Raw genomic sequence first — 57,671 nt, 5'->3', positions numbered from 1 at the left:
AGCAGCCCTGGGGCGAGAACCGCTTCGTGCGCGACCACCACCAGGAGCTGCGCGCCAGCTTCCGCGAAACCATCGCCCCGCATCGCACGTTCGATGTCGTGTTCCGGGTGTTCGACGACGGTGTCGGCTTCCGCTACGCCTTCCCGGAGCAGGCGGCCATGGCCGAGGCCGTCATCGATGACGAACTCACCGAGTTCGTGCTCGCCGAGCCCGCCACCGCGTGGTGGATCCCGGCGGGCGAGTGGAACCGCTACGAGTACCTCTACGACGCCACCCCCGTCGAGCAGGTCACCGCCGCGCACACGCCGATGACCCTGCGCACCGGCGACGGCCTGCACATCGCCATCCACGAGGCGGCGCTGGTCGACTACTCGGGCATGTGGCTGCGCCGCGCCCAGGGGCGCCGCTTCCGCACGCAGCTCTCGCCTGCCTCGGAGGGCTGGAAGGTCAGGCGCACGCTGCCCTTCCAGACGCCGTGGCGCACCATCCAGATTGCCGACACCGCGCCGGCGCTGTACGCCTCGTCCGACCTGATCCTCAACCTCAACGAACCCAACCGGCTGGGCGACGTCAGCTGGTTCCAGCCGGCCAAGTACATCGGCATCTGGTGGTCGCTGCACCTGGAGGCCGAGAGCTGGGCCACCGGTCCGAAGCACGGCGCGACCACGCGCAACACGAAGCGCTACATCGACTTCGCCGCCGAGCACGGCTTCCGCGGCGTGCTGGTGGAGGGCTGGAACCCGGGCTGGGACGGGCAGTGGTTCGGCAACGGCTACGACTTCGACTTCACCCGGGCGACGCCCGACTTCGACATCGAGGCGCTGGGCGCCTACGCGAAGGCGCGCGGGGTGCACCTGATCGGCCACCACGAGACCGGCTGCGCGGCCAGCCACTACGAGGACGGGATGGACGCGGCGTTCGCGATGAACGGCCGGCTTGGCACGGACGTGGTGAAAACCGGCTACGTCTGCGATGCCGGCCAGGTCGAACGCCGGCTGCCAGACGGCAGCGTCGCGCGCGAGTGGCACGACGGCCAGTGGAACGTGAACCACCACCAGCGGGTGCTGGAGGCGGCGGCCAGGCACCGCGTGGCGATCAACGCGCACGAACCGGTGAAGGACACCGGCCTGCGCCGCACCTACCCCAACGCGGCCAGCCGCGAGGGCGCGCGCGGGATGGAATACGGCGCCTGGGGCAACCCGACCAACCCTCCCGAGCACGAGGCCGAACTGCTGTTCACCCGCATGCTGTCGGGGCCGATGGACTTCACCCCCGGCATCCTCAGCCTGCAGGGCCGTGGCCAGGCCATCCAGACCACGCTGGCCAAGCAGCTGGCGCTGTTCGTGGTGATCTACAGCCCCGTGCAGATGGCGGCCGACCTGCCGGAACACTACGAACGGCACATGGACGCGTTCCAGTTCATCAAGGACGTACCGGCCGACTGGGCGAAGACGCGCGTGTTGATGGGCGAGATCGGCGACTACGCCGTGGTCGCCCGCCAGGACCGCGACAGCGACGACTGGTACCTGGGCGCAGTGACTGACCAGCACGGCCGCGCGCTTCAGCTGCCGCTGTCGTTCCTGGCGCCGGGTCGACGCTACACCGCGCAGGTTTACCGCGATGGCCGCGGCGCGCACTGGAAGACGGACGCGTTCGCGTTCGAACGCGAGACCATCGAGGTCACCAGTGCCGACCAATTGCCCCTGCGACTGGCGGCCGGGGGCGGGCAGGCGATCCGGTTCATTGCGCATTGACCGGGCCCCGCGATGGAAACGCCGGCCCCGCGTGCGGCGCGCGCACCGGGCCGGTCAGGCGCGGTCGGGCAGGCCCAGCAACACCTGGTGCAGCGCCTCGACGCTGGTCGGCTTGACCAGGTGGTGGTCGAAGCCGGCGTCGAACGCGCGGCGCCGGTCGTCCTCCTGTCCATATCCGGTCAGCGCCACCAGCACAGGGCCGCTGCCCAGGCGTTGGCGGATGCGGCCGGCGACCTCGTAGCCGTCCATGCCCGGCATCGCGATGTCGATGAACGCCACCGCCGGGCGGAATGTCGCGATCGCTTCCAGCGCCGAGGCCCCGTCGTACACCGCGCGCGCCTCCTGGCCCAGGCCCTTGAGCATCAGCGCCAGCGTGTCCGCGGAGGCCTCGACGTCGTCGACCACCAGTACCCGGTGCCGCTTAGCGTCGGGCAGCGAGCCGGGCAACGATGCCGCAGGGCCGGCGGGCGCATCGTCGGCGGGCGCGAGTGGCAGGCGGACGATGAACTCGCTGCCGCGACCCGGGCCTTCGCTGCGCGCCTCCACGGTCCCTTCGTGCAGCTCCACCAGGCTCTTGACCAGGGTCAGTCCGATGCCCAGCCCGCCGTGCGAGCGGCCGAGCGACTGGTCGACCTGGGTGAACATCTCGAACACCGGGGCCAGCATGTCGGCCGGGATGCCGGCGCCGTCGTCGCGCACGGTCACCACCGCCTCCATCCCGTCACCCCGCGCCTCCAGCCGGACGTGTCCGCCCGGGCTGGTGTACTTGGCGGCGTTGTTGAGCAGGTTGCCGAACACCTGCACCAGCCGGCCCAGGTCCGCGTCCACGTGCAGCGGATGGTCGGGCAGCACCACGACGAGTTGGTGCCGATGCGCATCGATGAACGGCTGCAATGCTTCAACCGCCGCGGCCACCGCGACCCCAAGGTCGAGGCGCTCCCTGCGCAGTTCGATCTTGCCGCGGTTGATCCGCGAGACGTCCAGCAGGTCATCGATCAGGCGGACCATCTGCCGCACCTGGCGCTCCATGACCTCGCGGATCCGGCGCGCCTCCTCGGGCTGCTGCTCCACCAGCGGCCACACCTGCAGGGCGTTGGAGATCGGCGCCAGCGGGTTGCGCAGCTCGTGGGCCAGGGTGGCGAGGAACTGGTCCTTGCGCCGGTTGGCCTCTTCCAGCCCCTCCTCGGCACGCTTGCGGTCGTCGATGTCGAACACCGCACCGACCATGCCCGCGTACTCGCCGGTCTCGGAGAACCACGGACGGCCCAGGTCGATCGCCCACCGGTAGTCGCCGCCGGCGGTGCGCAGCCGGTACTCGGTGCGGAAGAACGCACGCGCGGCATTGGCCTGCAGGAACGTATCGGCCACCTGCTCGCGGTCGTCGGGATGGGTGGCGTCGGTCCAGCCCAGGCCCAGCGCGTCCTGGTTGGTCTGGCCGGTCAACTCGTACCACTGGCGCGACAGGAAGACGCAGCGGCCGTCGGGGTCGGTCAGCCAGAGCGTGGCCGGCGATGCATCGGCCATCAGGCGGAAGCGGGCTTCGTTCTCGCGCAGCAGTTCCTCGGCCAGCCGGCGCTCGGTGACGTCGGCCACGGTTCCGACGAAACGGGTCACCCTGCGCGACTCGCCGTGGCCTTCGAACGATGCGATGCCGCGCGCCTCCAGCCAGCGCACGGCGCCGTCGGGGCGGTTGATCCGGTACTCGACCTGGTAAGGCTGGGGGTCGTCAGGCTGGACCGCGGCGTCGATCGCCGCCCACAGCCGGGGGGCATCCTCCGGGTGCAGCAGCCGGCCGATCTCCTCGACCGGGCGCGGGGAGGCGTTGTCGATCCCGTAGATCTCCGCGTACCGCGCGTCGTGGCTCACCAGGCCGGTCGCCGGGTCGGACTGCCACCAGCCCAGCCGGGCCGCGTCGAGCGCGAGCTGGCGCTGGGCGGCCAGTGCCCCCTGGTTCTCCTCGGCGGTCCTCAGGTAGGTGATGTCGGCCACCACCGCGGTGATGTAGCGCACGCGTCCGTCGGGCCCACGGATGGCCGAGACCGCGTTCTGCACCCACACCGCCGAGCCGTCGGGGCGCAGGTAGCGCTTCTCGATCGTGAAGTCCGGAATCAGCCCCTGGGCCACCTGGGCGAACAGGTTGACGTTCTGGGGGACGTCGTCGGGGTGGGTGAGGTCCTGCATGCGCATGGCCAGCAGCTGCTCGCGCGGGCGCCCGACGATGTCGCAGTAGCGGTCGTTGACCAGCACGAACCGGCCCTGCAGGTCGACCTGGGCAATGCCGCCGGTCGACTGCTCGAATACCGAACGGAACCGCTGCTCGCTGTCGCGCAGCGCTTCTTCGGCGGTCCGGGCCTTGGTGATGTCGCGCGCCAGGCCGAACCATTCGACGACGTCGCCGTGCGCGTCCAGCACCGGCACCGCGCGTGAGTGCGTCCAGGTCTCGCTGCCCCCTTCACCCAGGACGCGGTGCTCCAGTTCGAACACCGTTTTGCCCGCGACGGCCCGGGCGATCGCCGCGCGCACCCGGGGGTGCTCGTCCGAGGGGATGTTGCGTTGCATCCAGTCGCGGATCGGCGCGTCGTTGCTGACCACCAGGCCGCGGCCGTCCAGCGGCTGCATTTCGCTCCAGTCCGCGCTCATCCGGTAGACGACATCGGAAGTCGCGGTGATCAGCGCATTGAGCCGGTCCTCGGCGCGGGTGCGCGCGGCCGGGTCGCGACGCTCTGCCTCGCCCGCCGCCTCGTCGAACGGGACCTCACCGGTCACGACGCCTGTCCCCGCAGTGCAAACGGGGCGGACGGACGGCAGGGGCGCGCGAGGGATTCCACAGCCTGCGAATCTAGCCCTGCGCACCGTGCGGGGCAATCAGCGGTGGGGTGGTGTTTCGTGGCCGCGGACCTACGGCGGTACGCCGGCGCCGTGCCCGGGGGACAGCCCTTGTCGCGACACCTCCAGGTGCGTGAGGTACAGACGCAGGTCGAATTCCAGCTGGTGGTAGTCCGGCTCCATGTGCGTGCACAGCTGGTAGAAGGACTTGTCGTGGTCGGGCTCCTTCAGGTGCGCCAGCTCGTGCACCACGATCATCCGCAGGAAGTCGGCGGGCGCGTCGCGGAACACGCTGGCGATGCGGATCTCGCGGCTGGCCTTCAGCCTGCCACCGTGCATCCGCGAGATGGCGGTGTGGGTGCCCAGCGCGTGCTTCACCACCTGCAACTTGGTGTCGTACACCACCTTGCCCAGCGGCACCGCCTTGCGCAGGTGGCGGTCCTTCAGCGCCTGCACGTAGCCGTAGAGCTGGCCGTCGTTGCGGATCGCGTGGGCCTGACCGTACTTGTCGGCCAGCACCGTACCGAGCCGGTCCTGCTCGATCAGCGCGCGCACCCTGTCCTGCAGGTGCGCGGGGTAGCCGGCAAGGTATTTCAGGGGCTGCATCCGCTCGAAAACTCGCAGTATTCGGGAAGGGGCCGGGCGCCGGCCTGCGTTCGCCATCGGCCGACGGGGCCCACGCGACGTCGCACGCGGCGCCGCCGCTATCATGACCGCCCGCACCTCCACCACGCGAACCCACGCCATGGCCAAGCCCACCCCGCTCCAGGCGCAGCTGCTCAAGGCCGGCCTGGTCAAGAAGTCACAGGTTGCCGACGCGGCGCGCGAGCAGAACCGGGCGCTCCACGCCAAGGGACCGGCCAAGCCGGACGAGATCGCGCAGCAGGTGGAGCGCGCCCGCGCGGAGAAGGCCGAGCGCGACCGCGCCCTTGCCGCCGAACGCAAGGCGCAGGCCCGCGTCGCCGAGTTGCGGGCGCAGGCACGGCAGATCATCACCGACAAGAAGGTGCCGCGTACCGGCGAGAGCGAGTACCGCTTCACCGCCGACGGCGCCATCCGCGTGCTGCTGGTCGACGACGCCCAGCGCAGACTGCTGGCCACCGGCGCGCTGGTCATCGCCCGGCTGGGCGAGCGCTACGAACTGCTGCCGCGCGCCGCCGGCGAGAAGGTCCGCGAGCGCGACCCCGGGATGATCGTGCTCGACCACGGCCAGGCAACCGACGCACCCCCCGACGCACCCAGTTCGGAGGACGATGCCTATTACGCGCAGTTCCAGGTGCCCGATGACCTGGTCTGGTAGCACGCGCGCAGCACCGGGTAGGGGCCGCTACGCGGCCGCGGTCCGTTTCAGCGCGACAGGCACGCGGTAGGTCAACCGTCGCCAGGCCCACTCCGCCGGGCCGTACCGGTAGTGGCGCAACCACCACCGGCTCAGCAGCAGCTGGACGGCGAAGATGAGCAGCGCGATACCCGCTGCCGTGGCGGTGCCGACCTGCCCGTACAGCCCGAGCCCGAAGCCGTAGAAAACGAACATGCACGCCAGCGACTGCAGCAGGTAGTTGGTCAGCGCCAGCCGCCCGACCGGTGCCAGCGCCATGGGCACGCGCGACGTCGCCGGTGACCGCACCAGCAGCGCAATGCCGGCCGCGTAACCCAGCGCCAGCAGCGGCACGCCGATCGCCGCGATCAGCACTTCCGCCATCCCTGCCGGGGAACCGGGCAGGTACGGCGTCGCATCGGCCGCAAGCCACGCCGCGGCGACGTTCAGCGGCAGGCCCAGCCCGAGCCCCCACGACGCCACGCGCCGAATCAGCGGGGCATGGGCGTCGAGGTCGCGTGCCACGCCGTGCCGGCCGATCCACAGCCCCAGCAGGAACATCCCCAGCACCTTCGCCGGGCGCAGGGTGACCAGCAGGTCCACCCATCGCCCGGCCAACTGCACCAGGTTTGCCTGCAGCACGTCGAGGTAGCCGCCACGGAAGCCGGCGATCATGAAGGCGATCGGGTCGAACCCGCCCCCGGCAGCGGGAGCGGCGTCGGCCGGATCGACCGCCGGTGGCCCAAGCGGGTCGGCCATGCCGGCGCCCCACATCAGCGCATAAGCCAGTACCGGCAATGCCAGCAGGCCCGCCGCCCACGCCAGCACCGTGCGCGACCGCAGGCGGTGGAACGGGACCAGGGCGAAGCCCACCAGCGCATACAGCATGAGGATGTCGCCGGACCACATCAGGGTCGCGTGCAATACCCCGATGCCCAGCAGCAGCCAGAGCCGGCGGCGGAACAGGGGCAAGGTCGCGCGCCCGTTTGCTTCGGCCCGTTGCAGGAACAGGCAGAAGCCGATGCCGAACAGCAGCGAGAACAGCGAGTAGAACTTGCCGTGGACCAGTGCCTCGATGACGAAACCCACGGCCGTGTCCAGCGGCGATGGATCCACGTCCCCCACCATCGCCAGGAAGAACAGTCCCGAAAACGTGAGCACGTTGGCCTGCAGGATGCCGAACAGGGCGAACCCGCGCAGTGCATCGAGGACATGCAGGCGCCCCGCGGCGTCGACCGGCTCGCCGCGCCCATCGGGGCCCTCCGCGGACGGGGGGGGAGTCGCGGCGGACGGGCGGCCCGAAGGCGGGCTACCGGCAGGCGCGGTCATGCCATCGCCATCGGTGCAGCGGCAACGGCATCACGGATGCTTCGCGGATCAACGTGCATGCCCACTCCTGGCTCGGGTCTGATGATCAAACGCGAACGCCGGCCCCATGTGGCCAGCGGATTCGGATCACCGGCCCTTGCGCCGGCGGGTGTCGCCGCCGGGACATGGTCGGCCACCCGCCGCAACGAAACTTCGACCGCCAGGCCGGGTGCCCCGAGGTGACTTTCGGCACCCTGGAGCGCTGACTACCCGCACCTGTGGGCCGGGTCACGCCGGCCTATTGTGCAGGCTGACGCAGGAGATTCAGCATGCTTTGGATGTCGCAGTGGCGAGCGGTGGTGGGACGGGTGGTACTGGAGCTGTTGCGCAGCCGGCGCAACCTCATCTTCTGGACCGTGTTCCCGGCGCTGATGCTGCTGTTGTTCGGCATGATCTATGCCGGCGGCCGCAGCACCGCGACCTCGTTCGACAGCACGGCGCCGGGCATCCTGGTGGGCGCCGCGCTGTTCTTCAGCATGCTGAGCGGACCGCTCACGCTGCTGGTCGGGGAGCGCGAACACGGCACGCTGCGCCGGCTGCTGTTGTCGCCGCTGGCGCCGAGCGCCTACTTCGCCGGCGTCGCCACGGCGTTCCTGCTGGTTGCCGGCTGGCAGGCGCTGGTGGTCTACGGCATCGCCGGCGTCTTCGGCGGCCGCTTCCACGGAAGCTTCGCCCTGGGCACCGCGCTGGTGCTGATGAGCGCATTGGCCTACATCGGCATCGGGTTCTACTTTGGCGCCGTGCTTGCCAAGCGGTCCGAGGAAGTCACCAGCCCGGTTGCTGCGATCGGAGTGCCGTTGCTGGTGCTGGGCGGCACCTTCTTCTCGGTCGATGTGCTGCCGCCGTCGCTGCTGGCGATGACCCACATGAATCCCGTTTACCACATGAACCACGCGCTTCGCGAAGTGTCCGCGCACGGCGCCAGCCTCGCCGACGTCGGCTCCAGTTTCGCGTTCCTGCTGGTCACCTGCCTCGGGGCGTTGTTGCTCGGCGCGCGCGCGTACGCCGGCCTGCTGCAGCGCGAGCGCGCGGGGGGCGTGCTGTGATCGCGTTGCGCCAGGTGCGCAAGTCATTCGGCGGGCGCCCTGTGCTTGACGGGCTCGACCTCAGGGTCGGGCGCGGCGAGATCTACGGGTTGCTCGGGCCCAACGGGTGCGGCAAGTCGACCAGCATCAACCTCATCTGCGGCCGCCTGCAGGCCGAGGCCGGCAGCATCGAGGTCGACGGGTCGCCGGCGACCGTGGCCGGTGCCGCGTGGCTGGGCGTGGTGACCCAGGATGTCGCGCTGTATCCGGACCTGAGCTGCCGGCAGAACCTGGAGTTCTTCGCCTGCCTGTATGGGCTGGACCGGACCACGCGCCGTGCACGCGTCGAACAGGTGCTGCAGGAGCTGGAACTGGTGCCTTATGCCGATCAGCCGGCCGTCGAGCTGTCGGGCGGCTGGCGACGTCGCCTGCACGTGGCAATCGGCGTGGTGCACCGGCCGCGGCTGCTGATCCTCGACGAACCCACGGCATCGGTCGACCTCGCCGCGCGCCATGCCCTGTGGCAGGTCATCCGCCGCCAGCGGGACCGCGGCACCACCGTGCTGCTGACCACCCACCACCTGGATGAAGCCGAGCAGCTTTGCGACCGGATCGGCATCCTGCACCGGGGCCGATTGCTGGTCGAAGACACGCCGGCGGGGATTCGCGCCACCGTCCCCGCCGAGCAGATCGCCGTGCTCGACGCCGCCGACCTGCAACCGCTGCGCGCGCGTGCCGACGCGCTGGGCCTGCGCAGCCGTGAGTACGGCGGACGCCTGGGGGTGCTGCTGCCGAGCGCCCAGTCGCTCGCAGCCACCGTGCACAGTTTCGAGGGACTGGAGCTGCGTTCGCTGGCCCTCAACCCGGTGAACCTCGAGCACGCTTACCTGCAGCTGCTGGATGCCGCCGCCTGAGCTACCGCCAGGCGTTGCCGCGGCACGCCGTGACCCGCATCCCTCCGCGCCCGCTTGATCGACCCGGTCCGTGCCGGCCCAGCGCAACAGGTTCATGGCCGGAGCCGGCGCAGTGTCTGGTCCCGGCTACTCCGCGGCGATCCAGTCGACGACAAGCCGGAACGGGCCCTCGCGTTTGTCGGCGATCAGCAGGCCGATCTCGCGCACGCGCGAGGGGTCCAGCGGCGGGCCTTGCAGGGCCCGGCCGCGCACTGTCGGGGCCAGCGTCGACAGCGGCAGGCGCACCCGGGTCCACTCGCCGGCGGAGGTATCGAAGCCGGCGCCATAGGACACCGGCATGCCGCGATGGCGCGCATCGGTGGCCAGGCGCAGCCGGTAGCGGCGGCCGTCGCCGCGCACCCGCAACAGCACGTGGGAGGCGTCGCCGAGGTCGAACCCGCGACCGACGCTTCGCACCGAAGAGAAACCGCCGTTGTTGGCCAGCGACAGCGTGCCGCTGAACTCCAGGACGCCGTCACCCAACGCCGGGCCGCCGCTCGACTGCCCACCCATCACCCCGTCGTTGACCGCCACCCACCGGGGCTCGTCTGGATCGCCGTCGAAGTTCACCAGTGTTCGCACGTCGGGCTCCCGGGGCGCGGCCGCGGCCGGCATGGCCAGGCCGCACAGCAGCGCGATGGTGGGCAGAAAAGGCAGGCGCGTGGGACTCACCCCCTACAGCCCCAGCACCTCGCGCCCCTGCTTGAACACGATGTCCACCGGGATCTCCTGCCGGGCGATGCGGTCCAGGCTGGACTGCAGCTCCAGGCCGACCTTGCCGTACTGGTCCAGGAACGCGCGCGCGCCGGCGTGGTCGCCGTCGCCCTGCAGGGTGAGGATCTTCGCCGACAGCGCATCGACGGCCGGCTTCATGCGGGCGAAATCCACGCGGTAGTGGCCGGTTGCGGCGTCGCGGCTGAAGGCGCCCTGCTCCTGCAGGAAATTGAAGGCGGCCATGTTGGCCTGGCCGTGCGCGCTGCTGGCGCCGAAGCGGACCGAGCGGAAGATGCCGGCCAGGAAGGTCACGTAGTTGTCGTCCAGTTTGTCGGCGTCAAGCTCGCCCATCTCACCGAGCTGGCCGATCATGTACAGGCCCAGGATGTCGGCCTTGCCTTCCTCGAAGGCGCTGGCCAGGTCGGTCAGCGCATCGCGCACGGTGCCCTTGCCGTCCAGCGTGTTCTTGATGCCCAGGCCGTGCGCCACCTCGTGGAACATCACGTTCTCGAAGAACGCATCGAAGGTGACGTGCTCGCGCTGCTCGGGCACGATCAGCTCGTTGGCCAGCGGCACCAGGATGGCGTCGAACTTGGCGCGCATCGCGTTCTTCAACTGCAGGCGGCGCGAGCCCTTGGCCAGCTGCACCTCCTCGTCGTTGGGCAGGTTGATGGCGATGGTCTTGGCGCCGGCGTTGGCGTCGCCGCCGTAGTAGATGGCGTCGTAGGCATTGAGGTCGGCGTCCGAACCCGGCGTCTCGGCCTTGTACTTCGCCTCCACCGGCAGCTCGCGCTGCAGCGCGGGCAGGTGCTGGGCGAACTTGGCCAGGCGCTCGCTCCATTCCACGTCCTTGACCAGCACGAACGCCTCGAACGCGGCCTTCTTGCCGTACAGCGCGTCCTGGTAGCTCTCGATCGGGCCGATCACCACGTCGATCGGGCTGGTCTTCATGTCCATCCACGCCATGTCGCTGGGCTGGTACTCGCCGCTGACCAGCGCGTCGGCGCGCAGCCCAAGGTACTGGCGGAAGCCCGCGTCGGTGGCGACCTTGGCGGCCTGGCGCAGCAGGTCGGCGGCGCGGCCGAGCTCCTCGGCGTACTCCTCGTGGTACGGCACCACCACCAGCTCGCCGGCGTCATTGCGCTTCACCAGTGTGTAGAGACTGTCCTTGCCGGGCAGGTCGGCGGCGTCGAACTCCTCCTTGGTGATGTCGGCCGGGTAGAAGCCGGCACCTGGCGGGCGCGGGCCCACGCCGTCGACGAACTGCGCGTCGCCGTCCAGCCGGTCCCACGGCCCGTAGTTGATCTCCACGAAGCGGCGCGTCGCCGGGTCTTCAATCGATGCGAGCAGTGCGTCCCGGTCGCCGTAGACCTGCTTCCAGAACAGCCCGTCCATGATCTCGCCCGCCTGGAGCAGGTAGCCGATCGCCTCGCGGTCGCCCTCGGCCAGGTGCGAGAGGTCGGCCTTCAGCTCGACCTCCTTGTACGCCGCCACCTTGTCGGCGATCTCGCTGGACGCTTCGGCCGGCGCCGGGGTGGTCGCGGGGGCGGCGGTTTCGGTCGTGGTCTGCGGTTGGCAGGCCACCAGCCCGACGGACAGGGCAAGCGCGACGGCGAGGGTCAGGGGGCGCAGCGGCATGGGAGGCTCCGGTGGGGAAACAGGGAGAGCATCCTAGGGCAGCGGGGCTTGGCATGGTGTCAACCGCTGATGCGGGGGGGGTTGACCCGTGGAAATCGGGCCCTGGGTTTTCCTTCAACCGGGCACGCCGCGGGCCGGGACGCGCCCCTTCCCGTTCGCGGCGCGACGGGAAGGGACCCGGTCAATGGGCCACGTACGGACGACATCGACAGCGGCCGTACTTCACGCGCCGCGTCCGCTGCAATACGCGGGCTGTGCATGGCCTCACCTTCCGGAAACGCGGTCCGATGCCGCCGACACCGGGCGCGACCCTGTATAAAAGGACGACACTCACAACGCCCACCGGTGGCAATGGACGAGACCAGCATCATCCTGTGCGTGGACGACGACTCCACCGTGCTCAGCGCGCTGCGCAGCATGCTGTCGACGCATTTCGGATCCGAGCTGCAGGTGGAGTTCGCCGAAAGCGGCGACGAGGCGCTCGAGATCGAGGCCGAGCTTCGCGCACAGGGCAGCGAACTGAGCCTGGTGATCACCGACTTCATGATGCCGGGGCTGCGCGGCGACGAACTGCTGGTGCAACTGCACGAACGATCGCCGAGCACGGTCAAGATCCTGCTCACCGGCCAGAGCGACATGTCCGGGGTGAAGCGCGCCATCAACGACGCCAACCTGTACCGGTTCCTCGAGAAACCCTTCGCCAACGACGACATCGTGCTCACCGTGCGCGCCGCGATCCGCGCCTTCTGCCAGGAGCGCGACCTGATCCGCCAGAACGAAGCGCTGCGACGCATGAACGCGGAGCTGGAGGAGATCGTCGCCGCACGCACCGAAGAGCTGGTGGAGAAGAACCGGCTGCTTGAAGTGCTCGCGGTCACCGACAAGCTGACCGGCCTGTACAACCGGCGCAAGCTGGACGAGCTGCTCGACGAGGAGCTGGTCCGCGCCCGGCGATACGAGGTCGCGGTGTCGATCATCCTTCTCGATATCGACCACTTCAAGCGCGTGAACGACTCCTATGGCCACGCGGTCGGCGACGAGGTGCTGGTGGGCATTGCGAAACTGCTGCGCGATCACTCCCGCGATGCGGATGCGCTGGGTCGCCTGGGCGGGGAAGAGTTCGTGGTCGTTTGCCGGCACTCCGACGCGGCTGCGTCGATGGTCGCCGCCACCAAACTCCGCGAGGTGATTGCGGCGCATGGGTTTCCCGGGGTCGGCCAGGTCACGGCAAGCTTCGGCATCGCCACCTGCCGTGCCGACGACACCGCAGCGAGCCTGCTCGCCCGCGCCGACGCCGCGCTGTACCGGGCCAAGGGCGCCGGCCGCAACCGGGTGGAGCCCGAGCATGACTGAAGACACCGCGCATCTGCTCCAGCGCATCGGTGCGCTTGAAACGGAGCTCGCCGAACGCCGCCGCTCCGAGGAACTGCAGCGTGCGCTGTACGAAATCGCCTCGCTGTCCGCGGCAGACACCCCGCAGCACGCCCACTACGCGGAACTGCATGCGATCGTCGGCCGGCTGATGTACGCGAAGAACTTCATCATCGCCACCTATGACGCCGACGACGGCATGATCCGGCAGCAGTACCTGGTCGACGAGGATCCCGATGAGGTCCTCGCGTCCTTTCCCTTCGGCGAAGGCATCTCGTCCCTGGTGATCCGAAGCCGCCTGCCGTGGCTGATGGACCACGCGCTGTTCGAGTCGCTGGTCGCCGCCGGCGAGATCCGCGCGCCGCGCGGGATCGCGGACTTCAGCAGCTGGATGGGCGCGCCGCTCATCGCCCAGGACAAGGTCTACGGGCTGATCATCGTGCAGAGCTACAGCGCGGATGTGACCTACACGCGCGAAGACCTCGCCCTGCTGAACTACGTCGCCAGCCACGTGGCCGCCATCGTTGCGCGCTGGCAGGCGAACATCGCGCTGAAGCGGGCCCACGATGAACTGGCCGCGTCGGCGGAAACACTGCGGCTGCTGGGTGACATCGGCAAGGACCTGACCGGCAGCCTCGACGTGCTGTCGATCTGCAGGACGATGGAGCGGCATATCGGCGCATTGCTGCCAATGGATGCCTTCGGTGTCGCGCTGCTCTCGCCCGCCGGCGATTCGCTCGACTACGTCCACTACGTCGAGGACGGCGTGGTCGACTCGAATACCAGCTACCCGCTCGATCACGCGACGTCGTTGGCGGTGCTCACCTTTCGCGAAGACCGTGAGCTCACCCTGTTCAACGAAACGCAGCTGATCGCCGCGCCGACTGCGACCAACATCACCGAGTCCGCGCCGATCCTGTCGGCCGTGTTCCGCCCGCTGATCGCCAATGGCCGGCGTATCGGTGTAGTCACTGTCCAGAGCCACCATGCCGACGCCTACCGTGAGCGCGATCTCGAAGTATTCCGGTCGGCCACGGCGTATGCGGCGATCGCGCTCGCCAATGCCGACGCCTACGCAACCGCCGAGGCCGCGCGTGCGCAGGCCGCGCAGTCGCTCAGCGACCAGCACGAAGCCGAAGCACACCTCGTGCATTCCGAGAAGATGGCTGCGCTGGGCCAGCTGATCGCCGGTGTGGCGCACGAGATCAACACGCCGATCGGTGCGATCAAGTCGAGCGGGAGCAACATTACCGAGGCCTTGAACAGCGCCCTGCTCGACCTGCCGGCCCTGCTGGTCGAACTGGACGCCAACGACCGCGTGCGTTTCAGCGACCTGCTCAAGCGCGCGAGCGCGCGCGCCGCGATGATGACCACCCGCGAGGAGCGGGCCGTCGTGCGCGAGGTCACCGCGCGGCTCGAGGCGATGGGGCTCGACCAGGCCCGGCATCGCGCCAGCCTGCTGGTGCAGCTGCAGTCGCACACCGACCTCGAAACCATGCTGCCGCTGCTGCGCCACCCCGCCGCTGACCGCATCCTCGATACCGCGCACGGCATCGCGACCATCACCACCAATGCCGCGAACATCAACACCGCCGTCGATCGCGTCGCCAAGATCATCTTCGCGCTGAAGTCGTTCTCGCGTTTCGGCGGCGTGCAGGTGTGGACGGCATCGGACCTGCGCGAAGGGCTGGAGACGGTGGTGACGATCTACCAGAACCAGATAAAACATGGCATCGAGCTGGTGCGGCAGTACCAGGACCTGCCGCCGGTGCGCTGCCTTCCCGACGAGATCAACCAGGTCTGGACCAATCTGGTGCACAACGCATTGCAGGCGATGGACCACAAGGGAACGCTGACCCTGGGCCTGCGCCGCGACGGCGAGAACGCGCTGGTGTCGGTGACCGACACCGGGTGCGGCATGACGCCTGAAGTACGCGCGCGGATCTTCGATGCGTTCTTCACGACCAAGCCGGCAGGCGAAGGCACCGGGCTGGGCCTCGACATCGTGCGCAAGATCATCGACAAACATGGCGGCCGTATTCTCGTCGACAGCGAGGTCGGCAAGGGCAGCACCTTCACCGTGAGTTTGCCAATCGCAGGAGCCGGATGATGGAGAAGGGCGTTCTGATCTGTGTCGACGACGAAATCATCGTGTTGACTGCGCTGAAGGACCAGTTGCGGCGCGCGTTCGGCAGCGACTTCCATATCGATGTTGCCGAAAGCGCGGAAGAGGCGCTGGAATTGCTCGACGAACTTGGGGACGAAGGACACAAGCTGCTGGTGATCGTCTCGGACTGGCAGATGCCCGGGATGAAGGGCGACGAGTTCCTGATCAAGGCGCACCAACGCTTCCCGTCCGTGGTCAAGATCATGCTGTCCGGCCAGGCCGAGTCGGAGGCGGTGGACCGCGCCCGGCGCGACGCGGCGCTGCACGACTTCATGGCCAAGCCGTGGAATGCCGAGGCGCTGGTGGAATCGATCAAGCAGGGCCTGAAGGAACGCGGGGTCTAGCCGCTTCCACCCCCGGCCCGGCCCGGTTCGGGCGTGCCGACGCCGCCGACGCCGCCGACCTGCTCGGCCTCGCGTAGCGACTGGAGCGATGTCGCCGTTACTGCTGACTGCCTCGCTGTGGAGGTCCATGCCTGCTTCCGGCCAGAAGGGGACATCGGTCTCAAACGACGTCCATTTCCGGGGAATTGAAGATGGCGGTTGCTATTGCGTTGGCGCTTCCGGCGTCGCCATTCCGTTGAATCCGCTACGGTGAAAATGTCCGCAACCGCCACGCCAGGTGGAACCCCCGCAATTTCAAACCCGCCGCTCGCTCGCCGCCGCCAGCCCCGGCATGGTGGCGACCAGGAGCACCAGGCTTGACCCGAGTGCGATGCCGATTGCAGCCCCCATCGTCGGGGTTTGCGCGGCGACCGCCAACGGCCCGGCGCCCTGCACGCCCACATAGGCCAGCGCCACCATCGCCAGTTCATACGGGCGCGGGCTGCGGAACAGCGCACCGCCGGCCAGTCCGAGCGCCGCGATGGCGGCGGCGACAAGGAGCACTGCACCCGTGATGCCTGCGGAAGTGGAAGCCGAGCGCAACAGCAGCGGCGCGACAGCCAGTAGCGAGAGCACCAGAGCGGACAACAGACGGGCGAGCGATACCCGGCGCGCAGCGTCCGGGGCGGTGAACACCAGTCCGGCGGTACGGGTTTCCGCTTCGCGGAGCAGGGCGCGTGCATGCACATCGACCCCGAGCATCCAGGCCACCACGGCCGCGGCGGCAGCGGTAGGCAGCGGCGCGGCCACCTGCACGATTCCGGCGATCAGCAATGCGCCCCACCACAGCAGGCCCCGGCGTCGCAGGGCGAGCCGAAGTTCGGCGGCGACGAGCGTGCCGAGCGCTCCGTGCTCGAGCGGCCGCAGCACGCGATCGAGCCAGCGCAGGTGGCGACCGGTGTGGTCGCCCGCCGGCGCCGCGTGGGTGCGCGCCGCAGCGCGGTCCAGGAACGGCGCGAGTGCGGCACTGCCGAGCAGGCCGAGGAGCAGCCAGAACAGGCGGCCGGGCAGCGCGGCGGCTTCGACGTTCCATGCCGTCCAGTCGAACAGGCGCGGCTGGCCCGAGGTGCTGCCGAGCTCGCCTATGGCCACGGTGACGCTGACCCGGGCGAAGTCCATTTTCGGCATCTCGTCCGCGAGGCCCAGCGCGATGGAGTGGCGGGCCAGGCTGAAGCCAGCGGGATCTTTAAGTGCCTGCAGGCGCGCCGTATCCGTAGCCGGATCGAAGCCGGCGGAGAGCCCGGCGAACAACATGATCCAGACGAAGAAGTACAGGACATTGCCGCCCGTGCGCCGAAGCATCGGCACCATGTCGAAGAGGATCGCGAAGAATGCGGTCAGCGACAACGCGGGCACGGTGAGGATCAGCACCGGTTTGACGAGTTCGACGAGATCGAAGGCCCCGTCCTCGGCGCGCACCCATTGCGCCACTACGCCGACGCCCAGGCCGACGGCCAGCACCAGTGAGAACACCGCCATGTGGCTGCCCCATTTCGCGACGAGGTAGCCACTGCGCGTCATCGGCGTGGCCACGAGCAGTTGCCAGACCCGCGTGTCGAAGTCACGCGCCACCGTGCCGCGCACCAGGTAAAAGCCGAGCCACGCGAGCATGATCGAATAGACCATGGCCAGCGTAAGACCCGTCCATGCGCTGGAGTAGCGGCCGCGCGCGCCATCGACCGAAACGGCCAGTTGCCCGGAATCGACCGCCGGGAAGCACAGCCAGGTTGCGAGTCCGACCAGGCCAAGCACGACCCAGAAGCGCCGGGTGCGCGTGCGTTCGCGCAGGTCGGCGATGAGGATGGCGAACACCCTTCGCAACGTTTCCATCAGCAGTTCTCCCCGCGGGCAACCAACCACAGATGCGCGTCCTCCAGCGTGGCGGCAACGGGCGCGGCGTCGGCTGAGGGCGCGCGTTCGGCCACCAGGCGCAGGCGCACGCCGTCGGCGCGGCGCTGCGAACCCGTGGTGACATGGCGTGCGCGGACGGCGGCGACTTCGTCAGCGGGCACCGTCCATTCCCACACGTGGCCGGCCGCACCCTCGATCAATGCCTCGGGCGTGCCGGCGAACAGCAGCCGGCCCTTGGCCATGATCGCGAGCGAACCCGCGCTGGCTTCGATGTCGGAGACGATGTGCGTGGACAGGATCACCAGCCGGTCGACGGCGAGATCGCTCAGCAAATGGCGGAAGCGCAGTCGCTCTTCCGGGTCCAGGCCAACAGTAGGCTCGTCGACGATGAGCAACTTCGGGTCGTTCAGCAGCGCTTGCGCAATGCCCACCCGCTGGCGCATGCCGCCCGAAAACTCGCCGAGGCGGCGGTCGGCGGCGTCGGACAGGCCGACCTGCGCAAGGCATTGCTCGACACGCGCGGCGGCAGCATTCGCCGAAATGCCTTTCACCGCACTGAGATAGCTCAGGAACTCGCGCGCACTCAGCATCGGATAGACGCCGAAATCCTGCGGCAGGTAGCCCAGGGTGCGGCGTAGTGGATTCGGGCGGCTCGCGGTGTCCTCGCCATTCCATTGCACGCGGCCCTGGGAGGGCTTCGCCAGAGTGGCGAGGATGCGCATCAAGGTGGACTTGCCGGCGCCGTTGGGGCCCAGCAGGCCGACGATGCCGCGTTCGAGTCGAAGCGAGACCCCGGAAAGTGCGTCGTGCCCGCCCTTGTAGCGAAATCCGACGTTGTCCAGTTCCAGCGTGCAGGTGCCCATGAGAGGTGTCCGGTCCGTCGGCCCGTGCCAACTGTAGCGGTATGGTAGCTACCTACCACACCGAACCACATGTGTCTTTTGGCACGGACGGCGAGGAGCCCGCCGGAACACCCGATAGGGTGAGGCCCCGGTCCGGCCGGGAACTGATCAATCAGCCGCCTGCACCCGAAGCAGCGGGCTGCTGAGCCCACCCCACAGCAGGTGGAGATTGGTGCGGACGCTTCCCGCCTGCTGCTCGGCGAACGCGAGCAGTTCGTCGAGGGCGGCGCGATCAAGGTATTTGCCGCTGAAAAACAGGCCGGCGATTCGGCGCGTATGCCGTACGTCATCGAGCGGATTGGCGTCGAGCAGCAGCAAGTCGGCGGCCTTGCCTGTTTCGATCGATCCGAAGTCATCGTCCAGGCGGGCGAACACCGCCGCATCGAGCGTTGCACTCCTGATGGCGTCCGCCGGCGTCAGACCCGCACGGACGAACTCCACCAGCTCGTCGTGGATGCCAAAACCCGGGAATACGTAGGTGTCCCCGGCATCGGTGCCGGCCAGGATCTTCACCCCTGCAGCGTGCGCTTGCCCGACGTGGCCCACGGCCATTCGGTACAGGGTGGTGTACTGCTCCCGACCGTCGGCATCCATCGGCTGCACCGCCATGCGGTCGGCATCCGGCGTCCACAGCAGCCTGGTGAACAGCACCGGGACGTACTTCAGGCGGGGATCGGTCCGGAACGCCTCGTCGCCGGCACGTGCGCCCATCCCGAGCACCTGCAAGGTGGGGGTCCACCAGGTCTGGCTGCGCGCCATCACCGCCATCAGGTCCGCGCATTGCCTGCTGTCGTGCTCGTTGACCATCCGCCAGCGAAGCGCGGTGTCGTACGCCGCCGCGGGATCGGGCAGTGCGCGGAATGCGGCGGCGCCGGGAAAGCATTCCTCGTAGAACATGCGGGGATGCTCGACGCTGCGATGCCCTGCGGCCAGCATGTCCTGCAGTGGAACGCGCAGCGGGCGGTGCCCGGCGAGACCCAGCCCCTGCCGCCGCGCCTCGACCGCGAGCGCCTGGTAGTTGGCCGGCGTGAGTTCGGAATACGTCTTCAGGAAATCCGCGCCCGCGTGCCGGTAGAAGGTCACCAGCTGGCGAACCTCCGCAGCATTTCGCGCCTTGAAGAACGCCGGGTAGCCTTCGGGCACCTCGGCGCCGCCGTTGATCTTGAAGCCGGTCTGCAGGACGTACCGGGGGGCGAGGCTTTCGCCACGCTCCAGCGCCCGGTTCCACGCCTGGCGATCCTCGATGCAGGCAAGGAAGCTGTCGGGCTCGGACATGCATCCGGACATGTCGCGGACTCCGGTGACGCCGTTCGCAATGAACAGTGGATGCGTGTACTGGGGCGATATCTTCAACGCGTGCGTGTGCATGTCCCACAGGCCGGGCATCAGGTACTTGCCACTGCCGTCGATCGTCGTCAGCGATCCGTCCGGTTGGGCAGTTCCCGTCGGCCGGACGGCCTCGATGCGTCCATCCCGCAGGACGACATCCTGCCCGTGGCGGACCGCGCCCCGACCGACATCGACTACGGCAACATTCCGCACGAGGAAGTCGCCGGAGACACCTACGCCTGGCGTCATTGGCAACGGCGCCATCAAGAGGGCGGCCGTGACCAGCAGCAGCAGGCCCATTCCGGCGGCGCTGGCGAGGAGCAGTTTCCTGAGCATTGGGTCAATCCGGGGATGCGCGAAGAGGGGGTAAGGCAGGACACACGCTCGCAAGGACCCGGTGGTCATCCCACCGGGTAGCGGCCACCTGGCGGATGCTGCACGACACTTGTAAACCGTAGATCAGGCCATGGGCTGATATTCGGCCTACCTCGCCTCGCTAGCGTTGGCTTATCGACACAGGCGAGGAACCGGCACATGGGCACGTGTATGCAGCGGCTACTGGGTGGGACGGTGGTGTTACTCGCGTTGCTGGGGGGCGCGGGCGCGGCCTACCTACGCAGCCTGGACCTGGCCAGCCAACCGCTGGCCGACCCCGGCACCGTGCCCGGCCAGCTGGCGATGCTCCAGGGCGAGCGGCAGCAGTTCCGGGGGCGCATCCTCGCGGTGGTCACCAGCACCGCGAAGTCGGGCGAAGTGGCAGCCGGACTGGAGCTCACGGAGCTGTCCCGCGCGTACTACACGTTCATTGCCAACGGCTTCGAGGTCGAGATCGCCAGCCCCATGGGCGGACGCCCGCCGGTCCGGATGGACGACGAGCTGATCGACGTCGACTACGCCTTCCTCAACGATGCCGACGCCCAGGAGCGCCTCTCGAACACGCTCGCGCTCGCCCAGGTCGACCCTTCGCGGTACTCAGCGGTGTATTTCGTGGGCGGCAAGGGCCCGATGTTCGACTTCGCGGGCAATCCCGACGTACGGCGCGTTGCCGCGTCGATCCACGATGCCGGCGGCGTGGTCGGCGCGGTCTGCCACGGGCCCGCCGCGCTGATCGACGTGACCCTCGCCAGCGGGCAGAAGCTGCTGGCAGGCAGACGGGTGACGGGCTTCACCAACGAGGAGGAGCTGTTCCTGATCAGGAACGCGAGGGAGGTCTTTCCGTTCCTGCTCGAGGACGTGCTCACCGCCCAGGCGGGCGTATTCAGCAAGGGGCCGAAGTACCTGGACCACACCGTGGTCGATGGCCGGCTGGTCACCGGCCAGAATCCCTGGTCGACATGGTCCGTCGCCGAGGGGATGATCCGTGCGCTGGGCTTCGAGCCCGTGGCGAGGGAATCCACCCGGGAGGAACGGGCCGTCGCCGTCCTCGCGGCGTTCCACCGCGATGGTGCAACCGCTGCGGCCGCGGTGCGTGACGGCATGGGAAGCGTCGACAAGCGGCTGGTCCTCATGCACGCGTTGCTCGCAACCATGGAAGGCCGCCTCGGCGAGGCCTACCGTCTGCAACAGCTCGCCCATTGAGAATCGCGCATGCCCCTGAGCCCCGCTGCCGTCCGTGTGCTGCTGGTCGAAGACGACCTGGACGTCGCGGCAGGTCTGGGTGCCTACCTCGAGCAGCATGGTGTGGTGGTGGACTTCGCGTACACCGCGCGCGAGGCGCGCCGGCTCGCGCTCGACGCGACGTTCGACGTCGTGGTGCTCGACGTGCAGCTGCCGGACGGCGATGGCGTCGCCCTGTGCCGGGCGCTGAAGGACCAGGGGCTGCGGTCTCCCGTGCTCTTCCTCACCGCCCGCGGCGCGCTGGACGACAAGCTCCGCGGCTTCGAGGCCGGGGGCGTCGACTACATGGTCAAACCGTTCGCTCCGGCCGAACTCCTGGCGCGGATCAGGGCACTGGCGCACCACATTCCCGCATCTGGCGGCATGCTGGTCCGGGCCGGTGACTTCAGCCTCGATGCCAACGCCGCGCTGCTGACGGGACCTGGCGGCCGACTGGTGCTCCATGCCACGGCGGTGCTGATCCTTCGCCGGCTCATGGACGCGAGCCCGGGGAGCGTTACGCGCGACGAGTTGAACGCACTGCTGTGGGGCGACTCACCGCCCGCGAGCGATCCGCTGCGGATGCACATCTACGAACTGCGGCAGGCGTTGGGCAGGGCCTTCGGCGCGCCGCTGGTCGAGACCGTGCGCGGCGTCGGGTACCGTTTCGGAGCAGCCGATGCGGGCACGTAGCCTGAAGGCACTGCTGGTGCGGCGCTGGCTGGGCTTTGCGGCCTGCGTGGCGCTGCTGTTCGCCTCCTTGGGCCTGCTCCTGCTGTTCCTGCTTGAAGACAGCTTCATCGATCGCCAGCTCGAGGCCGCTGCGCGCTCCGTGTCATCGGCCACGCCGGGCGTCACGCGGCTACCCGCCGGGTTCTCCGTCTATCGGCTGGCGGAGGTGCCGCTCGACATCCACGCCCGGCTGCCGTTCGTCGAGGCAGGCGAGCCCTTCGAGATGCGACGCGCCGATCGCCGCTATGTTCACCTGCTGCTGGTTGACACGCCGCACCGGGGACGGCTGGTGGTGGTCTACGACGTGACCGACCAGCTCACCGTGACCCCACAACTGGGCACGGGCCTGCTGTTGGTGCTGGGGCTCACGGCGTTGACCCTGCTCGCCGCGGCGGCGCTTGCGCAGGCGTTCGTGGGGCGCGTCACCCGCCAGGCGGCGCAGGTGATAGACGACGTGAGGAAGACGCCGGATCCCGCACGGCTTCGCGAGCTCGCGCAGGCCCAGCCGATCCTCGAGTTCAGGCGCCTGCTCGAAATGCACGCTGACGTCTGGAAGGCGCAGCTGGTGGCCGTCGAGCACGAACGCCAGGCACTCGCCTATCTGGGGCACGAACTGCGCACCCCGCTGCAGTCGGCGCGGACGAGCCTGGCCTTGCTCCAGGACAGTCCCCGGGACCGCTTGGCACAGGCACGTCTGTCGCGGGCCATCGCGCGGCTTGGCCGGGCCGCCCACGCCGTGCTCTGGCTGGCGACGGATCGCGAGCCCGGTCCAGCGGCCGTCCAGCCCGTTCTCCCGCTGGTGCGTGCCCTGGTCGATGAACTGGGTCCCATGGCAGCCAGCGTCGCCGTGCGAATCAGCGTCGACCTGCGCGCGGACCTCGTGTTTCGCGGCCCGGTGGAGGTCGCCGAAGTCATTCTGGCCAACCTGCTGCTCAACGCCATCCAGCACGGAACGGGCGCGGTGCACATCGGCGGCGTCGAAAACGGGGTCGTGATCACCAACACGGTGGTTACGGGCGCCGATGCGCCCGGGTTCGGGTTCGGACGTGGCATCGTCGATCGCTTGGCATCAAGGGTGGGCTGGCATGTCGAGCTGCTTCCGGAACCGGGGCGCATGTGCATCCACATCGGATTCTCCTGACGATGCAGGGCTGTCCCGGAGGGCGACCCGTCCCGGATTGAGGCCCCGCCCCGTTTCCGTTTTTCCGGTTCTGCTAGATTCGCCAGCCGCGGCGCGCGATGCGCCGATTCACCATCCGGCCACAGGATCCCCTCCATGACCCGACCGCGGATTCCGTCCACGTCGCCCCGTGCACGCGCGCTGCGCGTGTTGCCGTCCTCGCTGCTGGCTGCCGTGCTGGCCGCGCCGTTCGCGCCGGCCGTGGCGCAGGTAAGCATCGTCAACCCGGGCGCGCCCGGCGAGGCGTCCCGCGAGCTTTCGGCCGACGAAGCGGTGAGGATCGCCGCGTCGCGTTACTCGGCGGCCGACGTGCGGTTCATGCAGGACATGATTCCGCACCACCACCAGGCGCTGGAACTTGCAGCGCTGGTGGGCGAGCGGACCAATTCCCCGGAGCTGGTCGACGCGGCCGGCCGCATCGAGGCCTCGCAGCGCGACGAGATTGCCTTCATGCAGCAGTGGCTGGCGGCGCGCGGCGAAACCGTGCCGGACCCGCGGGCGCATGCGGCCATGCACACCGCGCACAAGATGGCCGGCATGGTGTCGGCGGCGGAGATGGCAGCGCTGGCCCGGGCCGAAGGGCCCGACTTCGACCGCCAGTTCCTGCAGCTGATGATCGGCCACCACGCCGGTGCACTGAAGATGGTCGAGGAACTGCTGGAGCAGTCCGGCTCTGCCTACGATCCGACGCTGCTGGAATTCGTCAACGACGTCAGCAACGACCAGGCTTCGGAAATCGAGCGCATGACCGCGCTGCTGGCCACCGTCAGCACCGATCCTCGCACCGGCCTGGCGGCCGGTTTCCGCGACGCCGGCGAGGCCATTTCCAACCTCAGGCTGGTTGCCACGCTGCCCAAGCCGGCGGGCTTCTTCGACCCGGAGAATCCGGCCGGCCTGCCGCTGGAGCCGGTGGACGACGACGAAGAAGCGGACAAGGGCAAGGACAAGGAGAAGGACGAGGAAGCGCTGGCCAGGAAGCAGCGCGAGCAGGCATTCAAGCGCTTCAAGGGCGAATCCACCGGCAAGGGGCGCAGCGGACTGTTGAGCTTTGCCAACACCGACATGGCGTTTTCCGGCGACGTGCTGGTGGTCGGCAACTACCACGGCTTCAATGCCTACCGCCTGGGCGCCGACGGCGTGCCGGCGCTGGTCAGCTCGGTGGTGTGCCCCGGCGGCCAGGGCGACGTGTCCATCGTCGGCGACCTGCTGCTGATGTCGGCGCAGGAAAACCGCGGCCGGCTGGACTGCGGCCTGCAGGGCGTCATCGAAGACGTATCGGCACAGCGCTTCCGCGGACTGCGCGTGTTCGACATCAGCGACCTGGCCCGGCCCCGACAGGTCGGCGCGGTGCAGACCTGCCGCGGCTCGCATACCCACTCGGTGGTGTCCAGCGACGACGAGCGCATCGTCGTCTACAACTCCGGCACCAGCACGGTCCGCGAGCAGGAGGAACTGGCGTCCTGCGTCGACGAACTGGCCGGCGACCAGCGCACGGCACTGTTCCGCATCGACGTGATCGAGATCCCGCTGGCCGACCCGTCGAAAGCCCGCATCGTCGACAGCCCGGCGGTGTTCGCCGACGACGAGACCGGAACGCTGGCCGGCCTGTGGCGCGGCGGCGACCACGGCGACATGACCCAGGAAACCAACGAGACCGACCACTGCCACGACATCACCGTGTTCCCGGAGAACAACATCGCGGCCGGCGCCTGCTCTGGCAACGGCATCCTGTTCGACATCACCGATCCGATGAAGCCCACGCGCATTGACGCGGTCATCGACCCGGGCTTCGCCTACTGGCATTCGGCGACCTTCAACAATGACGGGACCAAGGTGCTCTTCACCGACGAGTGGGGCGGCGGTGGGCGGCCGCGTTGCCGGGCATCGGACCCGCTCAACTACGGTGCGGACGCCATCTACGACATCGTCGACGGCAAGCTGGTGTTCCGCAGCTACTTCAAGCTGCCGGCGCCGCAGACCGTCACCGAGAACTGCGTGGCGCACAACGGGTCGGTGGTGCCGGTGCCGGGCCGCGACGTGTTCATCCAGGCCTGGTACCAGGGCGGGCTGTCGGTGATCGACTTCACCGACTCGGCCAACCCGTTCGAAATCGCGTACTTCGACCGCGGCCCGGTCAGCAGCGATAAGCTGGTCACCGGCGGCTTCTGGTCGGCGTACTACTACGACGGGCGCATCTACGGCTCGGAGATCGCCCGCGGGCTGGACGTGCTCGCGCTGGAACCCAGCGAGTTCATCACCGCCAACGAGATCGCCGCTGCCGCCCTGGCCGTGGACGACGCGGTATTCAACCCGCAGCAGCAGTTCGCGATCACCTGGCCGTCCGAGCCAATGGTGGGCGCGGCCTACGTCGACCAGCTCGAGCGCAGTGGCGCGCTGGATGCCGCCCTGGCCTCGCAACTGCGCGCTGCCCTGGACGCCGCCATGTCCGCGCTCGATACACCACCCGTGGCCGTGGACCGGGCTGCACTGGCACGCCGGCTCGAGTCACTGTCCGCGGCGGTCACCACCGCCACGGCCGCGGGTGGTGGACGCACCGCCGAGCGCAAGTCGGCGCTGTCGGCGTTGCTGGCGGATCTGGCCGCGCGGCTGGGGTAGCCCCGAGCCACGTCGTCGTCACCGGCGACCGCTCCCGGTGGCGGACTATTTGGAACAGGTCGAGGCGTCCTGCAACCACGGATCGCCCCCGCCAAGGCTGTGAACTAGCGCCTATTGGCCTTGGATGTGGCCGGTGCAATCGGTGACGGTGAACGGGGTGCGGGCATTCTTGGCGCGGTACATCCCGCCGTCCGCGGCGCGCATCAGGGTCTCGGCGCAATAGTCCGGCCCGGTCTGGAAGGCGATGCCGATGCTGGGAAGGCACTGCAGGACCGCGTCGTCCCACACCGTGCCCGCGCGGGCGGCCGCGGTGATCCTGGCGGCCACGACCTCGACCTCGCCCCGCACGTCGTGGAACCCCTCCAGCATGACCGCGAACTCGTCCCCGGCCAGGCGCGCGACGAAATCGCTGAAACGCACGCAGTCTCGCAATTGACCGGCGAACGTCCGCAGCACCCGGTCGCCGGCGGCGTGCCCGTGCTGGTCGTTGATGGCCTTGAACCCGTTGAGGTCCAGGTACATCACCGCCAGCGGCACGCGGGCGCGCCGTGCCCGGGCGATCCCCCGCTCCAGTTCCTCCAGCCACGCCGCGCGGTTCGGAAGCGAGGTGAGTTCGTCGCGCATCGCCCTGCGTTCCATCTCGACCGCGAGCGCGGCGCTGCGGTCGGCTTCGGCCTGGCGGGCGATGACACCGCCGATGAACTGCGCGAACAGGGAGAGCGCGTACTCGTCGATCCTGTCGAATGCGTCCGGCCGGGCCGAGACCGCCTTGAGCACGCCGATCGCGTCCACCCCCCGGAAAAGCGGGACCACCAGCATCGAACGCGCCGAGATCTTCCGGCACGCCCCGGCATCCACCCGCGGGTCGGTATCGGTATCGCGCGAGTACATGATCCGCTTGTGCGCCACGCACTGGCCCGACAGGCTGGTCGCTGCGTCCAGTCGCAGGCCCAGGTAATCGGCAACCGTTCCCGCGACAGCGCGGTACTCAAGCTGCGTGCCGTCGACCAGTTCCAGCACCGAGCCCTGCGACCGCGTCAGGTGCATGACCTGCTGCACGGACGCGCGCATCAGCTCGGGTGTCGTCGCTGCCGAGGAACTCACGGCGCCCAGCGCAGTGACTATTTCCAGCAACCGATCCCGTTCAACGGTAATCGCCGCAAGGCTTCCTCTGTCGTTGGAATCTGCCGTCATTCTTCCCACCGGCGAGTGCTGCACGATCCTAGCGCACCCGCCGCGACGCATCGCCGCCATCGAGCGTTCACGGGAAGACGAAGTTCATAATTGCCCGGCAGGCATTACGGTCGACGCCGCGGCATGGCGATCGCTGTCCAACCCGGGCGGAGCGTTGTCGCGGAGGGCATCCGTCGAGCCAGCCTCCCCGCGCCGCATGGCTCACCGCTGCAGCCGGCCGCGGCCCGGGCAGTGCCGTCGAGTTCCCCCGGACCCGACGCATGACGGCCTGGTCACATCCGCCCCGCTCGCTCGTTACTGGGGCAACACAGACACAAGGCCGACGATGAACGAGACCGCTACTACGATGAACCCGGTCGGGCATGCCGACTTCCTTGCCGCCCAGCGCGGCGATCGCAACGCGTTTGCGCGGCTGGTGCTGGCGACGCAGAAGACCGTGGCGTCCGTTGCCCTGGCGGTGACGCGCGACGTGCAACTGAGCGAGGACATCGCACAGGACACCTTCGTGAAGGCGTGGCAGCGGATCGGCTCGATGCAGGACCCCGAGAGCCTGCTGCCGTGGCTGCGGCAGGTCACGCGCAACGGGGCGATCGACCACGTGCGACGACGTCGCCACCAGGAGGTTGCGCTGGACGTGGACGACCCCCGCATGGTCGGTGCCACCGCGTGCGGCCCGGAACCCGACACCTGGATGGACCACAGGCAGCGCTCGGAACAGCTGGCGCGCGCGCTGGACGCCGTACCCGACGACAGCCGCGAAGTGCTGCTGCTGTTCTATCGCGAAGGCCAGAGCAGCCGCCACGTCGCCGCCCTGCTGGGCCTGAGTGACGGCGCGGTGCGAAAGCGCCTGCAACGTGCGCGCGATGCGTTGCAGTCGGAACTGCTGGCGCAGGTCGGCGAGGTTGCCCGCCACAGTGCCCCCGGGCTGGCGTTTGCCGCGCTGGTGGTCGGTTCGCTCGGGCCACGGGAGGCCGCCGCCACGACGGCCACGGCCGCGGGCGGGAAATGGGCGCTGGGTGCGCTCGGAAGCGTGCTGGCGGCCCTGGCGCTGGTGCTGGGCGCGGTAATGATCGACGTCCGGCTGGCCATGCGCCGCGCCCGCACGTCCGCCGAACGCAGCGCGTTGCTGCGCCACGGCCTGCTGTACGCGGCCGTCATGGCGAGCTTCGTCGGCATGCTGTTCTGGTCCAGCCACGCTGACTGGTCACAGGCACGGCTGCTGGCGGTATCGGGCCTCTATTCGCTGGTGATCATCGCGCTGGGCGTGGGCCGGGCCCGCATCCATCGCCGCCACCGTCGCGATCGCTGAGCGCCCTGCTTCGCTGCATGTCCGGCGCGCCCGCTGCGGCGCGTCCGGTCCAATCCCACTGGAGAACGATCCGATGCTTGCACTGCTGATGGGCGTCAAGTCCATGTCCTGCCATGAGGTCCAGGCCCTGCCGCCGGAACAACGCGCGTGCGTGTTCGACGTCAACGATGGATCGCGCTGGTCGCTCGCGCGTGTCCCGGGCGCGCGGAACCTTGATCCGAGCGGATTCACCCGCGATGAGCTGCCCGCCGATACCGACGCGCTGCTGGTCTTCTACTGCTCCAATCCGATGTGCCGCAAGGCCCCGACGGCGGCGCGACGGGCGAAGGCCATGGGCTATTCGAACGTCAGGATCATGGCTGCGGGAATCCAGGGCTGGAGGGCGGCGAACCTGCCGGTGGAGCCGTGAGGGGAACCGGGCAGGCGATGCGCTGCTCCGGGAGTCCACTTCTTGCAGGGAATCAGGGTGGAGTTCCGGGTTGGCTGCCGTAGCACCTGACGCCGGTTCCCGGTGCCAGCGGGCACCCGCGATCGGGGCGTAATCGAAATCACTGGCTTCAGCGCTCACCCGTCTCCAGTTCCCCGACCGCATTCCGGAGCTTCGCCACCACCGGCCCCAACCCCAGCAACGACCTGTCGAAACCGGCCCACTCGCGCGCCGCACGCGCTGCGGCTTCCAGCGCCGCCGCCGACCGCGACAGCTCCCCCGCCCCGACCGAGAGTGCGGCACCCTTGATCCGGTGCGCCTGGCGGGCGATGCCGTGCAGGTCCTGGGCGGCGACGGCCTTGTCGAGTTCGAGCAGGTCGTCGGCGAGGCTTTGCATGAAGTCCTCCAGCACCGCGCGCATGGCCTCGGGATCGTTGCCCAGCAGCGATTGCAACACGCCCGGCTCGAGCGCCGCCGGTGCCGGTGCGCCGTCGGTTGCGGTGGCGCCTGCGGGGGCGACGACGGTGGGCGGATCGACCGCAGCCACCAGCGGGGCGGTGTGCGGCAGCCAGCGGGCCAGCGTGGACGCCAGCGCCGCGACCCCTGCCGGCTTGGCCAGGTAGTCGTCGATGCCGGCGGCCAGGCAGCGTTCGGATTCGCCCTTGAGTGCCGAAGCGGTCAGCGCGACCACCGGGGTGCGGGGCAGCCCGCGTTCTGCCTCGGCCTGGCGGATCCGCCGGGTCATTTCGTAGCCGTCCATGCCGGGCATGTGGATGTCGGTGAGCAGCAACGCGTAGCGGCCGCTGGCCCACCTGGCCAGGCCCTGCCCGCCATCGGTCGCGCTTTCGCTGGCGTAGCCGGCCAGCGCCAGTTGCCGCGCGATCACCAGCCGGTTGGTGGGGTGGTCGTCGACCAGCAGCACCAGCGACCGGCCGGCTTCGGCATCGGCCACGCTGGGCATGGGACGGGCGGCGAACGCCGCGGCGCCGCCCGCCTGCGCGGGGTCCGCGCCGTCCTCGGCCAAGGCTGCGCGCGGCAGGTCCAGCCGCAGCTGGAAGGTCGAGCCGTTGGCGTCCGATGACAGCAGCGCGACGCTGCCTCCCATCAGCTCGGCCAGCCGCCGGCAGATCGCCAGCCCCAGACCGCTTCCCCCGTGGCGGCGCGTGGTGTGGCCGTCGCCCTGCACGAACGGCTGGAACAGGCGCTCGCGCTGCGCCGGCGCGATGCCCACGCCGGTGTCGACCACGCGCAGGTCGATGCCATCACTGTCGGGGCTGTCGCCATCGACCCGCCCTAGGGTCACGAGAACGCCGCCGTGGGCGGTGAACTTGATCGCGTTGGTGAGGAAGTTGCTGAGGATCTGCCGGAAGCGCAGCGGATCCACCCGGTACGCCGGCGCCATGCCCGGGTCCAGCTCGCACGACAGGGTCAGCCCCTTGCTCGATGCCGCGCCGGCGAAACTCGACACGGTGGTATCGACCAGCCCGGCCAGGTCGGTGGCCGCCGGGTGCAGGTCGATGCGGTCGGCCTCGATCCTGGAGAAGTCGAGGATGTCGCCGAGCACGCCCAGCAGCGCCTGGGTGGAGGACTGCATGATCTCCAGCGCGTGGCGCTGTTCGGCGTCGAGCCGGGTGTGGCCGAGGATTTCGACCATGCCGGTGATGCCGATCATCGGCGTTCGTATTTCGTGGCTCATCGCAGCCAGGAACGAGCTCTTGGCCCGGTTGGCGTCCTCGGCACGCAACTGGCTGTCGCGCAGGTCCTGCTCGAGCCGCTTCTGGTAGCTCATGTCGTTGGCGATGGCGATCAGCCCGGCCGGGTTGCCGTCGGCGTCCTCGGCGTGGGCCAGCGACATCACCACCGGCACGCGGCTGCCGTCCTTGTGCAGCATGTCGACCTGCTGCGGGGGGCGGTTGAGGGTGGCCAGCAGGTACAGCGTGCGCCAGTCGGCCTCCACCCGATGGCCGACCATGCCTTCGATCTGCGCCAGCGTGCGGCGCGTCTGCTCCGGATCGATGAGCAGCGGCGCGCTGTCGGGCTCGCTTGCACGCCCCGGCGCGCGCACCACGCGGCCCAGCACTTCATCGGCGCGCCAGCCCAGCAACTGCTCGGCGAAGCGGTTGAAGATGATCCAGCGGCCTTCGCCGTCCAGCACCATCACCGCGGCCTGCGCCACGTCCAGCAGTGACTGCTGGAACGCCTGGCGCTGTTCCAGCTCGACCGTTCGCTGCCGGGCCGCGACCTCGAACCCGCGCCGCAGCGCGACTTCCGATTGCAGCCGGCGGTTGGACCGCCACAGCCACCCCAGGACCAGGGCCACCACCAGCAGCGCCAGCAGGCTGCGCGGCAGGTAAGGCCGCAGCGCCTGCCACAGCGGCGGCGAACGCTGCAGCCAGCGCTGTTCCAGCTGGCGGCGCTCGGGTTCGGTCACCGCCGCCAAGCCCTTGCCCAGCACCGCGTGCAACATCGGCTGGTCGCCGGTGACGGCCATCAGGTAGCCGGTCGCCGGAAGCTCCAGCGTTTCGTGCACCGTCACGTTGGCGAAGCCCCTGCGCGCTGCGAGGTAGTTGATCAGGCCGATGTTGTCGACGTAGGCATCGGCGTTGCCCAGCGAGACCAGCCGCATGCCCGCCTCGGCCGAGTCCACCTCCACGTACAGCGCATCGGGGTAGCGCGCGCGCAGCGGCGCGTTGACCGCGAACCCGCGCGCGATCGCGATGACCTTGCCGCGGGTGCGCGCCCCGTTGGGCGGGGAGGGGTCGGTTGCGCGCACCGCCCAGGCCAGCCCGTGCTCCAGGTACGGCGGCTCGACGAACTGCAGGTAGCGCTCGCGCTCCGGGGTGCGCCACAGGTTGGTCAGCACGTCCACCTGCCCGCGCTGCGCGCGCTGCTGGATGTCCAGCCACGAGCGGCCGCGGTCGAAGCGGTAGCGCAGCCCGGTCTTCTTGGCAGCCAGCGCAAACAGCTCGTTGCTGTAACCGGCGGCCGCGCCGTCGGCATCCTTGTCGGTGAACGAAAACGGCGGGTAGTCCGACTGCACCGCGACCACGACCTCCGGCGCGGTGCGCAGCCAGTCGCGCTCGGCCGGGGTCAGCCCGACCGCGGCATGCGCGGGCAGCCACAGGGCCCACAGCAGCGCGACGCCCCACGCCAGCGCCGCGATCGATGCCGCCCTCAGCAGCCCGGCTGGCGCCATCGGGTGACCACGTCGGTGAGGTCCGCCCCGGGCACCGCGTGCGAGATCAGGAACCCCTGCGCGGTGTCGCAGCCCAGCTCGGACAGCATCTGCCACTCCTCGACGGTTTCCACGCCCTCGGCCACCACCGACAGTCCCATCTTGCGGGCCAGTTCGATGCTGGCTTCGATTACCGCCCGCTTGCGCGGCTGCTCATGCGCGCGCAGCACGAAACCGCGGTCGATCTTGAGTTCGGTGAACGGGATCTCCGACAGTTGGGTCAGCGAGGAGTAACCGGTGCCGAAGTCGTCGATCGACAAACCGAACCCCTTCAGCCGCAGCCGCGCCAGCACGCCCAGGCTGCTGTGGGCCATCAGCGAGCTCTCGGTGATCTCGAGCATGACCTCGGCAGGCTCGACCCCGTGCTGGCGAACCAGCGCCTGCAGGTGGTCGACGATGCCGGGGTCGGCGAACGACAAGGAGGACATGTTGACCGAGACCCGGAGGCGCAGGCCATGGGCTTCCCATTGCTTCTTCCAGCGGCAGGCCTGTTCCAGCATGCCGTCGGTCAGCGCGTTGGCCAGGCCGTCGCGCTCCAGCATGGGGACGAACCGGGCCGGCCCGACCATGGCGCCGTCCCCGCGCGGCCAGCGCGCGAGCACCTCGACCGAGACCACGCGGCCGTTGGCGAACTCGACCTGCGGCTGGAACCACGCCTGGATGCCACCCCCGGCCAGCGCGGCGTGCAGGTCGTCGGCGTCCACCGCCACGGGCGGACACTCCGGCTCACCCTGCAGGCACTCCTCGTAGGAGGCCAGCATGTCCTCCAGCCGGGCGGCGGTAAGCGGCTTCTGGATGCTGCCCAGGATGTGCAGGCCATAGCCGCGGGCCACCGTCTGCACGGTGTTGATCAGCGCCGGGTCCAGCGCGCTGACCACGGCCACGCCGCGCGACAGCTTGCGCTGGGCGACGTGGCTGATGAATTCGATCCCGTCCATCCCCGGCATGTCCAGGTCGACCAGGATGATGTCGGGCACGACCTCCAGGCGCTCCAGCAGGTCCAGCGCGGCGGCGCCGTCGGCGGCCTCGTGGACGTGCACGACCCCCAGGCCGTTCAGCAACCGGATCGCCAGCCGCCGCTGGAAGCCATGGTCTTCTAGGACGAGGACGTGCAAAGCAGACAGGCTCACCTTCATTTCCCCAATGAAAGTCGCGCTCCGGACGGCAACCATACTCCAGTTCAGGTGCGCGCAAACGGCGCTGCGGGAGGTCCAGTGCAACGCCCCGAGCGCGCGCTACCGGCCGACTCCGGCACCGCGGGCGTCAGCCGGTGGGGGGGCTGCGCCGATTCGCTCGGAAACCCTGAACCCTTTGGTCACGGCAATGGGTATACGCTCCAACTCCGCCCCGTTGCGGGGTAACCGGAATTCCGATGCAGAGCGGCACGCGGGAGTTCCAGACGAAGTTCCTGCACTGCCTGGACGACGGTGCCAGTGCGGGACAGGTCGCCGAGGTGGCCATTTCGATCTGGCGCGAGATCGACGCTGCCCTGGCCCCGATCATCGGCCAGGCCGGCGTAGCCGCGCTGTTGCGTCGCAGCCAGTACCTGGTGCGAGGCGACCATCCCTGGCTGGCCAGCTTCCAGAACGACATGCCTGCGGTGGCGGCGTTCGAATCGCTGCGGGCCGCGCTGGCGGCGCAGTCCGCCGACGAGTGCACCCGGGGCAACGGCGCCCTGCTGCAGGTTTTCCACGACCTTCTTGCCAGCCTGATCGGCGCGTCGCTCTGCGAGCGGCTGCTGCGGTCGGTCTGCCCCCCCCCATCCAGCGGCCAGGCCGCGCAGGACCCTTCCCGATGAGCAGCGCCAAAGCAACGATCAACCGCCTGCAAACCGGCGTGCCCGGGCTGGACGAGGTGCTCGGCGGCGGGCTGCCCGAGTTCTCGTTCAACGTGTTGGCCGGCCCCCCGGGCTGCGGCAAGACCACGCTGTCGCACCAGATCATGTTCGCGCTGGCCACCCCCGAGCGCCCGGCGCTGTACTTCACCGTGCTCGGCGAGCCGCCCCTGAAGATGCTGCGCTACCAGCAGCAGTTCGATTTCTTCGACAGCGAGAAGGTCAACCGCTCGATCCGCTTCGTCAACCTCGCCGACGACGCGGTCACCGGCGACCTGGACCGGGTGCTGGCGCGCATCGTCACCGAGGTCGAGGCGCATGGGCCGTCGCTGGTGTTCGTGGACTCGTTCCGGTCGGTGGTGCTGGCCAGCCGGGAGGACAGCCGCGGGTTCATCTCGCTGCAGCAGTTCGTGCAGCAGCTGGGCATGCTGATGACCAGCTGGCAGGCGACCACGTTCCTGATCGGCGAGTACTTCAACGACACCGACCCCAACCCGGTTTTCACCGTCGCCGACGGGCTCATCTGGCTGCGCCAGAGCGTCGAGCGCAACTCGATGGTGCGCAAGATCGAGATCATGAAGATGCGCGGCCAGCCCACGCTGCCCGGGCTGCACACCTTCCGCATCAACCAGTCGGGCGTGACCGTGTTCGCGCCGCCGCGCCCCGGCGGCACCATGGACGATGCCTCGCCGATCAGCGGAAAGGCGCTCACGCGCCTGAAGATGGGCGTACCGGGGCTGGACGCGATGATGTGCGGCGGGCTGCCGCGCGGGTATTCGCTGCTGGTGGCCGGCCCATCGGGGTCGGGCAAGAGCATCCTGGCCGCGGCGTTCCTGGAGGAAGGCGCGCGTGCCGGCGAGACCGGCATCATCGCCGCGTTCGAGCAGCGCCCCAACCGCACGCGGGGCGCGGCGCTGGTGGATCTGATCGACCGGGGACGGATCATCGTGGTCGACACGCACGCGCTGGACCTGTCGGTGGACGAAATCGCCATGCTGCTGATGGACGAGGTCGCGCGCACGGGCGCCACCCGGGTGGTGCTGGATTCGCTGTCGGGCTTCGAGCTGAAGCTGGCGCCGACATTCCGCGAGGACTTCCGCGAATCGCTGTCGCGTCTGGTCGCGGCCCTGGCCAGCACCGGCGTCACCGTGCTGATGACCTCCGAGCTGGAAGACCGCTACGACGACCTGCGCTTCAGCCCCTACGGCACCGCGTTCCTCACCGACGCGATCATCGTGCAGCGTTACATCGAGGTGGAAAGCCGGCTGGAGCGCGTGCTGGCGGTGGTGAAGATGCGCGGCAGCGCGCACTCCAACGAGCTGCGGCTGTACCACATCGACGCCGACGGCCTGCAGATCGACGGCATGCTGGAAGGCTATGAAGGCCTGCTGGGCGGACGGCCCACCCTGCGTTGCCGGGACGACCGCCCTGACGATGCGGCCGACGATGGCTGAGACCCCGTGCCGCCGGACACACCGTTGAAGGACGACGCCGCCCACGCCCCGGACCGGGGCACTACGCGCGAGCTGGCACGACTCCGCCAGGTCGCCGACGTCATGCGTGCGCAACTGCTGAAGTTGCAGCACGAGCTGGTCCAGGCCCATCGCGACACCGAGGGCGACCACGCCGCACGGCTGCTGGAAGCCAATACGCAGCTGGTGCAGGCGGCCCTGCTGGCGCAGACCGAAGCGGCCGCCGCGCTGGAAGACCTGGTGGTGCTATCACACTCCAGCCAGACCGACCCCCTCACCGGACTGCCCAACCGGGCGGTGCTGCTGGACCGCCTGCGCAGCGCCATCGCGCTGGCCCACCGGCACAAAACCTCGCTGGCGGTGCTGTTCTTCGATGTCGACGGCCTCAAGTACGTCAACGACACGCGCGGCCACCAGGCGGGCGACGAGACACTGCAGGCGGTCGCCCGGCAGCTGCGATCGTTGGTGCGCGACTGCGACACGGTGTGCCGCTATGGCGGTGACGAGTTCGTGGTGCTGCTGTTGGAAACGACCGATGCCGGCGACGCGGTCGTGGTGGTCGAAAAGATCATGGCGGCCCTGGCGGCCACCCTGCCCGGCAGCCACGCGCTGTCGGCCAGCGCCGGGGTCTCGCTGTACCCGCAGCACGGCGAGGATGCGGCCGCGCTGATCCAGCATGCGGATGCGGCCATGTACGTGGCCAAGCGCAAGGGACCGGGTCTGTACGAAGTGCACGGCCAGGGGGGCGACGCTTTCCCGGCCGCGCCCCCGGTGACGGAAGCCTCCCCGCGGCAACGCGAAAGCGCACTGCGCTCCAGCCAGCGCGACCTGCGCGAGGCCAACGAGCAGCTGGTGGTCGCCGCGCTCCAGGCGCAGACCCACGAGGCCGACGCGCGCGAAGACCACCGTCGGCAGATCCAGTACATGGCGATGGTCGCGCACGAGTTGCGCAACCCGCTGGCCCCCATCCGCAGCGCCGCCAGCCTGCTGGGCGCGGGCGGCGCGAACACCGGGCCATCGCTGCCGCGGCTGCGCGCGATCATCGAACGCCAGGTGGTGCAGATGTCGCGCCTGATCGAGGACCTGCTGGAGGGCTCGCGGGTCAGCTCGGGCAAGTTGCGGATGGAATGCTCGGACGTCGACCTGGCCGACATCCTGGAGCTGGCCGTGCTGACCTGCAGGCCCGGTATCCAGGCCCGGGACCAGAGCGTCACCCTGGAGATGGGCCCCAGCCGGATGCCGCTGCACGGCGACCCGGTGCGGCTGGTACAGGTGTTCTGCAACCTGCTGGACAACGCCTCCAAGTACACCCAGTCGGGGGGGCGGATCGCCGTGGTGGCCAGCAGCGCCGAGGGCGGGTTCGCGGTCAGCGTGCGCGACAACGGCGTGGGGATCTCGCCGCTGGCGATCACCCGGATCTTCGACCTGTTCGCGCAGGACGACCAGGCCGTCGCACTCGACAGCCGCGGCCTGGGCATCGGCCTGGCCGTGGTGCGCGACCTCATCGACAGCCACGGTGGCAGTGTCACCGCGAGCAGCGAAGGCAAGGGCTTGGGCAGCGAATTCGTGGTGACGTTGCCGACACGGCCGTAGGGCCCGGCGTCTTTTCCGGGTGAGGCGCCGCGGGGCGCTGGAACTTGCCGGCCCCAGCGCCGATAGTGGCTGACCCCTCGCCGCAGAGAGAGCGCCATGACCACCCAAGCCTACGGCGCCCAGTCCGCCGACCAGCCGCTCCAGCCCCTTGCCATCGAGCGCCGGGCGCCGGGGCCACGCGACGTGCAGGTCGAGATCGCCTACTGCGGGGTCTGCCACTCTGACCTGCACACGGTGCGCTCGGAGTGGCCGGGCACGGCGTACCCGTGCGTGCCGGGCCACGAGATCGTCGGGCACGTGGGCGCGGTGGGCAGCGACGTCACCGGCTTCAAGGTGGGCGATACCGTCGGCGTGGGCTGCCTGGTCGACAGTTGCCAGCGCTGCGCCGCGTGCGGGGACGGCCTGGAGCAGTACTGCGACAACGGTTTCGTCGGCACCTACAACGGCCCGACGAAGGACGAACCGGGACACACCCTGGGCGGCTACTCGCAACGGATCGTGGTGGACCAGGGCTTCGTGCTGAAGGTGCACCACCCGGCCGACCAGCTGGCCGCGGTGGCGCCGCTGCTGTGCGCGGGCATCACCACCTACTCGCCGCTGCGCCACTGGAAGGTGGGGCCGGGGCACAAGGTCGGCATCGTCGGCATCGGCGGGCTGGGCCACATGGGCATCAAGCTGGCGCACGCGATGGGCGCGCAGGTAGTCGCGTTCACCACCTCCGAGGGCAAGAAGAACGATGCCCTGGCACTGGGCGCGGACGAGGTGGTGGTGTCGCGCAACCGCGACGAGATGAAGGCGCACACCGGAAGCTTCGACTTCATCCTGGACACGGTGGCGGCCAGCCATGACCTGGACGCCTACACCGCCCTGCTCAAGCGCGACGGCACACTGTGCCTGGTGGGCGTCCCGGAGAACCCGCACCCCTCGCCCAACGTCGGCCCGCTGATCTTCCGCCGCCGGGCGATTGCCGGTTCGCTGATCGGTGGCATCCGCGAAACCCAGGAGATGCTCGACTTCTGCGCCGAGCACGGGATCGTGTCGGAGATCGAGATGATCCGCGCGCAGGACATCGACGCGGCCTACGAGCGGATGCTGCGCAGCGACGTGAAGTACCGGTTCGTGATCGACATCGCATCGATGGGCCAGTAGCCCCGGCCACCCTCGATCGGTGGATCGGCCGGTCGGCGGCGCCGGCCGATGCGGGGCGGCCCGCCCGCCGTCAGCCGCAGCAGGCCGACGCGGGCGCAACGGCGGCCGGGCGCGCCGCGCAGCACAACGGGACTGCCCCGCCTGCTTAGCCTGCGCGTCGTGCAGGCAGCAGGCGTCCGTGCCCGCCGGCGCCGGGCCACCGCAACACCCGATCCCCGGCGGCGTGGTGTCCTCGTCGGAGACGTCGGTGATGCAGACCCCGGTTTCCGGCAGCACCAGCTCGACCCGGCGCGCGGCGTCCCAGTCCCCGGCGAGCGCGGCGCTGACCGATCGCACCTGTTCGTAGCCGGTTGCCAGCAGGAAGGTGGGCGCGCGACCGTAACTCTTCATCCCCACGATGTAGACGCCCGGGTCCGGGTGCGCGAGCTCCACGGCGCCGTGCGGACGCACGCTGCCGCAGCTGTGCAGGTTGGGGTCGATCAGCGGCGCCAGTGCGGCGGGCGCCTGGGTGCCGTGGTCCAGTTGGATGCGCAGTTCCGACAGCAGCGCGGTGTCGGGGCGGAAGCCGGTGGCGACCACGATCTCGTCCACCGGGGCGAGTGCACGATCGCCGTCCATCACCACGATGCCGTCACCGGTGTCCTGCAGGCGCTCGACATGGAAGCCGGCGGCGACCTGCACGGTGCCGGCGTCCACCAGCGCACCGATGCGCTGGCCCAGCGCGCCGCGCTCGCGCAGCTGGTCGGCATCGCCGCCGCCCAGCACGCGCTGCAGGGTGGCGCGTCGCAGCGCCCACTGGATGCGGGTGCCCGGCACCTCGGTGGCCAGTCGCTCCAGGTCCTGCAGCACGTTGAATGCCGAGTGGCCACTGCCCACCACCAGCACGCGCTGGCCGGCGTAGCGCGCGCGGTCGGCGCCCAGTACGTCGGGCAGGCCGTAGGCAATGCGTTCGCGCAGCGCGCGCTCGCCCAGCGCCGGCACCCCGCTGGCGCCCATCGGGTTGGGCGTGTCGAAGGTGCCGGATGCATCGATCACCGCCTGCGCCAGCAACGCATTCTCGCCATCGGCATCGGTGTAGTGGATCCGGAACGGCACGTCCCGGCGATGGGCGTCCTTCATCCGGTCGTAGCGGTCGCGGGTGACCCGATGCACGCGCGCGCCCAGCCGCAGGTGCGGCGCGAGCGAGGGCAGCGCGGCGAGTGGCTGCAGGTAGTGCTCGACCAGTTCGCCGCCGGTGGGGAAACCTGCCGGGTCCGGCGCGGACCAGCCCTGTGCATCGAGCAGCGCGCGCGCGGCGCGGTCGATGTTGAACGCCCATGGCGAGAACATGCGCACGTGCGCCCAGCGCTGCATGCTGGCGCCGACGCCGTCGCCGGCCTCCAGCACCAGCGGCTGCAGGCCGCGTTCAAGCAGGTGTGCGGCGGCGGCGAGCCCGACCGGGCCGGCACCGATGACGACGACGGGAAGTGCGGTGTCCATGGGGTGTCCTCAGGCGATGGCCGCTTCGGCGGCCGGGTTGGGGTGCGTGGCGGGGTCGCCGCCGGTCACTGGCGTGCCGCTGTTGGGGTCCTGGTCGGCGATGAGGTTGCGGTGGATCAGCCGCTCGACGATCACCACGTCCAGCCAGCGTCCATCGAGGCGGGCGTGCTTCTCGTAGGTGCCCACTTCGCGGAATCCGGCGGCGCGGCAGGCGGCCCGGCTGGCGTTGTTGAACGGGAACACGCGCGAGACCAGCTTCCAGAAGCCGGCGTCGGCGGCGGCTTCGACCACCCCGCGCAGCAGTTGTGAACCGATCCCGCGGCCGCGCGCGGCGGTATCGACATACACCGAGACCTCGGCGATGCCGGCGTAGCAGGCGCGGCTGCGGTACGGCGACAGACCGGCCCAACCGACGACGGTGCCGCCGTCCACCGCGACCAGCTGCGGATGCGAGCGGCCGTCGCGGATGCGGGCAGCGGCATCGGCGGGCGTGCGTGGCTCGGTGTCGAAGGTGGCGCCGCGCGCGGCGATGCCCTGGTTGTGGATCGCGGCGACGGCGGGCGCGTCATCCAGCGTGGCGTGGCGCAGTACGATCATGGTGGCTATCCAGTTGTCAGTTGCAACTATGTGCGCAAAGGTGGACCGCCTCGCGGCCGGTGCAATGGAGAAGTTCAGTCGCAGGCGGACGTGCAACCGGCGCCGGCGTCCGGAACGAGCGACTGCGCGGCACGGGTCAGGCGGCGGATCACCTCGGTGGCGGCCTGGCGGACACCCGGCTCGAGGTCGCGCAGGATTTCGACCTGCTGGTCGACCATCTCTTCGTTGATCCGCCGGTACAGCCGGCGGCCGGGCGCGGTCACCGTCAACGCATGTGCGCGGGCATCGTCCGGGTCGGCGCGGCGCACCACGTAGCCCTTGCGCACCAGCGCGTCGACCACCCGGGTGGTGGTGCTCTTGTCCAGCATCAGCGCGTCCGCCAGCGCCTGGCTGCGCAGTACGCCGCGCTCGACCAGCGCTTCCAGCGCATGGCACTGGGTAATCGAAATGTCGTGGCAGCAGATGGTGTCGCGGTCACGGAACTGGTACAGCCGTACCAGCTGGCTGACCGCGGCGTGCAGGTGCCGGGCGTCCTGGCGGAGATCGGTAGCGGCGGTGCGGGCGGGGGGCGACATGGAGGCATCACATTGGTTGCGTGTGCCAACTATATTCCCTTGCCGACCGCTGTCAAGCGCCACGACCCGCGGGGCTTGGGCCGATTGCGCGGGTCGCGACTCACGTCGCTCCTACAACGGCGTCGGCGTTGCGGCCATGCCGCGGCGGGTGCCGATCGCGCACGCGCCGGGCGGCGGCGTGGCCCGGCGCGCGGGGCGCGGGGACGTGCAGGAGGGCGCACGCGGGGCGGGCGTCTGCCGCGGCGTGCCACTGCCATGCGTCGCCTGCCTGCATCGCCGCCATGAATACGTTTGCAGCGGGATTTGTGCAGTGCAGCCCGGGCATAGGATGGGTCCGCCCCGGGGGAAGCCGGTGCCGAGCCGCGCATGCAGCGCGACATACCTGGCCGCCGGCCATCAAGAAACCCGCACGATTTTCCGGAGGGGAGTTACGTGAAATTCCGACGCAACCTGTTGAGCGTGGCGCTGCTGTCCGCGACTGCGATGCTGGCCGCCCAGGTCCACGCCCAGGAGGCCCCCGCGGCCCAGGCCGACGCCGACGCGACCGCGCAGTCCGACACCGACGCCACCGACCTGGACCGCATCACCGTGACCGGCGTGCGCGCCGGCATCGAGCGTGCGATCGAGGCCAAGCGCGAGTCCACCAGCATCGTCGAGGCGATCTCCGCCGAGGACATCGGCAAGCTGCCGGACGTGTCCATCGCCGACTCGATCAACCGCCTGCCCGGCCTGGCCGCGCAGCGCGTGGCGGGCCGCTCCTCCACCATCTCGATCCGCGGCCTGTCCGGCGACTACGGCACCACGCTGCTCAACGGCCGCGAGCAGGTCAGCGTCGGCGACAACCGCACCGTGGAGTTCGACCAGTATCCGGCCGAGCTGATCAATGGCGTGGTGGTCTACAAGACGCCGGATGCATCGCTGGTCGGCCAGGGCCTGTCGGGAACCATCGACCTGCGGACGGTGCGTCCGCTGGCGTTCCCCGATCGCGTGGTCTCGCTCAATGCACGCTACGAGAAGAACTCGCTCGGCGAGCTCAACCCGGGCACCGATGACACCGGCACTCGACTGAGCGCCTCGTACATCGATCAGTTCATGGACGGCACCCTGGGCATCGCGCTGGGGCTGTCGCGCTACGACGCGCCCGGCCAGGCCAACCGCTGGGAGGCCTGGGGCTACCCCACCAACAACGGCGGCAGCCCCGGTAACGCCGTGCTGGGCGGCAGCAAGTCGCTGGCGTCTTCGACCGACAACACCCGCCAGGGCGTTATGGGCGTACTGCAGTGGCGCCCGAACGACGCCTACGAGACCACACTGGACCTGTTCCACTCCGAGTTCGAGAAGGCCGAGACCACCCGCTTCCTGGAAGTGGGCCTGGGCTGGAGCGGCGCTACCCTGGTCAACCCGCAGGTCGAGAACGGCGTGGTGGTCGGAGGCACGTTCCAGAACGTGCGACCGGTGCTTCGCAACGACCTCAACGAGGGCGACGACGAGCTGTTCGCGATCGGCTGGAACCACACCTGGCAGCTGGGCGACTACTGGACGGTGAGCGGCGATGCCAGCTACTCCAGCGCCGAGCGCCGCGAATCGATCCTGGAGACCTACTCGGGCACCCGCGCCGGCGTCACCGACAACGTGGACTTCCGCCTTGACCAGTCCACCGGCAAGCCGACGCTGACGTTCGGCCTGGACTACACCGATCCGGCGCTGATCGTGCTGACCGACCCGGGTGGCTGGGGCCAGGACGGCTACATCAAGACGCCGCAGGTGGAGGACGAGATGACCTCGTTCCGCCTCGACTTCGAACGCAGCTTCGACGCAGGCATGTTCAGCGGCATCGAGTTCGGTGCCAACCACTCCGAGCGCGAGAAGCAACGCAGCGTGCCGGAGGCGTTCCTGGAATTGGCGGGCGGTCCGGCGCGCGGCGAGCCGGGGGCCGACGAGGTGGTGGTCGACCCGCGCTTCATCCTCAACCCGGTCGACCTGTCGTTCACCGGGGTGCCGGGCAGTTTCGGCTACGACATCAACGGCGTGCTGCGCGAGTACTACGTGCTGGCCGACAACATCAACGCCGACATCCTCAACAAACAGTGGACGGTGAACGAGGAGCAGTCGACGTTCTACGTGCAGGGCAACATCGACACCTACCTGGGTTCGGTGGGGCTGCGCGGCAACGTGGGCGTGCAGGTGGTCAACACCGACCAGTCCTCCGACGGCTTCTTCCTGGTGGCCGGCGACGCCGCCAATGCAACGCCGATCAGCGGCGGCACCGACTACACCGACGTACTGCCCAGCCTGAACCTTTCGTTCCTGCTGCCCCGCGACCAGACCCTGCGCGTGGCCGCGGCCCGGCAGATGGCGCGCCCCCGCATCGACCAGCTGCGTGCCAGCAACAACTCCTCCATCGTGTTCAACCAGGGTGGCGACCAGGCGCGCTGGGAGGGCAGTGGCGGCAACCCGGCGCTGGAGCCGTGGGAAGCCAACGCGTTCGACGCCTCGTATGAGAAGTACTTCGGCGAGAGCGGCTACGTCAGCGCCGCGTACTTCTACAAGGACCTGCGCACCTACATCTACGACCAGCAGATCCAGGTCGACGCCTCCGGCTACCCGGTGCCCGATGGCTACACCGGCCCCACCCCCTCGCCGATCGGGTTCTCCACCTCGCCGGCCAACGGCCGGGGCGGCAACCTGAGTGGTTGGGAGTTCGCGGTGTCGATTCCTTTCAACCTGTTCACCCCGGCGCTGGAAGGGTTTGGCATCCAGGCCAACCACTCCGACACCGACAGCTCGATCAAGCGGCTGGGCCCGGACGGTCCCGACGAGCCGATCGCCGGCCTGTCGGACAAGGTCACCAACATCACCCTGTACTACGAGCGCGCAGGCTTCCAGGCGCGCGTCAGCCAGCGCAAGCGCAGCGATTTCCTGGGTGAGATCCAGGGCTTCGGCGCGGACCGAACCCCGCGTTACATCAAGGGCGAGGAGGTGCTGGATGCGCAGATCGGCTACAGCTTCGCCGACGGCACCGCGCTGGAAGGGCTTTCGCTGCTGCTGCAGGTCAACAACCTGACCGACGAGCCGTACCGCGAGTACTTCTTCGACAGCGGGCTGGCGCAACGCTACGAGGAGTACGGCCGCTCGGTGCTGTTCGGCGTCGGCTACACCTTCTGATCCGCAAGCGCAGATGCACGAGGCGTGACCCCCTGCCCTTGCCGACCGGGTCGTCGGCAGGGGCTTTTTTTCGTGCGCCGCAGTCGCGGCGCGTTGCACATCGCGGTGGCGGAACGCTCGAGGCGGGCACGCCATGGGGAGGCGGGCGGATGAATTCGACGGCAGTGCAGGTAACGGTGTTCCTGGCCCTGAGCGCGCTGGTGGCGGCGCTGACGTGGTGGCGGTGCGCGCGTGCGCAGCGCACCGGCGACGCCTCGCGCGACTACTTCCTGGCCGGGGGCAGCCTGACCTGGCCGGTGATCGCCGGCAGCCTTCTGCTGACCAACCTCAGCGCCGAGCAGATCGTGGGCATGAATGGCGCGCAGATGATGCTGGTGGCGTGGTGGGAGTTCGGCGCCGCCGCCGGCCTGCTGGTGCTGGCCCACGTGCTGGTGCCGATGTACTACCGCTACGGTTGCACCACCACCACCGAACTGCTGGAGCACCGCCTGGGCGACCCCGGGCTGCGCCGCGCGGTGTCGGTACTTTTCATGCTCGGCTACATGTTCATCCTGCTGCCGGTGGTGCTCTACACCGGGTCCGTCTTCATGAAGTCGATGTTCGGGATCGACTGGCCGGTGATCGTGATCGCCGCACTGTTCGCCGCCGCCGGCCTGGCGTACGCGGCCTTCGGCGGACTGCGCGCCATCGCCATCTCCGACACCTTCAACGGCCTGGGCCTGCTGGTGATGGGCCTGGTGGTCACGCTGTTCGCACTGGCCGCGGTGGACTGGGACCTGTCGGGGATCCCGGCCGAGCGCTGGACGCTGGTGGGCGGGCCGGAGTCGGACATCCCGTGGACCACGCTGCTGACCGGCATGCTGTTCATCCATGTCTTCTACTGGGGCACCAACATGGTGATCGCGCAGCGCGCGCTGGCCGCGGGGTCGGTGCGCGAGGCGCAGAAGGGCATCCATGCGGCGGCCGCGTTCAAGCTGCTCACCCCGCTGGTGGTGATCTTCCCCGGCGTGATCGCGTTCAAGCTGTACGGCGATGTCGGCGACGTGGCATACGGGCAACTGGTCGGCGACGTGCTGCCGGCGTGGCTGTCGGGCGCGTTCGCGGCGGTGATCACCGGCGCGGTGCTGTCGAGCTTCAACTCGTGCCTGAATTCGGCCGCGGCGCTGTACACCTGCGACATCCACCTGGCGAGGATCAATCCCGGTGCCGACGCCCGCCGGATCGGCCAGCGGGTGGCGGTAGTGTTCGCCGGCGTCTCGCTGGCGATGGTGCCGCTGTACCAGCATTCGCAGAGCATCATCGCGACCCTCCAGCAGCTCAACGGCCTGTACTCGATGCCAGTGCTGGCCGCCTTCATCGTGGCGGTGGCCTTCACCCGCATCGACCCGCGCGCGGCTCGCACCGGTTTGCTGTTCGGCGCTGCCCTGTATGCGGTCTTCACCTTCGTGTGGTCGCCGCTGCACTACATCCACCTGATGTTCATCACCCTGGTGGCGACGATCGCCCTGATCTGGGGAATGAGCCGGTTGCTGGATCGCGACAGTGGGCGGCTTGCGCAGGCCGCCAACGCATAGGCAAGCGCAAACCGCCAGAACGCCTTCGCCGCCGGGGGACCGTCCCCGCCTCCCGCCCGTAGGAGCGACGTAAGTCGCGACCGTCCTGGCACGCCGGCGTCCGTGATCGCGACTTACGTCGCTCCTGCCTCGACGTGTCGGTGCGCGGTCATCCGGTTTGCACGGTCGCGACTTACGTCGCTCCTACCTCGAGATGTCGGTGCCCGGTGATCGGTTTGCACGGTCGCGGCTGACGCCGCTCCTACCGACGGTCGGGCGCTGGCGCGGCGTCCCGGTTCCACCTTGGATCGCCGCTACAGCAGTTGCTCCATTCGCAGGCAATTTTCCGCGACCTACCCTGTAGGAGCGACGTGAGTCGCGACCGTCCTGGCACGCCGGCGAGCGTGATCGCGACTTACGTCGCTCCCACCTCGACGTGTCGGTGCGCGGTCATCCGGTTTGCACGGTCGCGGCTGACGCCGCTCCTACCGACAGCCGGGCGCTGGCGCGGCGTTACCAGATGGGCCTTGGAGCGCCGGTACAGGAACCGCTCCAGCCGGGGGGCCGTCCTCGCCTCCCACCTGTAGGAGCGACGTGAGTCGCGACCGTCCTGGCACGCCGGCGAGCGTGATCGCGACTTACGTCGCTCCTACCCCCAGATGCGGGTGCGCGGTGGTTCGGTTTCCGCCGTCGTGGCTGACGCCGCTATGGCACGCCGGCGTGCGCGATCGCGATCGGCGCGGCGGGGTCAGGGCGCGCGAAGCGCGGCCGCTTCGCGGGCGAGGGCGCCGATCCGACCCCAATCGCGCGCATCCACGGCCTCGGCGGGCACCATCCACGACCCCCCGACCGTGGCCACGTTCGACAGCGCCAGATAGCGCGGTGCACTGGCGGCATCGATGCCGCCGGTGGGGCAGAACCGCAGCTGCGGAAACGGCCCGGCAAGTGCCTTCAGCGCTGCGACACCGCCGGCGGCTTCGGCGGGGAAGAACTTGAAGCGCATGTGGCCGTGGTCCAGGCCGACCATGGCCTCGCTGGCCGTGGCGACCGCGGGAATCCACGGCAGCGACGCTTCGCGCGCCACGGCGTAGAGCGGCTCCGTGGCGCCGGGGGAAATCGCGAACGCCGCACCGGCGTCGGCCACCGCGATCAGGTCCTCGGGCGTCAGCACGGTCCCTGCGCCCACCATCGCGCCGGGCACTTCGCGCGCGATCCGGGCGATTGCCGCGAGCGCGCAGTCGGTACGCAGGGTCACCTCCAGCACCGGCAGGCCCGCCTCGACCAGTGCCCGGGCCAGGGGCACCGCATCGTCCAGCCGGGCGATCGCCAGGACCGGCAGCACCGGGGCGCGCGCGAACAGGCCGTCGACCCGGGCGGCATTTCCATCAGGTGTCCACATCAGGCCGTCTCCACTTTCTGAGGCAGCCGCAGCGCCACCGCGGCGCCGAGCAGCCCGGGGTGCGGGTGGGTCACCACCTGCACCGATACCGACTCCAGGTAGGCGGCGAAGCGCCCCTTGGACAGGAACCGCTCGCGGAATGCGCTGCTGCGCAGGAACGGGATGAACCGAGGGATGATGCCGCCGGCGATCATCACCGTGCGCGCACCGTGCAGCAGCGCCGCGTCGCCCGCCACGCTCCCCAGGATCGCGCAGAACCGCGCCAGCGCGCGCCGCGCGACCGTGTCATGGCCGTCAAGCGCTGCCGCCACCACCGCCGAGGGCTCGCGCGGTGCCAGTGCCAGGTGCGGGGTCCCCACGTCGACCCCGGCATCGATCCCGCGCAACACCGCGTCGATCGACGACAGACCGCTGCCCGACAGCAGCCGCTCCCAGGACGTGCGGCCGTGGCGTGCGTTCATCCACCGCGCGAGTGCGTGTTCTTCGTCGCCGATCGGCGCGAAGCTGACATGCCCGCCTTCGGTTTCCACCGCCTGCCAGCCGCGCGCCGCATCGCCCACCAGCAGCGCAACCCCAAACCCCGTGCCCGGCCCGAGCACACTGGCGGGTCCGGCCAGATCGGCCTGCACCGGGCCATAGAGGTGGGCGCGTTCGTCCGCTGCCAGCGCCGGCACCGACCAGGCCACCGCGCCGAAGTCGTTGAGCAGGTGCAGCTCGTCCAATCCCAACGCGGCGCGCAGCTCGTCGCGGTTGAACGACCAGGCGCGGTTGGTCAGCCGGATCTCGTCGGTGTGCACCGGGCACGCCAGCGCCATCGCAGCGCGACGCGGTCGTGCGCCGATGTCGTCGAGGTAGGCCTCCGCCGCGTGCTGCAGGCTGGCGTAGTCGGCGTTGCGCAGCGCGCGCGAATGCAGGATGCGCGGCACCGGTGCGGCGTCGGTCAGGGCGAAGCGCGCGTTGGTGCCGCCGATGTCGGCGATCAGCGCCAACTCGTCGAGGCTGCCGGGGCGCTCAGCCACCCACGGTCTCCCGGGCCGCGGCGATGTCGTCCAGGACCGCGTCGGGGAGCGGCGCGAACAGGCTGCAGGCACCCTGCTCGGCAGTCCCGGTGGCCGCGCGCATCAGCCCGAACAGTTCTCGCCCAATGCCGGTGTGGGCGTGCGATGCATCGGGCGGCACGGCAGCCCGCGACGCCCACTGGGCGGGATCGACGAGCGCCTCCAGGCCGCCGGCTTCGGCATCGATGCGGATCCGGTCGCCATCGCGCAGCCGCGCGATGGGGCCGCCGTCGCCGGCTTCCGGGGACAGGTGGATCGCCGCCAGCACCTTGCCCGAGGCGCCGGACATGCGGCCGTCGGTCAACAGCGCAACGTGTTGGCCGCGGTCCTGCAGCACGCCCAGCACCGGGATCAGCTTGTGCAGTTCGGGCATGCCGTTGGCGCGGGGCCCCTGGCCGCGCACGACGGCGACGAAGTCCCCCGCCAGCGCGCCGGCCTGGAACGCGGCCAGCACCGCGTCCTGCGACTCGAACACGCGCGCCGGGGCGTCAATGGCGCGGTGCTCCGGGGCCACCGCCGACACCTTCACCACCGCGCGGCCCAGGTTGCCTTGCAGCCGCCGCAACCCGCCTTCGCCATCGAAACGGTCGGCCACGCCGCGCAGCACGTCGGGATCCAGCGATGCCGGCGGCGGGTCGCGCCAGCGCAGGGTGAGATCGTCCAGGTAGGGCTCCATCGCCTGCTGGCGCAGGCTGCCGCCGTGCACGCAGGCGATGTCCTCGTGCAGCAGGCCGGCATCGAGCAGCTCGGTGATGACCCGGCCCATGCCGCCGGCGGCGTGGAAGTGGTTCACGTCCGCAGCACCGTTGGGGTAGATGCGCGCCAGCAGCGGGGTCACCCGCGACAGCGCGTCCAGGTCGTCCCAGTCGATCAGCAACCCGGCCGCGCGTGCCACCGCGACCAGGTGGATGGCGTGGTTGGTGGAGCCGCCGGTCGCGGCCAGGCCGACCATCGCGTTGACGATCGCCTTCTCGTCGACGGTGCGGGCCAGCGGGCGGTAGGTCGACGGCGCGCCCTCGCCACCCGCGCCTTCGGCCAGCGCGGTGATGCGCAGCGCCTGCTCGGTCGCGGCCACGGTAAGTGCGTCGCGCAGCGCGGTGCCGGGGTTGACGAACGCGGTGCCGGGAACGTGCAGGCCCATCACCTCGAGCAGCATCTGGTTGGAGTTGGCGGTGCCGTAGAAGGTGCAGGTGCCGGGACCGTGGTAGCTGGCGGACTCGGCTTCGAGCAGTTCCTCGCGGCTGGCCTGGCCTGTGGCGTAGCGCTGGCGCACCGCGGCCTTCTCGCGGTTGGGCAGGCCGGAGGTCATCGGCCCGGCCGGCACGAACACCACCGGCAGGTGGCCGAAGCTGAGCGCGCCGATCAGCAACCCAGGCACGATCTTGTCGCACACGCCCAACAGCAGAGCGCCGTCGAACATGTCGTGCGACAGGGCGATCGCGGTGGCCAGGGCGATGGTGTCGCGCGAGAACAGGCTCAGTTCCATGCCCTCGCGCCCCTGGGTGACGCCGTCGCACATTGCCGGCACGCCACCGGCCACCTGCGCGCTGCCACCGGCTGCGCGCGCGGCGGCGCGGATCAGCGTCGGGTAGGGCTCCAGCGGCTGGTGCGCGGAGAGCATGTCGTTGTAGGCGGTGACGATGCCCAGGTTGCCGCCGCTGGCACCGCGCAGGTGCGGCTTGTCGGGGCCGGATGCGGCAAAGCCATGCGCGAGGTTGCCGCAGCCCAGGCGGCTCCGTGCCGGCAACGCGTGGCGCGCGGCGTCCATCCGGGCGAGGTAATCGCCGCGCAGGGTGCGGCTGCGGCGGGCAATGCGGGCGGTGACGGCGTTGACGGTGGGGTGCAGCGGCATCACGGACTCCAGTGGACGTGCACGGTGGAACCGGGGGCGTGCAGGATCGCGGCCACCGGGTGGCGCTGCTGGTCGTTGCCGGCCAGTGCCTGCTCCAGCACCGCGCGCTTGGCTTGGCCGGTAAGGGCGAGGATGACGCAGCGTGCGTGCAGCAGGCGCGAGGCGGTGAGGGTGATGCGCGCGAACGGGGCGTCGGGCGGCGCCGGCTCGGGGTCGATGCGCACGGCCGCGTGCGACAGGGTCGGATCGAGCGCGGCGCACAGGCCGTGCGCACCCGGGAACAGGGAAGCGGTGTGGCCGTCCTCGCCCATGCCCAGCAGCACCGCATCGAACGCGGCCGGATGCCGGGCCAGCATCGCGCGGGCAGCGGGCAGCGACGCAGCGCAGGTGCCGTCGGGGGCGGTCAGCGATTCCAGCGTGACGCCCGGCGCCGCGGCAAGCGCCGCGCGCAGTGCGCGCAGGTTGCAGGCGGCGTGCTCGTGCGGCACGCAGCGCTCGTCGGTGGGCATCGCGGTGACACTGCGCCAGTCGAGCGCGACGCCGGCCAGGGCGCGGTACGCCGGCAGCGGCGTGCTGCCACCGGCCAGTGCGAGCAACGCCCGGCCACGTTGCGCGAGTGCGCGCTGGCATTGCCGGTGCAGCGAGTCGGCCAGCGCCTTCGCCAGCGCTGCAGCATCCACATGGTCGTGCTGCACCCAGGCCATCGCGCTACTCCCGCCAGCCGTGGCCGTGGCGTTCGCCCAGGGTCAGCGCAGCGGCGGGGCCCCAGGTGCCGGCCGGATAGCTGCGCGGCTGCAGCCCGGCGTCGCGCCAACCGGCGCGGATCGCATCTACCCACCGCCATGCCACCTCGGTCTCGTCGCGACGCACGAACAGCGTGCCGTTGCCTTCCAGCGCGTCCAGGTAGAGGCGCTCGTAGGCGGGCCGGCGGCAGTGCGCGGCGAATTCGTCCTGCATGTCCAGGTCGAGCGTGACCTTGCTCAGCTGCAGGCCCGAGCGGTCCAGCCCGGGGGTCTTGCTCATCAGTCGCAGGCTGATGTGCTCGTCGGGCTGAAGCTCGATCAACAGCGAGTTGGGCGCGATCGGCGCGGACCCGAAGATCGAGTGCGGCACCTGCCGGAACTGGATGAAGATCTCGGTGCGGCGGTGCGGCAGGCGCTTGCCGGTACGCAGGTAGAACGGAACGCCCGACCAGCGCCAGTTGTCCACGTGGGCGCGGATGGCGACGAAGGTCTCGGTGCCGCTGGCACGCCCCAGCTCCTGTGCGTAGCCCGGCACCGCGACGCCGTCGATGGCGCCGGCGGTGTACTGCCCGGCGGCGGTCTCGATGGCGACCTCGGCCGCGCCGATCGGGCGCAGCGAGCGCAGCACCTTGAGTTTCTCGTTGCGCACCGCGGTGGGCTCGAACTGCGATGGCGGTTCCATCGCCACCAGGCACAACAGCTGCAACAGGTGGTTCTGCAGCATGTCGCGAACCGCGCCGGCGGTGTCGTAGTAGTCGCCGCGCCCCTCCACGCCGACGGTCTCGGCCACGGTGATCTGCACCTGCGCGATGTGCCGCGCATTCCACAGCGGTTCGAACAGCGCGTTGCCGAAGCGCAGGGCCAGCAGGTTCTGCACGCCCTCCTTGCCCAGGTAGTGGTCGACCCGGAACACCTGCGACTCGTCGAACACCGCCGAGACCGCGTCGTTGATGGCGATGGCGCTGGACAGGTCGTGGCCGATGGGTTTTTCCAGCATCACCCGGGTACCGGCACCGGCCAGGCCGCCGTTGGCAAGCGCGTCGCACACCGCGCCGTACCAGCGCGGCGCCGTGCTGAGGTGGCAAAGCACGTCGCCGTCGCGGCGTGCGTCGATCGCCTCCACCAGCGACGCCATCGAAGTGGCGTCGTCGAGCGGGGCGGCGCGGTATTCGATGCGCTCCAGCAGCGCGCGCAGGGCATCCTCGCGGCACTCGCCATCGGGGGCGTGGCGCTTCACCGACTGGGCGACCAGTTCGCGGAAGGCGGCATCGTCCAGTTCACTGCGCGCGCTGCCGAGGATGCGCAGCCGCTCGGGCAGCAGCCCCTCGGCCTGGAGTCCGTACAGCGAGGGGAACAGCATCCGTCCGGCGAGGTCGCCGGTGGCGCCGAACAGCGTAAGCAACTGCGCGGTGTGGGCGGTGCTGGCGGTCATGGTCGCTCCGGTTGGACGGCCAGCCTAAACCGGGCCGGCGCGGCGCTGGGCCTGCATACGTTTGCATGGGCGCCCGCGCAGCGGCGTGGACGCGGACTGGGGAGGCGACGCCATCGCCTATCCTAGGCAGCCCCGAGTCCAGCACCCCGCGCATGCCGATCGCCACGACCGTTCCCGCCGGCCCCGTCGATGACCTGCTGGCCGCCCTGCTGCTGGGCATCATCGAAGGGCTGACCGAGTTCCTGCCGGTCTCCAGCACTGGCCACCTGCTGATCGCGCAGCACTGGCTGGGCGAGCGCTCGGACCTGTTCAACATCGTCATCCAGGCCGGCGCGATCGTGGCGATCACGCTGGTGTTCCGGCAACGGCTGTGGGCGCTGGCCACCGGCCTGCGCGACCCGGTCAACCGCGACTACCTGATGAAGATCGCCGCCGCCTTCGCGGTGACCGCGGCGGTCGGCCTGCCGGTCCGGCTGATGGGCTGGGAGCTTCCCGACACGGTCTCGCCGGTCGCCTGGGCGCTGATCCTGGGCGGCGTTTGGATGCTGTTCGCCGAGCGCATCGCCGAGCGGCGCGGGGACTCGGCCCATGTCACCTGGACGGTGGCGGTGCTGGTCGGCCTGGCCCAGGTGGTGGCGGGCGTGTTCCCCGGCACTTCGCGCTCGGCGGCGGCGATCTTCATGGCGATGCTGGCCGGCACCGGCAAGCGCTCGGCGGCGACCGAGTTCGTGTTCCTGGTCGGCATCCCGACGATGTTCGCCGCCAGCGGTTACGCGCTGCTGGAGCATTTCCTGGAATCGGGCACCGGCGGCGAGGCCTGGGGCGAGATGGGGCTGGCGTTCGCCGCGGCCACGGCGACCGGCTTCGTCGCGGTGCGCTGGCTGCTGGGCTACATCAGGCAGCACCGCTACACGCCCTTCGCGATCTACCGCATCGTGCTGGGCGTGGCGTTGCTGCTGTGGTTGCCGGCGGGGGTCTGAGCGGCCGCCTTCCTGCAGGAGCGACGTGAGTCGCGACCGTCATGGCGCACCGGGTGCGCCGTCGCGACTCACGTCGCTCCTACAAAGGTGGCTGGGTTGCGTTGTCTCTGGGGTCTGCGATTGCTGCATGACAGACCCCACGAAACCCTGCGCGCGGGTGCTGCGGCACGCGGCGTCCTGCAGGATCAACCGCCGACCTTCGGGTGCAGCGAGTAGGTGCCGTGGATCGCGCACTCGGCCAGCACGTGGCCCTGCATCGCGCGCTGCACGTCGCCCGCGGTGAAGTCCGCCGGCAGTTCCAGCGACGCAACGTCCAGTGCGAACAGGCGGAAGAAATAGCGGTGCAGGCGCAGGTCGTTGGGTGGCGGGAAGGGGCCGTCGTAGCCGCGCCACTGCCCGGCCATGTCGTCGTCGTCCTGGAACCAGCCGGTGTAGTCGTTCAGGCCCTGGCGCGCGCCTTCCGGACCGGCCGGATCCTGCTTGCCGTGCGGCACCACGCCATCGCTGCAGTTGCCTGCAGCAATGTCGCGGACGTCGGCGGGGATGTCGGCCATCGCCCAGTGCACGAAGTCGGTGCGGACCTGGTCGACCGGGATCTCGACCCCCGCCTTGCCGACCATCTCGCCCACCGTCGGCACGTCGGGGTCGATGCACAGCAGCGCGAACGAGCGCGTGCCTTCGGGCACGTCGCTCCAGGCCAGGTGCGGGTTGCGGTTGGCGCCGAAGCCCACGCCGTCGCCCTCGCGTCGCCCGGCGGCGAACTCGGGCGGCAGGGGCTGGCCGTTGTCGAAACTGTCGCTGCGGATCTGCATGGCGCCTCCGGGTGCGCTGGGTGTCGGGTCAGGCCTCTGGATAGCCCAGGCGCCGTGCAACCGGCGTCAGCACCGCGAAGGCCTCGGCCAGCGGCTCGGCATACGCGCGCCAGTGGCCGGCGGCGAAGCGCGCGGGACCGAGCGAACCGGGACCCGGGTCGGGGACCGTGGCCTGCAGTGCTTCGGCAATCGCCCGCGACACTGCGGCGGGATCGTCGCTGATGGCATCCATGCGGATGAGGTGATGGCGCATCAGGTTGTTCTCGTGCAGATCGGCGACCTGCCCGAGCGACACCGCCAGCCAGTCGGCGGCCTCCTTGGGCGAGGTCATCGCGTACGGCGCCGGGGAACCCCACGCCAACCAGTCCAGCAGCATGTCGCGCGGGTCGCGGATGGCGATCATCAACTCGGCTTCGGGCAGGTGCGCGCGCATCACCGGCAGCAGGGCGTTGTCCCACCAAAGCAGCCAGTCGATGACGTGCGGCCCGGTCAGCTTGCGCGACGGCAGGGCGTCGCGCCAGGACCGGGCCAGCTCGGCGGCCGGCAGGCTGCCGTCCTCGAGGCGACCCACCGTGTCGATGCGCTGCAGGCCATCGCGTGGCGGCGCCGAACTGAAACGATCGGGCTGGAGCGGTGCACGGGCCAGGGCGAGCGTGGTGCCGATACGCTCCACGAGCGAACCCGGCGCGCCCCACAGGAACAGCACGCTGGCCGCGCCCTCTGGCGCCTGCACCGGCTCGGGGAGCTCGCCGGTCGCGCCGGCGTGTGCGGGCAGCGGCAGGCCGCGCGGCGCCTTTTCGGCCTGCAGTCCGGTCCACAGCGTGGCCGCATCGTCATGGCGGCCTGCGAGGTCGTACACGCGTCCGAGCAGCTGCCGCAGGTTTGCGCGTGCGGCCTCGTCCTGGGCCTGGTCAACCAGCGAGCGCACCCGGCTGATCGCACCGTCGTGGTCGCCACGGCCGATGAGGCTGTCGACCAGCCGCAGTTCGGCCTGGGTATGGCCGGGCTGGAGCTCCACGATCCGCCGCGCGACGGCTTCGGCCGCGTCCTGCTCGCCTGCCTGGCGGTGGATGGTGGCCATCGCCTCCAGTGCCGTCACGTGGTCGGGCATGGCCGCCTGCCAGCGCTCGACCACGGCACGTGCGGCATCGCCGGCGAACGGCTCGAAGACCAGCCGCGCGCGCCACAGCGCGTCGACGCCGGGGTGGGTGGCCAGCGCGGCGTCGAGGGTGTTGCGGGCATCATCCCCGGCCTCGGGCAGCCGCCGCCATGTGTCCACCAGCGCCACCAGCGTGGCCCGGTCGTCGGGCTTGGCGGCCAATGCGTCCTTCAGCAGCGGCAGCGCGCGCTCCGGTCGCCCGGCCTGCAGTTCGGCCTGCCCGACCATCCGCTTGAGCCCGGGCGTGGCGGCGGGGTCGTCCAGCAGCGGCGACAGTTCGTCGGCGGCCTCGGCGGGGCGGCCCTGCCGGCGCAGCAGGTCGGCGATCATGAAACGCAGCGAACGCGACCGCGGCTGCTTGGCAAGCAACTGGCGGAACGCCTGCTCGGCGAACGCGAAGTGCCCCTTGGCGAGGTATGCGAACGCCAGCGCGTGGCGCACCTGCATGTCGTCGGGATGGCGCTCGGCCGCCGTGCCCAGCAGCGCCAGTCCGCGATCGGCATCACCGCGGCGCACCGCCAGGCTGCCTTCCAGCGCGGCGACCTGCGGATGGTCGGGGGCGATGCGCGCGGCGGTGCGGGCGAGGCGCTCGGCCTCGTCCAGGTCGCCGCGGCCCAGCGCCAGCTGGCCCTGGATGATGTAGGCGGGGAACTGGTTGGGATCCAGGCCGATGCTGCGCGCCAGCGAAGCCTCGGCCTCGTCGAGCTTGCGACCGTCCAGCATCAGCCCGGCGCGCTCCAGGTGCAGCCCCGGGTCGTCGGGGGTCAGCTCGATGGCGCGGTCGATCGCCTCCAGCGCGGCATCCATCTCGCCCGACAGGCGCAGTGCCGCCGCCAGCATGCGCTGGGCGGTGGCGTCGTCGGGCTGCGCGGCCACGGCTTCGCGGGCGGCGGCCAGGGCTTCGGGGGCGGCGCCGCGGCGCAGCGCATCGATCGTGGGGGCGTGGTCGGACACTCGGGCACTCGGTTCTCGGGTCGAACCGGCGATTGTACTGGCGCCCCGCCGGGGCTGCCCGAAGCCGGCCCTAGGGCGCGGCCGCGACCGCCACCAGCCGCTCGGCCACCCAGCGCTCGGCGAAACCGTCCAGCCTGGCGCTGAGCAGGAAGCCGCAATGCCCGCCCCACGGCGCGATTTCCAGCCGCGTCGAGGCGGGCAGGGAAAGCGCGTGGAAGCCCTCGACCGGGATCACCGGGTCATCGGCGGCCATCAGGATGCTGGCCGGCACGTCCAGCGCGGAAAGGCGGTCGCCGGCGATCGAGTAGCCGTCGAAATAGCGGTCAAGTGAACCGAAATCGGTGTGGCGCTCGACCATCCACTGGGTGAGCGCGCGCATGCGCAGGCCCAGGGTGCGGTCGTCGAAGTCGTGGTGGCGGGGGAACAGCTGGCGCTTGCGTGCCAGCGAGCGCCGCCACTTGCGCTCGAAATACCACAGGTAGAGGGGGACGCCCTGCTCCATCGCCTCCATGGTGCGCGACGGGTCGAGCACCGGGCAGACCGCGGCGACGTGGGCCAGCGGCAATCCCGCCGCACGCGCGCGCAATGCCAGGCGCAGCGCGAAATTGCCGCCCAGCGAATACCCCGCCACCACCAGCGGGCGCCGCCCGAACCGGTCGGCGACCGCACACGCCGCGCGTACCACTTCGTCGATGCGGTTGGAGTGGAACAACGCTTCGTTGAGGTGGTGGGTGTCGCCGTGGTCGCGGAAATTCAGCCGGAACACCTCGAAGCCGCGCTTGAGCAGCTCCGCCGCGGTCAGGCACATGTAGCTGGAATCGACGCTGCCCTCCCAGCCGTGCAGCAGCAGCGCCAGACCCCGCGGTTCGCGCCCGGGGACGGTGCTGTGCAGGCCCTGCAGCCGCACCCCGTCGCCTGCATCCACCAGGTGCACCGTGGTCCGCGCGCCGGTGGCCGCCAGGCGGAGCTCGCCCTGCCGGCGGCGCAAGGGGCTGGAACCCAGTACGGACTGCACATGGGCGTTGCGAAGCCAGCGCGGTGGCTGGTAGTCGGCGGCGGTGAGCATCGAGGGCCGGGAATGGGGAATGGGGAATGGTCGATCTTGTCATCCGGGCGCGCGCGGTACGGACGGCAACGCAGTCCGCGGTCCGACTGCGAGCCGCCTAGTCCCCGGCTGCTGCGTCCGGCGACATCCCCATCGCCTCCACGATCCGCTGCCGGGCCAGCTCGGCGATGCGGCGCCGGCCCTCGGCCTGCCCCGGCAGGATGGGCTGGAGGAAATGCACCTCGGCCACGCGCGCCGGCTCGCCCAGCAGCCTGAAGAAATTGGCCACGAAGTTCTCGCGGGGCCCGAAGGCGACCACCGACTGCGCGCTGCCCCCATCGCCGTACTTGAGCGCCACCGGTTGCACCGGAACCCCGGCCTCGACCGCGGCCAGGAAGATGCGCGCGTGGAACGGGCCGATCTCGTCCCCGCCCCGGGTGCCGCCCTCGGGGAACACGCCGACCGCGCGTCCCTCGCGCAGCCGGGCCAGCATCTCGTGCAGCACGCCGCCCAGCGACTCGGTGCTGCCGCGGGCGTGGAAGATGGTCTCGGCGCGCGATGCCATCCAGCCCACCACCGGCCACTGGGAGATCTCGCGCTTGGCGACGAACCCCATCATCCGCTGGCTGTGCAGCATCTCGATGTCGATCCAGCTGACGTGGTTGGCCACGAACATCACCCCGCCCGGCAAGGGCGTCCCGACCCTGCGCAGGCGGAAACCGAACACCCGCATCAGCCCTGCGGACCAGGCGCGGATCACGCGGTGGTCCAGCCCCTCGTCCCCGCCCAGGCGCATGGCCGCGGTCAACGGGGTGATCAGCAGCAGGGTCAGCGGCAGGTGCACCAGCAGGTGCCACACGAGCATCGGGACGCGGACCAGGTAACGCAGGGCACGGGCGGCCGGGTCGCGGTGCGGCGCGGCCGCGCCGGCG

At 70.1% G+C, this 57,671-nt stretch carries 42 protein-coding genes and 1 pseudogene (1 of these 43 running past the window's edge); 20 read left to right on the top strand and 23 right to left on the bottom strand.

What is annotated here, in order from left to right; all coding sequences use genetic code 11:
• A protein-coding gene (locus ACJQWL_RS12295) for a glycoside hydrolase family 97 protein (protein WP_330968928.1) crosses the window boundary here: on the top strand, positions 1-1,754 show its 3' portion. Its footprint begins 268 nt before the window's first position; 1,754 of the gene's 2,022 nt are visible here — the last part of the coding sequence; the start codon falls outside the window, past its left edge; its stop codon occupies positions 1,752-1,754.
• 54 nt (positions 1,755-1,808) lie between these two features.
• Here ACJQWL_RS12295 and ACJQWL_RS12290 read toward each other — a convergent pair whose 3' ends face one another.
• A complete protein-coding gene (locus ACJQWL_RS12290; RefSeq protein WP_330968929.1) occupies positions 1,809-4,520 on the bottom strand; it encodes a PAS domain S-box protein in 2,712 nt (903 codons plus the stop codon).
• Positions 4,521-4,652: 132 nt separating this feature from the next.
• Positions 4,653-5,186 (bottom strand): M48 metallopeptidase family protein, encoded by a 534-nt coding sequence (locus ACJQWL_RS12285; RefSeq protein WP_330968930.1) that lies wholly within the window; start codon positions 5,184-5,186, stop codon positions 4,653-4,655.
• Between the two features lie 139 nt (positions 5,187-5,325).
• On the opposite strand from ACJQWL_RS12285, the gene ACJQWL_RS12280 reads away from it, so the two are divergent.
• Positions 5,326-5,880 carry a DUF2058 domain-containing protein gene (locus tag ACJQWL_RS12280; RefSeq protein WP_330968931.1) on the top strand — a complete coding sequence of 185 codons (555 nt, stop codon included), beginning with the start codon at positions 5,326-5,328 and terminating at the stop codon, positions 5,878-5,880.
• Positions 5,881-5,907: 27 nt separating this feature from the next.
• On the opposite strand, the gene ACJQWL_RS12275 is transcribed toward ACJQWL_RS12280, so the two are convergent.
• Positions 5,908-7,227, bottom strand: coding sequence for a DUF418 domain-containing protein (locus ACJQWL_RS12275; RefSeq protein ID WP_330968932.1), 1,320 nt, complete (start codon positions 7,225-7,227; stop codon positions 5,908-5,910).
• A gap of 308 nt (positions 7,228-7,535) precedes the next feature.
• Here ACJQWL_RS12275 and ACJQWL_RS12270 point away from each other — a divergent pair, with 308 nt between their 5' ends.
• Positions 7,536-8,312, top strand: coding sequence for an ABC transporter permease (locus tag ACJQWL_RS12270; RefSeq protein ID WP_330968933.1), 777 nt, complete (start codon positions 7,536-7,538; stop codon positions 8,310-8,312).
• Positions 8,309-9,205 (top strand): ABC transporter ATP-binding protein, encoded by an 897-nt coding sequence (locus tag ACJQWL_RS12265; RefSeq protein ID WP_330968934.1) that lies wholly within the window; start codon positions 8,309-8,311, stop codon positions 9,203-9,205. The genes ACJQWL_RS12270 and ACJQWL_RS12265 overlap by 4 nt, the downstream gene beginning before the upstream one ends.
• A 126-nt stretch (positions 9,206-9,331) precedes the next feature.
• On the opposite strand, the gene ACJQWL_RS12260 is transcribed toward ACJQWL_RS12265, so the two are convergent.
• Complete coding sequence (locus ACJQWL_RS12260; protein ID WP_330968935.1) at positions 9,332-9,916, bottom strand: CIA30 family protein; 585 nt, start codon at positions 9,914-9,916, stop codon at positions 9,332-9,334.
• Positions 9,917-9,919: 3 nt separating this feature from the next.
• Positions 9,920-11,596, bottom strand: a complete 1,677-nt coding sequence (locus tag ACJQWL_RS12255) for a dipeptidyl-peptidase 3 family protein (RefSeq protein ID WP_330968936.1) — start codon at positions 11,594-11,596, stop codon at positions 9,920-9,922.
• Between the two features lie 351 nt (positions 11,597-11,947).
• Here ACJQWL_RS12255 and ACJQWL_RS12250 point away from each other — a divergent pair, with 351 nt between their 5' ends.
• From ACJQWL_RS12250 to ACJQWL_RS12240, 3 genes are read left to right on the top strand one after another with little or no spacing between them, the layout of a single operon-like run.
• A complete protein-coding gene (locus tag ACJQWL_RS12250; RefSeq protein ID WP_330968937.1) occupies positions 11,948-12,949 on the top strand; it encodes a GGDEF domain-containing response regulator in 1,002 nt (333 codons plus the stop codon).
• Positions 12,942-15,077, top strand: a complete 2,136-nt coding sequence (locus ACJQWL_RS12245; RefSeq protein ID WP_330968938.1) for an ATP-binding protein — start codon at positions 12,942-12,944, stop codon at positions 15,075-15,077. The genes ACJQWL_RS12250 and ACJQWL_RS12245 overlap by 8 nt, the downstream gene beginning before the upstream one ends.
• On the top strand, positions 15,077-15,478 hold the full coding sequence (locus ACJQWL_RS12240) for a response regulator (RefSeq protein ID WP_330968939.1): 402 nt from the start codon (positions 15,077-15,079) through the stop codon (positions 15,476-15,478). The genes ACJQWL_RS12245 and ACJQWL_RS12240 overlap by 1 nt, the downstream gene beginning before the upstream one ends.
• 294 nt (positions 15,479-15,772) lie before the next feature.
• Here the strand turns inward: ACJQWL_RS12240 and ACJQWL_RS12235 are convergent, their stop codons facing one another.
• The 3 genes from ACJQWL_RS12235 to ACJQWL_RS12225 all read right to left on the bottom strand — a co-directional run bounded on the left by ACJQWL_RS12235 (position 15,773) and on the right by ACJQWL_RS12225 (position 19,935).
• Positions 15,773-17,329, bottom strand: a complete 1,557-nt coding sequence (locus tag ACJQWL_RS12235) for an ABC transporter permease (protein WP_411300929.1) — start codon at positions 17,327-17,329, stop codon at positions 15,773-15,775.
• Positions 17,330-17,346: 17 nt separating this feature from the next.
• Complete coding sequence (locus ACJQWL_RS12230) at positions 17,347-18,231, bottom strand: ABC transporter ATP-binding protein (RefSeq protein ID WP_330968941.1); 885 nt, start codon at positions 18,229-18,231, stop codon at positions 17,347-17,349.
• 147 nt (positions 18,232-18,378) lie between these two features.
• On the bottom strand, positions 18,379-19,935 hold the full coding sequence (locus ACJQWL_RS12225) for an amidohydrolase family protein (RefSeq protein WP_330968942.1): 1,557 nt from the start codon (positions 19,933-19,935) through the stop codon (positions 18,379-18,381).
• A gap of 198 nt (positions 19,936-20,133) precedes the next feature.
• On the opposite strand from ACJQWL_RS12225, the gene ACJQWL_RS12220 reads away from it, so the two are divergent.
• The 4 genes from ACJQWL_RS12220 (at position 20,134) to ACJQWL_RS12205 (ending at position 25,723) form a co-directional block, all read left to right on the top strand.
• Positions 20,134-21,177: a type 1 glutamine amidotransferase domain-containing protein gene (locus tag ACJQWL_RS12220; RefSeq protein ID WP_330968943.1), complete on the top strand. Its 1,044-nt coding sequence runs from the start codon at positions 20,134-20,136 to the stop codon at positions 21,175-21,177.
• A gap of 9 nt (positions 21,178-21,186) precedes the next feature.
• The gene (locus ACJQWL_RS12215) at positions 21,187-21,888 is read left to right on the top strand and encodes a response regulator transcription factor (RefSeq protein ID WP_330968944.1); all 702 of its coding nucleotides are present in this window, start codon (positions 21,187-21,189) and stop codon (positions 21,886-21,888) included.
• A 16-nt stretch (positions 21,889-21,904) separates the two neighbouring features.
• Positions 21,905-23,068, top strand: coding sequence for a sensor histidine kinase (locus tag ACJQWL_RS12210; RefSeq protein WP_330968945.1), 1,164 nt, complete (start codon positions 21,905-21,907; stop codon positions 23,066-23,068).
• A 135-nt stretch (positions 23,069-23,203) separates the two neighbouring features.
• Positions 23,204-25,723, top strand: coding sequence for a DUF305 domain-containing protein (locus tag ACJQWL_RS12205; protein WP_330968946.1), 2,520 nt, complete (start codon positions 23,204-23,206; stop codon positions 25,721-25,723).
• A gap of 111 nt (positions 25,724-25,834) precedes the next feature.
• On the opposite strand, the gene ACJQWL_RS12200 is transcribed toward ACJQWL_RS12205, so the two are convergent.
• Positions 25,835-26,917: a diguanylate cyclase domain-containing protein gene (locus ACJQWL_RS12200; protein ID WP_411300928.1), complete on the bottom strand. Its 1,083-nt coding sequence runs from the start codon at positions 26,915-26,917 to the stop codon at positions 25,835-25,837.
• 325 nt (positions 26,918-27,242) lie between these two features.
• Here ACJQWL_RS12200 and ACJQWL_RS12195 point away from each other — a divergent pair, with 325 nt between their 5' ends.
• Together ACJQWL_RS12195 and ACJQWL_RS12190 are read left to right on the top strand one after the other, a co-directional pair.
• Positions 27,243-28,226, top strand: coding sequence for an RNA polymerase sigma factor (locus ACJQWL_RS12195; RefSeq protein WP_330968948.1), 984 nt, complete (start codon positions 27,243-27,245; stop codon positions 28,224-28,226).
• Positions 28,227-28,299: 73 nt separating this feature from the next.
• Positions 28,300-28,635 carry a rhodanese-like domain-containing protein gene (locus ACJQWL_RS12190; RefSeq protein ID WP_330968949.1) on the top strand — a complete coding sequence of 112 codons (336 nt, stop codon included), beginning with the start codon at positions 28,300-28,302 and terminating at the stop codon, positions 28,633-28,635.
• 148 nt (positions 28,636-28,783) lie between these two features.
• Here the strand turns inward: ACJQWL_RS12190 and ACJQWL_RS12185 are convergent, their stop codons facing one another.
• A complete protein-coding gene (locus ACJQWL_RS12185; protein ID WP_411300927.1) occupies positions 28,784-31,849 on the bottom strand; it encodes an ATP-binding protein in 3,066 nt (1,021 codons plus the stop codon).
• The gene (locus ACJQWL_RS12180; RefSeq protein WP_330968951.1) at positions 31,828-33,018 is read right to left on the bottom strand and encodes an EAL domain-containing response regulator; all 1,191 of its coding nucleotides are present in this window, start codon (positions 33,016-33,018) and stop codon (positions 31,828-31,830) included. The genes ACJQWL_RS12185 and ACJQWL_RS12180 overlap by 22 nt, the downstream gene beginning before the upstream one ends.
• Before the next feature lie 242 nt (positions 33,019-33,260).
• On the opposite strand from ACJQWL_RS12180, the gene ACJQWL_RS12175 reads away from it, so the two are divergent.
• The 4 genes from ACJQWL_RS12175 to ACJQWL_RS12160 all read left to right on the top strand — a co-directional run bounded on the left by ACJQWL_RS12175 (position 33,261) and on the right by ACJQWL_RS12160 (position 37,936).
• Positions 33,261-33,686 carry a hypothetical protein gene (locus ACJQWL_RS12175; protein ID WP_330968952.1) on the top strand — a complete coding sequence of 142 codons (426 nt, stop codon included), beginning with the start codon at positions 33,261-33,263 and terminating at the stop codon, positions 33,684-33,686.
• Positions 33,683-35,176, top strand: coding sequence for an ATPase domain-containing protein (locus ACJQWL_RS12170; protein WP_330968953.1), 1,494 nt, complete (start codon positions 33,683-33,685; stop codon positions 35,174-35,176). The genes ACJQWL_RS12175 and ACJQWL_RS12170 overlap by 4 nt, the downstream gene beginning before the upstream one ends.
• 24 nt (positions 35,177-35,200) lie before the next feature.
• Positions 35,201-36,787: a diguanylate cyclase domain-containing protein gene (locus ACJQWL_RS12165; protein WP_330968954.1), complete on the top strand. Its 1,587-nt coding sequence runs from the start codon at positions 35,201-35,203 to the stop codon at positions 36,785-36,787.
• A gap of 96 nt (positions 36,788-36,883) precedes the next feature.
• Entirely contained in the window at positions 36,884-37,936 is a 1,053-nt protein-coding gene (locus ACJQWL_RS12160) for an NAD(P)-dependent alcohol dehydrogenase (RefSeq protein ID WP_330968955.1), read from the top strand.
• 504 nt (positions 37,937-38,440) lie between these two features.
• Here ACJQWL_RS12160 and ACJQWL_RS12155 read toward each other — a convergent pair.
• From ACJQWL_RS12155 to ACJQWL_RS12145, 3 genes and pseudogenes are all read right to left on the bottom strand, one after another.
• Positions 38,441-39,415 (bottom strand): annotated as a pseudogene (locus ACJQWL_RS12155) (FAD-dependent oxidoreductase); the annotation flags it as partial.
• A 9-nt stretch (positions 39,416-39,424) separates the two neighbouring features.
• Positions 39,425-40,012: an arsinothricin resistance N-acetyltransferase ArsN1 family A gene (locus ACJQWL_RS12150; RefSeq protein WP_330969994.1), complete on the bottom strand. Its 588-nt coding sequence runs from the start codon at positions 40,010-40,012 to the stop codon at positions 39,425-39,427.
• 74 nt (positions 40,013-40,086) lie between these two features.
• Positions 40,087-40,587, bottom strand: coding sequence for a MarR family winged helix-turn-helix transcriptional regulator (locus tag ACJQWL_RS12145; RefSeq protein WP_330969995.1), 501 nt, complete (start codon positions 40,585-40,587; stop codon positions 40,087-40,089).
• A 432-nt stretch (positions 40,588-41,019) separates the two neighbouring features.
• On the opposite strand from ACJQWL_RS12145, the gene ACJQWL_RS12140 reads away from it, so the two are divergent.
• Positions 41,020-43,752 (top strand): TonB-dependent receptor, encoded by a 2,733-nt coding sequence (locus tag ACJQWL_RS12140; RefSeq protein ID WP_330969665.1) that lies wholly within the window; start codon positions 41,020-41,022, stop codon positions 43,750-43,752.
• Positions 43,753-43,901: 149 nt separating this feature from the next.
• Positions 43,902-45,326 (top strand): solute:sodium symporter family transporter, encoded by a 1,425-nt coding sequence (locus tag ACJQWL_RS12135; RefSeq protein WP_330969664.1) that lies wholly within the window; start codon positions 43,902-43,904, stop codon positions 45,324-45,326.
• Positions 45,327-46,053: 727 nt separating this feature from the next.
• Here ACJQWL_RS12135 and eda read toward each other — a convergent pair.
• From eda to zwf, 5 genes are read right to left on the bottom strand one after another with little or no spacing between them, the layout of a single operon-like run.
• Positions 46,054-46,704 carry a bifunctional 4-hydroxy-2-oxoglutarate aldolase/2-dehydro-3-deoxy-phosphogluconate aldolase gene (gene eda, locus ACJQWL_RS12130; RefSeq protein WP_411300925.1) on the bottom strand — a complete coding sequence of 217 codons (651 nt, stop codon included), beginning with the start codon at positions 46,702-46,704 and terminating at the stop codon, positions 46,054-46,056.
• A complete protein-coding gene (gene glk, locus ACJQWL_RS12125) occupies positions 46,704-47,723 on the bottom strand; it encodes a glucokinase (protein WP_330969662.1) in 1,020 nt (339 codons plus the stop codon). The genes eda and glk overlap by 1 nt, the downstream gene beginning before the upstream one ends.
• On the bottom strand, positions 47,716-49,614 hold the full coding sequence (edd, locus tag ACJQWL_RS12120) for a phosphogluconate dehydratase (RefSeq protein ID WP_330969661.1): 1,899 nt from the start codon (positions 49,612-49,614) through the stop codon (positions 47,716-47,718). Before edd ends, glk begins: the two co-directional genes overlap by 8 nt.
• Positions 49,614-50,318 (bottom strand): 6-phosphogluconolactonase, encoded by a 705-nt coding sequence (pgl, locus tag ACJQWL_RS12115; RefSeq protein ID WP_330969660.1) that lies wholly within the window; start codon positions 50,316-50,318, stop codon positions 49,614-49,616. The genes edd and pgl overlap by 1 nt, the downstream gene beginning before the upstream one ends.
• 4 nt (positions 50,319-50,322) lie before the next feature.
• Entirely contained in the window at positions 50,323-51,789 is a 1,467-nt protein-coding gene (gene zwf, locus ACJQWL_RS12110) for a glucose-6-phosphate dehydrogenase (protein WP_330969659.1), read from the bottom strand.
• A 152-nt stretch (positions 51,790-51,941) separates the two neighbouring features.
• Between zwf and ACJQWL_RS12105 the strand changes: the two genes are divergently transcribed.
• Positions 51,942-52,769 carry an undecaprenyl-diphosphate phosphatase gene (locus ACJQWL_RS12105; protein ID WP_330969658.1) on the top strand — a complete coding sequence of 276 codons (828 nt, stop codon included), beginning with the start codon at positions 51,942-51,944 and terminating at the stop codon, positions 52,767-52,769.
• A gap of 185 nt (positions 52,770-52,954) precedes the next feature.
• Here the strand turns inward: ACJQWL_RS12105 and ACJQWL_RS12100 are convergent, their stop codons facing one another.
• The 4 genes from ACJQWL_RS12100 to ACJQWL_RS12085 form a co-directional block, all read right to left on the bottom strand.
• Positions 52,955-53,581 (bottom strand): YbhB/YbcL family Raf kinase inhibitor-like protein, encoded by a 627-nt coding sequence (locus tag ACJQWL_RS12100; RefSeq protein ID WP_330969657.1) that lies wholly within the window; start codon positions 53,579-53,581, stop codon positions 52,955-52,957.
• Positions 53,582-53,609: 28 nt separating this feature from the next.
• Positions 53,610-55,694 (bottom strand): tetratricopeptide repeat protein, encoded by a 2,085-nt coding sequence (locus tag ACJQWL_RS12095; protein WP_330969656.1) that lies wholly within the window; start codon positions 55,692-55,694, stop codon positions 53,610-53,612.
• A gap of 70 nt (positions 55,695-55,764) precedes the next feature.
• Positions 55,765-56,760 (bottom strand): YheT family hydrolase, encoded by a 996-nt coding sequence (locus ACJQWL_RS12090; RefSeq protein ID WP_330969655.1) that lies wholly within the window; start codon positions 56,758-56,760, stop codon positions 55,765-55,767.
• Positions 56,761-56,857: 97 nt separating this feature from the next.
• Positions 56,858-57,628, bottom strand: coding sequence for a lysophospholipid acyltransferase family protein (locus tag ACJQWL_RS12085; RefSeq protein ID WP_411300932.1), 771 nt, complete (start codon positions 57,626-57,628; stop codon positions 56,858-56,860).
• Positions 57,629-57,671 lie beyond the last annotated feature (43 nt).

The sequence above is a fragment of the Novilysobacter viscosus genome (genome assembly GCF_046600715.1).
GTDB lineage: Bacteria > Pseudomonadota > Gammaproteobacteria > Xanthomonadales > Xanthomonadaceae > Lysobacter_C > Lysobacter_C viscosus.
This window is presented reverse-complemented; position numbering and strand designations above follow the sequence as displayed.

Bases quoted from the DNA above. Each gene is read 5' to 3' on its own strand.
- ACJQWL_RS12285 (WP_330968930.1), bottom strand. From the start codon at position 5,186: ATGCAGCCCCTGAAATACCTTGCCGGCTACCCCGCGCACCTGCAGGAC.
- ACJQWL_RS12280 (WP_330968931.1), top strand. From the start codon at position 5,326: ATGGCCAAGCCCACCCCGCTCCAGGCGCAGCTGCTCAAGGCCGGCCTG.
- ACJQWL_RS12275 (WP_330968932.1), bottom strand. From the start codon at position 7,227: ATGACCGCGCCTGCCGGTAGCCCGCCTTCGGGCCGCCCGTCCGCCGCG.
- ACJQWL_RS12270 (WP_330968933.1), top strand. From the start codon at position 7,536: ATGCTTTGGATGTCGCAGTGGCGAGCGGTGGTGGGACGGGTGGTACTG.
- ACJQWL_RS12255 (WP_330968936.1), bottom strand. From the start codon at position 11,596: ATGCCGCTGCGCCCCCTGACCCTCGCCGTCGCGCTTGCCCTGTCCGTC.
- ACJQWL_RS12250 (WP_330968937.1), top strand. From the start codon at position 11,948: ATGGACGAGACCAGCATCATCCTGTGCGTGGACGACGACTCCACCGTG.
- ACJQWL_RS12245 (WP_330968938.1), top strand. From the start codon at position 12,942: ATGACTGAAGACACCGCGCATCTGCTCCAGCGCATCGGTGCGCTTGAA.
- ACJQWL_RS12240 (WP_330968939.1), top strand. From the start codon at position 15,077: ATGGAGAAGGGCGTTCTGATCTGTGTCGACGACGAAATCATCGTGTTG.
- ACJQWL_RS12230 (WP_330968941.1), bottom strand. From the start codon at position 18,231: ATGGGCACCTGCACGCTGGAACTGGACAACGTCGGATTTCGCTACAAG.
- ACJQWL_RS12225 (WP_330968942.1), bottom strand. From the start codon at position 19,935: ATGCTCAGGAAACTGCTCCTCGCCAGCGCCGCCGGAATGGGCCTGCTG.
- ACJQWL_RS12220 (WP_330968943.1), top strand. From the start codon at position 20,134: ATGGGCACGTGTATGCAGCGGCTACTGGGTGGGACGGTGGTGTTACTC.
- ACJQWL_RS12215 (WP_330968944.1), top strand. From the start codon at position 21,187: ATGCCCCTGAGCCCCGCTGCCGTCCGTGTGCTGCTGGTCGAAGACGAC.
- ACJQWL_RS12205 (WP_330968946.1), top strand. From the start codon at position 23,204: ATGACCCGACCGCGGATTCCGTCCACGTCGCCCCGTGCACGCGCGCTG.
- ACJQWL_RS12200 (WP_411300928.1), bottom strand. From the start codon at position 26,917: ATGACGGCAGATTCCAACGACAGAGGAAGCCTTGCGGCGATTACCGTT.
- ACJQWL_RS12195 (WP_330968948.1), top strand. From the start codon at position 27,243: ATGAACGAGACCGCTACTACGATGAACCCGGTCGGGCATGCCGACTTC.
- ACJQWL_RS12190 (WP_330968949.1), top strand. From the start codon at position 28,300: ATGCTTGCACTGCTGATGGGCGTCAAGTCCATGTCCTGCCATGAGGTC.
- ACJQWL_RS12185 (WP_411300927.1), bottom strand. From the start codon at position 31,849: ATGGCGCCAGCCGGGCTGCTGAGGGCGGCATCGATCGCGGCGCTGGCG.
- ACJQWL_RS12175 (WP_330968952.1), top strand. From the start codon at position 33,261: ATGCAGAGCGGCACGCGGGAGTTCCAGACGAAGTTCCTGCACTGCCTG.
- ACJQWL_RS12170 (WP_330968953.1), top strand. From the start codon at position 33,683: ATGAGCAGCGCCAAAGCAACGATCAACCGCCTGCAAACCGGCGTGCCC.
- ACJQWL_RS12160 (WP_330968955.1), top strand. From the start codon at position 36,884: ATGACCACCCAAGCCTACGGCGCCCAGTCCGCCGACCAGCCGCTCCAG.
- ACJQWL_RS12150 (WP_330969994.1), bottom strand. From the start codon at position 40,012: ATGATCGTACTGCGCCACGCCACGCTGGATGACGCGCCCGCCGTCGCC.
- ACJQWL_RS12145 (WP_330969995.1), bottom strand. From the start codon at position 40,587: ATGTCGCCCCCCGCCCGCACCGCCGCTACCGATCTCCGCCAGGACGCC.
- ACJQWL_RS12135 (WP_330969664.1), top strand. From the start codon at position 43,902: ATGAATTCGACGGCAGTGCAGGTAACGGTGTTCCTGGCCCTGAGCGCG.
- eda (WP_411300925.1), bottom strand. From the start codon at position 46,704: ATGTGGACACCTGATGGAAATGCCGCCCGGGTCGACGGCCTGTTCGCG.
- edd (WP_330969661.1), bottom strand. From the start codon at position 49,614: ATGCCGCTGCACCCCACCGTCAACGCCGTCACCGCCCGCATTGCCCGC.
- pgl (WP_330969660.1), bottom strand. From the start codon at position 50,318: ATGGCCTGGGTGCAGCACGACCATGTGGATGCTGCAGCGCTGGCGAAG.
- zwf (WP_330969659.1), bottom strand. From the start codon at position 51,789: ATGACCGCCAGCACCGCCCACACCGCGCAGTTGCTTACGCTGTTCGGC.
- ACJQWL_RS12105 (WP_330969658.1), top strand. From the start codon at position 51,942: ATGCCGATCGCCACGACCGTTCCCGCCGGCCCCGTCGATGACCTGCTG.
- ACJQWL_RS12100 (WP_330969657.1), bottom strand. From the start codon at position 53,581: ATGCAGATCCGCAGCGACAGTTTCGACAACGGCCAGCCCCTGCCGCCC.
- ACJQWL_RS12090 (WP_330969655.1), bottom strand. From the start codon at position 56,760: ATGCTCACCGCCGCCGACTACCAGCCACCGCGCTGGCTTCGCAACGCC.